The 57,671-nt window shown below is 31.3% G+C and carries 52 protein-coding genes (1 of these 52 running past the window's edge); 29 read left to right on the forward strand and 23 right to left on the reverse strand.

Annotated features, from left to right (window positions below):
* The 3 genes from BMX42_RS12425 to BMX42_RS12435 form a co-directional block, all read left to right on the forward strand.
* Positions 1 to 405: T9SS type B sorting domain-containing protein (locus BMX42_RS12425; protein WP_143055651.1), on the forward strand; the 405-nt coding region annotated here is incomplete at its 5' end.
* Between the two features lie 12 nt (positions 406 to 417).
* Positions 418 to 1,422, forward strand: a complete 1,005-nt coding sequence (locus tag BMX42_RS12430) for a PorP/SprF family type IX secretion system membrane protein (protein WP_091314892.1) — start codon at positions 418 to 420, stop codon at positions 1,420 to 1,422.
* A gap of 50 nt (positions 1,423 to 1,472) precedes the next feature.
* Positions 1,473 to 1,988, forward strand: a complete 516-nt coding sequence (locus tag BMX42_RS12435) for a gamma carbonic anhydrase family protein (RefSeq protein WP_091314896.1) — start codon at positions 1,473 to 1,475, stop codon at positions 1,986 to 1,988.
* Positions 1,989 to 2,121: 133 nt separating this feature from the next.
* Here BMX42_RS12435 and murI read toward each other — a convergent pair whose 3' ends face one another.
* The 8 genes from murI to BMX42_RS12475 all read right to left on the reverse strand — a co-directional run bounded on the left by murI (position 2,122) and on the right by BMX42_RS12475 (position 10,186).
* Positions 2,122 to 2,898, reverse strand: coding sequence for a glutamate racemase (gene murI / locus BMX42_RS12440; RefSeq protein WP_091314901.1), 777 nt, complete (start codon positions 2,896 to 2,898; stop codon positions 2,122 to 2,124).
* Between the two features lie 73 nt (positions 2,899 to 2,971).
* Entirely contained in the window at positions 2,972 to 3,478 is a 507-nt protein-coding gene (locus BMX42_RS12445) for an OmpH/Skp family outer membrane protein (RefSeq protein WP_091314904.1), read from the reverse strand.
* Positions 3,479 to 3,515: 37 nt separating this feature from the next.
* Entirely contained in the window at positions 3,516 to 4,352 is an 837-nt protein-coding gene (locus tag BMX42_RS12450) for an OmpH/Skp family outer membrane protein (RefSeq protein ID WP_091314907.1), read from the reverse strand.
* 37 nt (positions 4,353 to 4,389) lie between these two features.
* A complete protein-coding gene (gene bamA / locus BMX42_RS12455) occupies positions 4,390 to 7,002 on the reverse strand; it encodes an outer membrane protein assembly factor BamA (protein ID WP_091315329.1) in 2,613 nt (870 codons plus the stop codon).
* A gap of 7 nt (positions 7,003 to 7,009) precedes the next feature.
* Positions 7,010 to 7,744: an isoprenyl transferase gene (locus BMX42_RS12460; protein ID WP_091314910.1), complete on the reverse strand. Its 735-nt coding sequence runs from the start codon at positions 7,742 to 7,744 to the stop codon at positions 7,010 to 7,012.
* A 1-nt stretch (position 7,745) separates the two neighbouring features.
* Positions 7,746 to 8,432 (reverse strand): type IX secretion system protein PorG, encoded by a 687-nt coding sequence (gene porG, locus BMX42_RS12465; protein ID WP_091314913.1) that lies wholly within the window; start codon positions 8,430 to 8,432, stop codon positions 7,746 to 7,748.
* A 198-nt stretch (positions 8,433 to 8,630) separates the two neighbouring features.
* Positions 8,631 to 9,515, reverse strand: a complete 885-nt coding sequence (locus BMX42_RS12470) for an NAD kinase (RefSeq protein WP_091314916.1) — start codon at positions 9,513 to 9,515, stop codon at positions 8,631 to 8,633.
* An 11-nt stretch (positions 9,516 to 9,526) separates the two neighbouring features.
* Positions 9,527 to 10,186: a CBS domain-containing protein gene (locus tag BMX42_RS12475; protein WP_091314920.1), complete on the reverse strand. Its 660-nt coding sequence runs from the start codon at positions 10,184 to 10,186 to the stop codon at positions 9,527 to 9,529.
* 90 nt (positions 10,187 to 10,276) lie between these two features.
* Here BMX42_RS12475 and BMX42_RS12480 point away from each other — a divergent pair, with 90 nt between their 5' ends.
* From BMX42_RS12480 to clpX, 8 genes are all read left to right on the forward strand, one after another.
* Positions 10,277 to 10,990, forward strand: a complete 714-nt coding sequence (locus tag BMX42_RS12480; RefSeq protein WP_091314924.1) for a pyridoxine 5'-phosphate synthase — start codon at positions 10,277 to 10,279, stop codon at positions 10,988 to 10,990.
* Positions 10,991 to 11,013: 23 nt separating this feature from the next.
* The gene (locus BMX42_RS12485) at positions 11,014 to 11,772 is read left to right on the forward strand and encodes an alpha/beta fold hydrolase (RefSeq protein WP_091314928.1); all 759 of its coding nucleotides are present in this window, start codon (positions 11,014 to 11,016) and stop codon (positions 11,770 to 11,772) included.
* A gap of 119 nt (positions 11,773 to 11,891) precedes the next feature.
* The gene (locus BMX42_RS12490; RefSeq protein ID WP_091314931.1) at positions 11,892 to 13,151 is read left to right on the forward strand and encodes an OmpP1/FadL family transporter; all 1,260 of its coding nucleotides are present in this window, start codon (positions 11,892 to 11,894) and stop codon (positions 13,149 to 13,151) included.
* An 18-nt stretch (positions 13,152 to 13,169) separates the two neighbouring features.
* Positions 13,170 to 14,900 carry a G-D-S-L family lipolytic protein gene (locus tag BMX42_RS12495; RefSeq protein ID WP_091314935.1) on the forward strand — a complete coding sequence of 577 codons (1,731 nt, stop codon included), beginning with the start codon at positions 13,170 to 13,172 and terminating at the stop codon, positions 14,898 to 14,900.
* Between the two features lie 85 nt (positions 14,901 to 14,985).
* Positions 14,986 to 15,327 carry a phage holin family protein gene (locus tag BMX42_RS12500; RefSeq protein WP_091314939.1) on the forward strand — a complete coding sequence of 114 codons (342 nt, stop codon included), beginning with the start codon at positions 14,986 to 14,988 and terminating at the stop codon, positions 15,325 to 15,327.
* Between the two features lie 110 nt (positions 15,328 to 15,437).
* Complete coding sequence (locus BMX42_RS12505; protein WP_091314942.1) at positions 15,438 to 16,766, forward strand: trigger factor; 1,329 nt, start codon at positions 15,438 to 15,440, stop codon at positions 16,764 to 16,766.
* 91 nt (positions 16,767 to 16,857) lie between these two features.
* Positions 16,858 to 17,514 carry an ATP-dependent Clp endopeptidase proteolytic subunit ClpP gene (clpP, locus tag BMX42_RS12510; RefSeq protein WP_091314945.1) on the forward strand — a complete coding sequence of 219 codons (657 nt, stop codon included), beginning with the start codon at positions 16,858 to 16,860 and terminating at the stop codon, positions 17,512 to 17,514.
* 35 nt (positions 17,515 to 17,549) lie between these two features.
* Positions 17,550 to 18,782, forward strand: a complete 1,233-nt coding sequence (gene clpX, locus BMX42_RS12515; RefSeq protein ID WP_091314949.1) for an ATP-dependent Clp protease ATP-binding subunit ClpX — start codon at positions 17,550 to 17,552, stop codon at positions 18,780 to 18,782.
* 83 nt (positions 18,783 to 18,865) lie between these two features.
* Here the strand turns inward: clpX and BMX42_RS14635 are convergent, their stop codons facing one another.
* The 3 genes from BMX42_RS14635 to BMX42_RS12530 form a co-directional block, all read right to left on the reverse strand.
* A complete protein-coding gene (locus BMX42_RS14635; protein WP_262487632.1) occupies positions 18,866 to 18,997 on the reverse strand; it encodes a hypothetical protein in 132 nt (43 codons plus the stop codon).
* Between the two features lie 25 nt (positions 18,998 to 19,022).
* Positions 19,023 to 20,594 carry an OmpA family protein gene (locus tag BMX42_RS12525; protein WP_091314956.1) on the reverse strand — a complete coding sequence of 524 codons (1,572 nt, stop codon included), beginning with the start codon at positions 20,592 to 20,594 and terminating at the stop codon, positions 19,023 to 19,025.
* Between the two features lie 190 nt (positions 20,595 to 20,784).
* Entirely contained in the window at positions 20,785 to 22,293 is a 1,509-nt protein-coding gene (locus tag BMX42_RS12530) for a GH3 auxin-responsive promoter family protein (protein ID WP_091314959.1), read from the reverse strand.
* A 63-nt stretch (positions 22,294 to 22,356) separates the two neighbouring features.
* Here BMX42_RS12530 and BMX42_RS12535 point away from each other — a divergent pair, with 63 nt between their 5' ends.
* Positions 22,357 to 23,151, forward strand: a complete 795-nt coding sequence (locus BMX42_RS12535; RefSeq protein ID WP_091314962.1) for a DUF2797 domain-containing protein — start codon at positions 22,357 to 22,359, stop codon at positions 23,149 to 23,151.
* 54 nt (positions 23,152 to 23,205) lie between these two features.
* Here BMX42_RS12535 and BMX42_RS12540 read toward each other — a convergent pair whose 3' ends face one another.
* Both BMX42_RS12540 and BMX42_RS12545 read right to left on the reverse strand, forming a co-directional pair.
* On the reverse strand, positions 23,206 to 24,150 hold the full coding sequence (locus BMX42_RS12540; RefSeq protein WP_091314965.1) for a DUF3078 domain-containing protein: 945 nt from the start codon (positions 24,148 to 24,150) through the stop codon (positions 23,206 to 23,208).
* Positions 24,143 to 25,918, reverse strand: coding sequence for a 1-deoxy-D-xylulose-5-phosphate synthase (locus BMX42_RS12545; RefSeq protein WP_091314967.1), 1,776 nt, complete (start codon positions 25,916 to 25,918; stop codon positions 24,143 to 24,145). Before BMX42_RS12545 ends, BMX42_RS12540 begins: the two co-directional genes overlap by 8 nt.
* Before the next feature lie 219 nt (positions 25,919 to 26,137).
* Between BMX42_RS12545 and BMX42_RS12550 the strand changes: the two genes are divergently transcribed.
* The 3 genes from BMX42_RS12550 to BMX42_RS12560 all read left to right on the forward strand — a co-directional run bounded on the left by BMX42_RS12550 (position 26,138) and on the right by BMX42_RS12560 (position 28,159).
* Positions 26,138 to 26,578, forward strand: coding sequence for a nucleoside deaminase (locus BMX42_RS12550; RefSeq protein WP_091314971.1), 441 nt, complete (start codon positions 26,138 to 26,140; stop codon positions 26,576 to 26,578).
* Positions 26,579 to 26,757: 179 nt separating this feature from the next.
* A complete protein-coding gene (locus tag BMX42_RS12555) occupies positions 26,758 to 27,525 on the forward strand; it encodes an SIMPL domain-containing protein (protein WP_091314972.1) in 768 nt (255 codons plus the stop codon).
* Between the two features lie 43 nt (positions 27,526 to 27,568).
* Positions 27,569 to 28,159 carry a hypothetical protein gene (locus BMX42_RS12560; RefSeq protein WP_143055652.1) on the forward strand — a complete coding sequence of 197 codons (591 nt, stop codon included), beginning with the start codon at positions 27,569 to 27,571 and terminating at the stop codon, positions 28,157 to 28,159.
* Positions 28,160 to 28,195: 36 nt separating this feature from the next.
* On the opposite strand, the gene BMX42_RS12565 is transcribed toward BMX42_RS12560, so the two are convergent.
* Together BMX42_RS12565 and BMX42_RS12570 are read right to left on the reverse strand one after the other, a co-directional pair.
* Positions 28,196 to 29,743: an Rne/Rng family ribonuclease gene (locus BMX42_RS12565; RefSeq protein ID WP_091314979.1), complete on the reverse strand. Its 1,548-nt coding sequence runs from the start codon at positions 29,741 to 29,743 to the stop codon at positions 28,196 to 28,198.
* A gap of 339 nt (positions 29,744 to 30,082) precedes the next feature.
* Entirely contained in the window at positions 30,083 to 30,376 is a 294-nt protein-coding gene (locus tag BMX42_RS12570) for an HU family DNA-binding protein (RefSeq protein WP_091314983.1), read from the reverse strand.
* A gap of 131 nt (positions 30,377 to 30,507) precedes the next feature.
* Here BMX42_RS12570 and mutY point away from each other — a divergent pair, with 131 nt between their 5' ends.
* The 3 genes from mutY (at position 30,508) to gldD (ending at position 32,644) form a co-directional block, all read left to right on the forward strand.
* Complete coding sequence (mutY, locus tag BMX42_RS12575; protein ID WP_091314986.1) at positions 30,508 to 31,536, forward strand: A/G-specific adenine glycosylase; 1,029 nt, start codon at positions 30,508 to 30,510, stop codon at positions 31,534 to 31,536.
* 36 nt (positions 31,537 to 31,572) lie between these two features.
* Positions 31,573 to 31,986 carry a single-stranded DNA-binding protein gene (locus BMX42_RS12580; protein WP_091314988.1) on the forward strand — a complete coding sequence of 138 codons (414 nt, stop codon included), beginning with the start codon at positions 31,573 to 31,575 and terminating at the stop codon, positions 31,984 to 31,986.
* Positions 31,987 to 32,092: 106 nt separating this feature from the next.
* Positions 32,093 to 32,644 (forward strand): gliding motility lipoprotein GldD, encoded by a 552-nt coding sequence (gene gldD / locus BMX42_RS12585; RefSeq protein WP_091314991.1) that lies wholly within the window; start codon positions 32,093 to 32,095, stop codon positions 32,642 to 32,644.
* Positions 32,645 to 32,648: 4 nt separating this feature from the next.
* On the opposite strand, the gene BMX42_RS12590 is transcribed toward gldD, so the two are convergent.
* From BMX42_RS12590 to BMX42_RS12615, 6 genes are read right to left on the reverse strand one after another with little or no spacing between them, the layout of a single operon-like run.
* Positions 32,649 to 33,461 carry an SDR family NAD(P)-dependent oxidoreductase gene (locus tag BMX42_RS12590; RefSeq protein ID WP_091314994.1) on the reverse strand — a complete coding sequence of 271 codons (813 nt, stop codon included), beginning with the start codon at positions 33,459 to 33,461 and terminating at the stop codon, positions 32,649 to 32,651.
* A 13-nt stretch (positions 33,462 to 33,474) separates the two neighbouring features.
* Complete coding sequence (mtgA, locus tag BMX42_RS12595) at positions 33,475 to 34,221, reverse strand: monofunctional biosynthetic peptidoglycan transglycosylase (RefSeq protein WP_091314997.1); 747 nt, start codon at positions 34,219 to 34,221, stop codon at positions 33,475 to 33,477.
* Complete coding sequence (locus BMX42_RS12600) at positions 34,222 to 38,880, reverse strand: fibronectin type III domain-containing protein (protein WP_091315001.1); 4,659 nt, start codon at positions 38,878 to 38,880, stop codon at positions 34,222 to 34,224.
* 5 nt (positions 38,881 to 38,885) lie between these two features.
* Positions 38,886 to 39,998, reverse strand: coding sequence for an NAD(P)/FAD-dependent oxidoreductase (locus BMX42_RS12605; protein WP_091315004.1), 1,113 nt, complete (start codon positions 39,996 to 39,998; stop codon positions 38,886 to 38,888).
* Positions 39,999 to 40,029: 31 nt separating this feature from the next.
* Entirely contained in the window at positions 40,030 to 40,797 is a 768-nt protein-coding gene (locus tag BMX42_RS12610) for a DedA family protein (protein ID WP_091315008.1), read from the reverse strand.
* Positions 40,781 to 42,028 carry a dicarboxylate/amino acid:cation symporter gene (locus tag BMX42_RS12615; RefSeq protein WP_091315011.1) on the reverse strand — a complete coding sequence of 416 codons (1,248 nt, stop codon included), beginning with the start codon at positions 42,026 to 42,028 and terminating at the stop codon, positions 40,781 to 40,783. The genes BMX42_RS12610 and BMX42_RS12615 overlap by 17 nt, the downstream gene beginning before the upstream one ends.
* An 84-nt stretch (positions 42,029 to 42,112) precedes the next feature.
* Between BMX42_RS12615 and BMX42_RS12620 the strand changes: the two genes are divergently transcribed.
* The 3 genes from BMX42_RS12620 (at position 42,113) to BMX42_RS12630 (ending at position 45,912) form a co-directional block, all read left to right on the forward strand.
* Positions 42,113 to 44,026 carry a S9 family peptidase gene (locus BMX42_RS12620; protein ID WP_091315014.1) on the forward strand — a complete coding sequence of 638 codons (1,914 nt, stop codon included), beginning with the start codon at positions 42,113 to 42,115 and terminating at the stop codon, positions 44,024 to 44,026.
* A 42-nt stretch (positions 44,027 to 44,068) separates the two neighbouring features.
* Positions 44,069 to 44,641 (forward strand): tetratricopeptide repeat protein, encoded by a 573-nt coding sequence (locus BMX42_RS12625; RefSeq protein WP_091315018.1) that lies wholly within the window; start codon positions 44,069 to 44,071, stop codon positions 44,639 to 44,641.
* 62 nt (positions 44,642 to 44,703) lie between these two features.
* Entirely contained in the window at positions 44,704 to 45,912 is a 1,209-nt protein-coding gene (locus BMX42_RS12630) for a BaiN/RdsA family NAD(P)/FAD-dependent oxidoreductase (protein ID WP_091315023.1), read from the forward strand.
* Positions 45,913 to 45,973: 61 nt separating this feature from the next.
* On the opposite strand, the gene BMX42_RS12635 is transcribed toward BMX42_RS12630, so the two are convergent.
* Positions 45,974 to 46,516, reverse strand: a complete 543-nt coding sequence (locus tag BMX42_RS12635) for a hypothetical protein (protein WP_091315027.1) — start codon at positions 46,514 to 46,516, stop codon at positions 45,974 to 45,976.
* A gap of 83 nt (positions 46,517 to 46,599) precedes the next feature.
* Positions 46,600 to 47,079, reverse strand: coding sequence for a TspO/MBR family protein (locus BMX42_RS12640; RefSeq protein ID WP_091315032.1), 480 nt, complete (start codon positions 47,077 to 47,079; stop codon positions 46,600 to 46,602).
* Between the two features lie 91 nt (positions 47,080 to 47,170).
* On the opposite strand from BMX42_RS12640, the gene mvaD reads away from it, so the two are divergent.
* From mvaD to trxA, 8 genes are all read left to right on the forward strand, one after another.
* Positions 47,171 to 48,256, forward strand: a complete 1,086-nt coding sequence (mvaD, locus tag BMX42_RS12645; protein WP_091315035.1) for a diphosphomevalonate decarboxylase — start codon at positions 47,171 to 47,173, stop codon at positions 48,254 to 48,256.
* Between the two features lie 35 nt (positions 48,257 to 48,291).
* Positions 48,292 to 49,230 carry a mevalonate kinase family protein gene (locus BMX42_RS12650; RefSeq protein WP_091315039.1) on the forward strand — a complete coding sequence of 313 codons (939 nt, stop codon included), beginning with the start codon at positions 48,292 to 48,294 and terminating at the stop codon, positions 49,228 to 49,230.
* A gap of 84 nt (positions 49,231 to 49,314) precedes the next feature.
* Entirely contained in the window at positions 49,315 to 50,235 is a 921-nt protein-coding gene (locus BMX42_RS12655; protein WP_091315042.1) for a geranylgeranylglycerol-phosphate geranylgeranyltransferase, read from the forward strand.
* Between the two features lie 82 nt (positions 50,236 to 50,317).
* Positions 50,318 to 51,193, forward strand: coding sequence for a pseudouridine synthase (locus BMX42_RS12660; RefSeq protein WP_091315045.1), 876 nt, complete (start codon positions 50,318 to 50,320; stop codon positions 51,191 to 51,193).
* 104 nt (positions 51,194 to 51,297) lie between these two features.
* Positions 51,298 to 51,990, forward strand: coding sequence for a DUF6252 domain-containing protein (locus tag BMX42_RS12665; protein ID WP_091315049.1), 693 nt, complete (start codon positions 51,298 to 51,300; stop codon positions 51,988 to 51,990).
* Between the two features lie 145 nt (positions 51,991 to 52,135).
* Positions 52,136 to 56,662: a DNA polymerase III subunit alpha gene (gene dnaE / locus BMX42_RS12670; RefSeq protein ID WP_091315052.1), complete on the forward strand. Its 4,527-nt coding sequence runs from the start codon at positions 52,136 to 52,138 to the stop codon at positions 56,660 to 56,662.
* A 64-nt stretch (positions 56,663 to 56,726) separates the two neighbouring features.
* Positions 56,727 to 57,299: a peroxiredoxin family protein gene (locus tag BMX42_RS12675; RefSeq protein WP_091315055.1), complete on the forward strand. Its 573-nt coding sequence runs from the start codon at positions 56,727 to 56,729 to the stop codon at positions 57,297 to 57,299.
* A gap of 118 nt (positions 57,300 to 57,417) precedes the next feature.
* Positions 57,418 to 57,671, forward strand: the 5' portion of a protein-coding gene (gene trxA / locus BMX42_RS12680) for a thioredoxin (protein WP_091315057.1). It continues 64 nt past the right edge of the window; the window shows 254 of its 318 coding nt (coding positions 1-254); the start codon lies at positions 57,418 to 57,420; its stop codon lies beyond the right edge, outside the window.

Consider the following 57,671-nt stretch of genomic DNA (forward strand, 5'->3'; position numbering starts at 1 on the left):
ACTGGAAATCTAATTTATTCATTAGATGGAGGTGCATGGCAAAGTTCAAATGTGTTTACAGGAGTTCAAGCTGGTTCACATGAAATTATGGTAGAGGATACAGAAGGATGTACGAGTATAACAAAAACAGTAGAAGTAATAGATTACCCTAAATATTTCACACCAAATGGTGACGGATTTAACGATAAATGGAAAATTGTTGGATTAACAGCAAAACATAACGCAAAAATTTATATATTTGACCGATATGGAAAACTGATTAAGCAAATTGATCCATTAGGAGATGGTTGGGACGGTAAATACAACGGCCAAGACATCCCTTCAACAGATTATTGGTTTAATGTGGACTATATTGAAAACAATCAAGAAAAACAATTTAAAGCACATTTTTCGTTAAAAAGATAATATTAGAATACTATGAAACTAAGAAATTTATTACTCCTTAACTTAATTATTTTTTTTCAATCGGCATTTTCACAAGAAGGAATAGCTGTTTATACAGATTATCTAACAGATAATTATTATTTAATTCACCCTTCAATGGCTGGTGCTGCAAACTGTGCTAAATTGAGAGTAACTGGAAGACAACAATGGTTTGGTCAACAAGATGCTCCGTCATTACAAACTATGAGTTTCAATACATCTTTAGATGAAGATGGAAAATCAGGTATGGGTATTATTGCATTTAACGATAAAAATGGATATCATTCACAAACTGGAGGAAAATTATCATATGCACACCATTTGTTATTTTCTCGTTCTAAGGCAGATTTAAATATGCTTTCTTTCGGATTAAGTGCTGCTTTTGTTCAAAGTAGATTAGATGAGACAGCTTTTACAGTTTTCGATCCTCAAGTTTATGGTGGAATTACTCAAAAAGATTCTTATTTTAATTTAGATGTTGGTGCTTCATACCATTATATGGATTTCTTTACTCACGTAACAGTTAAAAATTTTATTGCTAACAGAAGAGAGTTATATTTAGAAGGTGTTGAATCTGATAATTTAAGAAAATATTTATGGAGTTTAGGTGCTAACTTTGGAGATGATGAAAGCATTTCAGTTGAGCCTTCTTTTATGTTTCAAATTACAGAATACACTGGAGAGAAATCTATTGATTTAAATGCGAAAGTTTATAAAGCAATGGAATTTGGTAAACTTTGGGGTGGGCTTTCATACAGAAGAAGTTTTGATGGTGCTCAATACACTGAAGGAGAAGGAGTAGTTAATGACCAAAAATTACAATGGATTACACCGTTTGTTGGTGTGAATTTCAAACAATTTATGGTTGGATATTCGTATAATCAAGTTATGGGAAATGTTAAATTCGATAACGCAGGATACCACCAAATTACAATTGGTATGAATTTATTCTGTAAAGAAAAAGCATTTGATTGTAACTGTCCTGCAGTTTCAAACTAAAATATTTAATCCCGATTTATTCGGGATTTTTTTTTATAAATGATTTTATTATGATTATTAAAGAAGTTAGAGGGAAAAAACCAGCCATTCCTGCAGATTGTTATATAGCAGAAAATGCTACTATTGTGGGTGATGTTTCTTTTGGTGAAAAATGTAGCGTTTGGTTTAACGCAGTCGTTAGAGGTGATGTAAATTTTATTTCTATTGGAAATAAAGTAAATATTCAAGATGGAGCAGTGATTCATTGCACCTATTTAAAACATCCTACAATTATTGGAAATAATGTTTCTATAGGGCATAATGCTATTGTTCATGGTTGTACGATTCATGATAATGTTTTAGTGGGAATGGGAGCGATTATCATGGACGGTTGTGTGGTAGAAAGCAATTCGATAATTGGTGCAGGAAGTGTAGTAACTCAGAATACACATGTAGAAAGTGGCTTTATTTATGCGGGTATTCCGGCTAAGAAAGTAAAAGCTTTAAATGCAAGTGATTTCGCTGGCGAGATTGATCGTATTTCTAATAACTACGTTATGTACTCAAGTTGGTTTAAAGAAGACTAAAAAAGCGTTTATTTGAATTATAGCCGTGGTTGTAGCGGCATCCTTTTATTTTGTTGCCTGATAGAAGGCAACAAAATAAAAGATATAGCGGAAGACACGAAGATTTGTTTTTATGAAAACGAATTTCGTGCTTCTAAAAATCTTTATAATTGACTTTGTATTTAGGTCCGATTAATTCTTGCATCACTTCAGCTGAGCTATTCACGTAAAAGGTATGATGCACATCATTAGAAGTGTTAAACAAATTATTAATTTCTAATATGTGTTTGGTTTGTTTCGCAACCGCTTCTCCAGAATCAATAATTTTTATGTGATTTGGAATGATTTTTTTTATTTGTGGAATTAAATAAGGGTAATGGGTGCAACCCAAAACTAAATAATCAATATCTTGAGCAACCATTGGAAGTAGGTATTCTTCTAAAAGTTGCGACATTTTTTCGGAATGCATTTCTCCATTTTCTATAAGTTTTACTAAATCGAAACCAATTTGTTCTACAATTTTAACGTCAGAATATAAAGCTACATTTTGATGAAACAACTCGCTATTTAAGGTTCCTTGAGTAGCTAAAATTCCAATTTTTTGTGTTTTTGAATGAAGAGCCGCAGGTTTTATAGCTGGTTCGATACCAATAAACGGAACATCGTAAGAGGCTCTTAGAACTTTAATGGCATTTGTGGTTGCGGTGTTGCAAGCCACAATAATAAGTTTGCAATTATTATCAAGTAAAAATTCGGTATTTTTTTTACTTAATTCTATTATTTCTTCTGGTGTTTTTTGTCCGTAAGGCGCGTTTTTACTGTCGGCTAAGTAAATGGTGCTTTCATTAGGTAAAAGTGCGTGTACTTCCTTCCAAATGGATGTGCCGCCTACGCCAGAATCGAAAAGTCCTATTGGGTTTTTATTGCTCATAAAACAAATGTAAAAAAAAACTGCTCAATCTAAAAATAAGATTGAGCAGTTGTAGTATTTTTTTGTACTGTTATTAGAAACCTAATTCTTTTTTAACATCAGCTAATAAATCTGTTCCATCAGCTAATAAAACTCCACTACCTACAGTAGAATCTAAAACGTATTGAATTCCTTTAGCACGTGCTACTTTTTGGATAGCTGCTTGTGCTTTTTCCATTAATGGTTTTTGTAATTCAACTGATTTGTCTTGTAATGATTTTGAAGCATCATCTTGATATTTTTGAATTCTTGAACCGAAATCTTGCATTTCTTGAGAACGAGTTTCGTTTAAAACATCACCAGCTGTTGGAGCTTCTTTTTCGTATTGCGCTCTTTTAGTTTGGTATTCAGCAACTAATTTTTTGTATTCAGCATCATAACCATCTCTTAATTTTGTTAATTGAGTTTCAGCTGCTTTCATTGCTGGCATTGTAGTCATTAAAGCACTTACATCAATATGTCCAACTTTAGTTTGAGCACTTGCTACTTGCGCTCCAAAAAACATTACTATTGCAATAAATAGGGTCTTTAATTGTTTCATTTTAATTTAATTTTAATTAATTTTTAATAAGGGTTTTTTAATCTTTTTTTGGTTCTGGGTTATTATTGTTTTCTTTTTTCTTGTTTAATAAAGCTTCTCTTTTTGCTTTTTGCTCGTCTAATAATTTCTGACGGGCTTCTGCTCTTGTTTTTAAAAGTTCTGCTCTTTTATCATCTGCTTCTTTTTTCTTCGCAGCAGCTGCATCTTTACGTTCTTGTAATTTTCTTTCTCTTTCGTCTTTAGTGGCTTGAACTTTTTTCTCTTTGTCTAATATTTCAGGATTTTCAGTAGTTTCAAATTCTCTTAATTCTTTTGCTTCCTGAATTTTTTGTTGTTTTTTAGTCAACTCTACTTTCTTCCCTGCTCTTGCTAAAGCGTCAACTACAAAATCACTAATATCAAATCGTTCTGCTGTAAAAAGCATGGTTAAATCTGATGATTTGTCGAAAATGAAATCGTAATTTCTTTTTGCAGCAATGTCTTGTACAATATTAAATACTTGATCTTGAATTGGTTTTACTAGCGCCGATTTCTGAATCATTAAGTCGCCTTGTGGTCCAAATCGTTTTTGTTGGTAATCTAGCATGTCTTTTTCAAGAACATTTATTTCTTCTTCTTTATCGTTAATTAATTCCTTAGTTAACAATACTTTTTCAGAAGCTAATGCATCTTTAAGTTTTTTGATTTCATTTTTCTTGGTTTCAATTTCTTGCTTCCAAGTATTTGCCTTTTGTTCTAATTGATTTTTAGCTTCGGCATATTCTGGAACTTTTTCCAAAATATATTCCATATCTATATAACCAATTTTCGTTGTTTTTTGAGCTTGCGCTGCAAATAAAACAAAACTAAAAAGTAAAACAAAATATTTTTTCATAAACTTAAAATGTTAAATTCAACTATCGTGCCAAAGTTTAAAATTGTTGTCCGATGATAAAGTGAGTTTGCCATCCACTTTTTGTTGTATCACCAGGAACAGGATCGAAACCATGAGCGAAATCTATACCTAATAATCCGAATGCTGGCATAAAAACTCTTAATCCGAAACCTGCAGAACGTTGCAATTTGAATGGATCAAATTTCTTGAAATTGTCATATGCTGAACCCGCTTCAACGAAACTCATAGCATAAATTTTTGCTGCTCCTTTCAAAGTAATTGGGTATCTTAATTCCATAGAGTATTTGTTGTAAACAGTTCCTCCGTTAGGCGAAGATAAGGAATTATTTGGATATCCACGTAATTGTATTACTTCTCTACCATCTAAAGAGTAGTTAGCTAAACCATCTCCACCAACATAAAATCTTTCGAAAGGTATGATTCCTCTGTCTTGATTGTATGCGCCAAGGAAACCGAATTCACCTCTTGTACGTAAAACGAATTTTTTATATAATTTAGTATACCAATCTCCAGTAAACTTAATTTTGTAAAATTCTAACCATTTAAATCTTTCTTGGTCAATTTTAGATTGATCGGCAACAGCTTTTGTGTAATCTGGTGTATTGTTACCAAATTCATCAATATACATAGTAACTAGATTACCATTAGTATCTACTTCATTTGAATTTAGATTTCTTAATTTATTTTCTTCTTTATCTTTTAAGCCAGCATAGTCAACACCATTAAATAATGAATATGGTAATGAAAATTTAGCAGAAACTGAAAAAGTTGAACCTCTTTCTGGGAAAATAGGATCGATACTTCTACTATCTCTCGTTAATGAAGTTGTAAAAGCTAAGTTACGTGAAGCTCCATTACCAAATGTAAATAATCCAGTATTATAATTATTTAAATCGTAGTATGAGAATGAAACAGAGTTTGATAAAGTGAAATAATCATCTGGCACTTTTAATCTTTTTCCGTAACCAACTGTTATAGTTGAAATGTTGAAACTTTTATCTCTTGTTACATCTCTTGATGAGTAATCATATAAAAATTGTTTACTGTGTGATAATGAAGTAAAGAAACTAATTGGTTTTTTACCTCCTAACCATGGTTCAGTAAATGATAAACTATAAACTTGGAAACTTTGACTTCCTTGTAAACGTAAAGACATTTTTTGTCCATCACCCATTGGTAAAGGATCATATGCTTTTCTGTTGAAAATGTTTTTTAATGAAAAGTTGTTAAATGATAAACCTAAAGTTCCGATAAAACCTCCAGCTCCATAACCACCTTGTAATTCTACCTGACTTGAACCTTTTTCCACAACTGTCCAATCTAAATCTACAGTTCCTGCAGCAGGATCCATATTTACTGGTTCTGGTCTAATCGCTTCAGCATCAAAGAAACCTAGTTGACCTAATTCACGAACAGAACGAATTACATTTTCTTTATTCCATTTTTCTCCTGGTCTGGTTCTTAATTCACGATAAATTACTTTATCATTCGTTTTGTCGTTTCCTTTTACAGTAACGTTATTTAAATAGGCAACTGGCCCTTCAGTAATTCTAATTTCAAAGTCAATAGTATCGTTTTCTGTTTTTACTTCAACAGGATTAATACTTGACCATAAATATCCATTGTTTTGGTATAAGTTAGAAATGTCTTCACTATCTGGAGCAGAATTGTCTGCTATTCTTTTTTGTAGTAAAACGCCATTGTAAACTTCTCCTCTTTTAATTCCTAAAATAGAATGTAGAACTTGGTCTGAATACACCGTGTTTCCTAGGAATCGGATATCACCAAAATAATATTTTCTACCTTCTTCGATGTTTATATCGATGTTAATTTTGTTCTTTTTCTTGTCTAAAACAACATTTTCTGATATAATTCTAGCGTCTCTGTATCCTTTTTCTTTGTATTTTGACACTAAAGAAGTTAAATCTTCTTTGTATTTGTCTTTAATGAATTTTGAAGATTTAAAAAGTCTGTAAATTTTCTTTTCTTTAGTATTTTTAAAAGTTCTTTTTAATTTTCTATCAGTCAATTTTTCATTACCAGTAAAATTAATTTTTTTAATTTTTACTTTTTTACCTTTATCGATAAAAACAACCATATCTACCTTTGAATCAGTAGAATCTGCTAAAGTATTTATAGTAATTTTTGCATTGAAATATCCGTCTTTTTTAAACTTGTTTTCAATGTAGTTTTTAGTATTTGTAACTAAGTTATCATTAACAACTTTACCTTTCGTAAGTCCTGTTTCCTTAATAATATCTTCTTTTTTACCTTTTTTTACACCTTTAATTTTTACTTCGTTAAGTTTTGGTAATTCGTACAATTCTAATTCAAGAAATACACTTTCGCCTTCAACTTTTTTAACGTAAAAATTTACATCGTTAAACAAGCCAAGTTTCCAAAGTTTGGTAATAGCATTGCTTATTTCTTCACCTGGAACTCTAATTTTGCTGCCAATTTCAAGTCCTGTAAAAGTAATTACTGTTTGTTCATTAAATGAAACTTTTCCTGTAACTTCTATTCCTGCTAAGGTGTATTCTTTTCCTTTTTCGAATGTTGTTTCTTGGGCATTTATTGTATTTCCTATAAATAATAAGGCAAATAAAAATAGTATTCTGTTTTTAAACATTGTCAATTTATCTAATTTGTTCGCTAGTTTTTCCAAATCTTCTTTCTCTTTTTTGATAACTTATTAGTGCTTTTTGTAATTCTTCTTCGTTGAAGTCTGGCCAAAGCACTTCTGTAAAATAAAATTCAGCATATGCAATTTGCCATAGTAGGAAATTACTTATCCTGTGTTCGCCACTGGTTCTTATTACTAAGTCCACATCTGGCATGTTCTGCGTGTAAAGATGCTGATTAATAATTGATTCATCAATAGCATCCGTTGAAATTATATTATTTTTAACTTTTTCAGAAATTATTTTAACAGCATTTATGATTTCATCTCTAGCGCCATAACTTAAGGCTAAAGTCAAAGTCATTCTTGTGTTGTTTTCAGTTTTAGTTATAACTTCTTGTAATTCTTTTTTTACACCAGAAGGTAAACTGTCTAAGTTACCAATGGCATTTAATCTTATATTGTTTTCTTGTAATGTTTTTAATTCTTTTTTTAACGCACTAATTAATAGCTTCATTAATGTGTCGACCTCAATTTTTGGTCTGTTCCAGTTTTCTGTTGAAAAGGCGTAAAGTGTTAAAAATTCAATACCTAGTTTGGCACAACTTTCAACAGTTTGTTTCACAGATTTGGTTCCTTTTTCATGACCAAAAACGCGTAACATTCCTTGTTTTTTTGCCCAACGACCATTGCCATCCATAATGATAGCTAAGTGTTTTGGTAAATTATTTTTGTCTATTTCTTTTTCCATTTTATTTATTTGCACAAAAACATGGGTTTTTCCCAAATGTATATGTTAATGTGAATCCTGTAAAAACGTACCAATCTTTATTGTTTAAATTCCCAAATTTTAAGGTTTCGAAATTTTCGTTTTTAGGATTACTACCATCTAAATTATCTGTAAATGTATATCTCGCACCAGTTTCTAATCCTAGTACTAGATGATTTGCAATTTTTGCTTTTACACCCACTACCATCGGAATGGCAAATGAATAATCTTGATAATCTATTTTACTTACTTTATCAATAACAAAAGTTTCATCGTAAATGAACGCTGAAAGTCCTGAGTAAACATAAGGTGACCAAACAAAATCAGACTGATGCAAATCGAAATCTAAAAAATTAAATTCTAAACCTGCAGAAAACTCTTTAATGTTATTTTTTATTTCAAAACCTCTTAAATTTCTATTTGGCGCATCACTTTCAACATCTTTCGCTGAAATTGATGTTTGAATATAAGAAAATCTCCAAGAATGTCTTGTGCTTCTGTTCCATTTATAAAGAACCCCTAAAGCCGCATCATCTGGTGCAAAGTACTTAGTCTTTCCAACGTCTCCGATGTAATTACTACCGCCTACAAAAACTCCTAATTCGTGTATTTGTCCGAAAGAAGTAATGCAGAATAAAAATCCGATAATATTTAATAAAAATCTTTTCATTTTTTAAATAGTTTGCAAATATAATAATATTGAGGTACTAACCACCTTAAACCAAGTTTTTTTGATGATTTACTTTGATTTAATAACGCAAAAAAATGAAAATTCGTGTGTTGTTCCGATTATGTATTCAAAATGGTTTGTTATAAATCAAACTATTTTTATGTTAATTCGAAATTATTTTTGAAGTTTTTGAACGAATTAATTTCTTTTGTCTTCTCCCCAAAGCAGTTTTTTTCTTATTGTTCTTAAGAAACCTTCTTCTGGAAATTCAACAATTAAGATGAAAAAATTCGACTTTTTAACGGTAAGTGCCGTTTCGTTTGAAACAGAAGTCATTCTAGAATCTAAAGAAACTAAGTATTGTTCTTCTCTTCCTTTGATTCTTAAGGTAAGTTCCGAATCGTCAGGAATGATTAAGGGTCTGGCAGTTAAATTATGTGGAGCAATTGGTGTAATTACAAAACAATTTGAAGTTGGCATAATTACGGGGCCACCACAACTTAAAGAATATCCTGTAGAACCAGTTGGTGTAGAAATAATTAAACCATCTGCCCAATAGGAATTCAAATATTCGTTATTAATGTAGGTTTCAATTGTAATCATGGAAGTGGTATCTTTTCGGGAAACCGTAATTTCATTTAAAGCGAAATTAATATCTTCTAAATCTGAATATACTGGATGTGCATTTAAACTTACCAAAGTTCTTTTTGAAATTGAAAAATTGTTTGCTAAAACGCGATTCAATAAATTTTCTATATTTTCTTCTTGAACAGTTGCTAAAAACCCAAGTCTTCCAGCGTTAATTCCAATAATTGGTAAGTTCGAATCTCTAACAAAAGTTGCAGCTCGTAAAATAGTTCCGTCTCCACCAATACTAATTAAATAATCGAAATTATCTTTCAAACATTCATGAGAATTAAAAGTATTGTAGTTGGCTAATTGAACGTTGTTTTCAATTAACTTATCATAAAAGACACTGTAAAAACAAATTTCAATATTTTTTTCTTCTAAAAATGCCACCACTTTCTCTACGATAGAATGTGTATTGTTTTGATAATACTGGCCAAATACTGCTATTTTCATCTGTAGATACTTTAAATATTTAAATATTTGTCTAAATAATCTGAGCGGTCTTTTAAGCCAGCTAAGTACGAATCTTCCTGATGTTCCGATAAAATTGTGTAATTGTATCTTCTAAAAGTTTGTATGATTTCGTTAAAATTATTTTGTGATATTTTTAGTGTAATTTGGGTCAAAGTTGGTGTACTATTAGAGATAAAAACACCTAAAATTTTAGAGTCATTACTCTCTACAATTTGGCAAATTTGACTAAAGGTAAAATCTGTTGTTTCTTTTTCAATTACAATAATTCCACCATCTTCTTTTACAAAAGTAGTTTCGTTTAAAAAATGCAACACATCGTCTAATTCATAAAAACCAATATATTGATTTTTATCATCTAAAACAGGTAATAAATTCGTGTGATTTTTCGAAAATTCTTCAAAAATATCAAACCAATTCATGTTACTTCGAACAAAAAATCGATGTAAACTTAATTTGTGTTCATTAATTAAGTTGGTAGTTGGAAGAATTTCTGCTTCTTCTTTAGCAATGGAACCAATATAAATACCATTTTCTAAAACAGGAAAATGAGAATAGTCATAATCTAAAAACAAATTTTCCACATCGGCAAATGAATCACTGACTTGTAAAGGTTGAAATTGGTTGTTTAAAAAATCTGTAATTTTATCCATGTACTGTAAATTCAAATCTATTGCAAATTAAGTAAAAAATACAAATTAGTCTTATTTTTGTTTGTAATTTTGTACAAATTAAATACAATTATGACAAAGTTATCTGTTAATATTAATAAAATTGCGACCTTAAGAAATGCTCGTGGTGGTAATGTTCCTGATTTATTGCAAGTTGCAAAAGATATTCAAAAGTTTGGTGCGAACGGAATTACGATTCATCCGCGTCCAGATGAAAGACATATTACCTATCAAGATGCAAGAGATTTAAAAAATGTAGTGTATACCGAATATAATATAGAAGGAAATCCACAGCATAATTTTATCGATTTAGTTTTAGAATGTAAGCCAGATCAGGTGACTTTAGTGCCTGATGCTATTGGAGTATTGACTTCAAACGCAGGTTGGGATACTGTAAAACATCAATCGTATTTAAAGGAAGTCGTTCAAGAATTTCAAAGAAATGATATTCGCGTTTCCATTTTTGTAGATCCAATTGAAGCTATGATTGACGGAGCAAAAGAAACTGGAACCGACAGAATTGAATTGTACACAGAAGTTTTTGCGCATCAATATGGTTTAGGAAATCAAAATGCTATTGAACCTTTTGTGAAAGCTGCGATTAGAGCTAACGAATTAGGTTTGGGAATTAACGCTGGTCACGATTTAAGTTTAGATAATATCCAATTTTTTAAAGACAACATTCCAAATTTGCTAGAAGTGTCAATTGGTCACGCTTTAGTTTCTGAATCTTTGTATTTAGGTTTTGAAAACGTAGTGAATATGTATTTAAGAAAATTGAAATAAATTTTTCAGAAAACTTTTAGGATATGTTATACTCAAAAATAGAAGGTGAAGGAACTCCGTTTTTAATTATTCACGGATTTTTAGGAATGTCGGACAATTGGAAGACCTTAAGCACGCAATTTGCCCAATTGGGTTTTCAAATCCATTTGTTAGACATGCGAAATCATGGAAAAAGTTTTCATTCCGATGAATTTAGTTATGAAGTGATGGTGGAAGACGTGAAAGCGTATGTCGATTTTCATAATTTAGAAAACATCACACTTTTAGGACATTCGATGGGTGGAAAAATTGCAATGTTATTTGCAACAACTTATCCAGAATTGGTTGAAAAATTAATCATTGCTGATATCGGTCCGAAATATTACGCGCCACATCACCAAACTATATTAGCGGCTTTAAATGCGATTGATTTTTCTGAAAAACCAAGTCGAACTGAAGTGGATGAAATCATTTCGGAATACATTTCAGATTTCGGCACGAAACAATTTTTATTAAAAAACTTGTATTGGGTAGAGCCTGGTCAATTAGGTTTTCGATTCAATTTGAAAGTTTTTAATGATAAGATTTCTGAAATTGGAGCACCACTTCCAATTGAAAATCATTTTAACAAACCAACTTTATTTCTTCGTGGAGATAAATCAGATTATATCTTAGATTCCGACTTCGAAACCATTTATTACCACTTTCCAGAAGCAAAAATAAGCACAATCCCAAACGCTGGACACTGGCTTCACGCTGAAAATCCTACTGCTTTTTATCATGAAGTTGGAAATTTTATCTAAAATTCCTGTAAAAAATACTATGTATGCATAATATTTTTGTTAAAAACGTTGGTGATTTCATAATTTATGTTAATTTTGATTAAATATTTTAACAAAAAAACTAAACTAAATTTTAATTTATGAGAAAATTATTTTCTTTATCATTACTAACTTTGGCTTCGGCTTCTATGTTCGCAGGTGGATATAGAGTTTCGATTCAAGGTCAGAAACAATTGGCGATGGGGCATACCGGAGTTGCAGTTGTAAATAGTGCAGAGGTTACTTTTTTTAACCCTGCTGGTATGTCTTTCTTAGATAAAAAATTCAACTTGTCAGTTGGTGGAAATGCATTGTTTGCAAAAACAAGATATCAAAATTCTCAGTACAATCAAACTGCGTCTACAGATAATATGGGAACACCATTTAGTTTGTATGCGACTTATAAAATTGCTGATTGGGTTTCTGCTGGTTTAGCTGTTTATACACCTTATGGTTCATCTGTAGAGTGGGATAAAGGTTGGCAAGGTGCTCATTTGGTTAATAGTATTGATTTACAAGCTATTTTTGTACAACCAACAATCTCTTTTAAAATTGAAGATGTGTTTAGTATTGGTGGTGGACCTATTTATGCAAATGGTAGTGTGAACTTTAACAGAAACATTACGCCAAATCCATTATTAGGTAACACGAATGTAGATTTAGAAGCTAAAAACATTACTGCTTGGGGTTATAATGTTGGTTTTATGTTTAAGCCAGCAAAACAAGTTACTTTAGGAGTTGATTACCGTTCAGAAATTATAATGGAAGCTAGAGGAGGTTCTGCAAATTATTTAGATAGAAATGATGTTGCAAATTTAAATCCTGCTTTTACTGATGGTACTTTTGATGCAGATTTACCATTGCCTGCGGAATTAACAGCTGGTTTATCTTTCAAACCATCTGAAAAATGGTTATTTGCTTTTGATTACAACTATACAAAATGGAGTGCATATAAAGCATTAGATATTACAATTTACAATCAGAATTCAACTCCGATTGTGTCAAAAAACCCAAGAAATTATCAGGATTCTAATACATACCGTTTTGGGGTACAATATCAAGCTACACAAAAATTCACTCTTCGTGGAGGTTATTATATTGACGAAAGTCCAGTTCAAGATGGATACTTTGCTCCAGAAACACCACGTAACGATTCTGTAGGTTATACAGGAGGTTTAACATATCAAGTAAATGATAAATTAGGTATAGATGTATCGTTCTTGTATTTACACTTTGATGAAATCGATAATTCTTATGATTATTATGATGATCCATTAACTACTACAGGATATACAAAATTCGGTGGAACATATAAATCAACTGTATTTTCTCCAGGTATTGGTATAACTTACGGTTTCTAATTTTTTAAAAATATTCAAATGAAAAATAAATTTATACTATTAGCAACTTTAGCAATTGGTTTTGCAAGTTGTGAACCAGAATTTGAAAATGAAGTAAATGCAAATTATACTTCTGGAGATGCAGATTTTTCTTCTTATGTAGCCGTTGGTAATTCACTTACTGCTGGATATATGGATGGAACAGTTTCAAGAGGAAGTCAAGCAAATTCTTATCCGAGTTTATTAGCACGACAATTTGCTTTAGTTGGCGGTGGTGCTTTTACGCAACCATCTTATGCAGATGATGTGAATAATAGAGGAGGATTAATGTTAGGAGGGATGCCAATTGGAAGTTTGAGATTAGTAATTAATGCTGATTTAAAAAGAGATGGAGGTGGGAATTTAGTGTATGATGCAAATAAAAACCCTGTAGCTAAAGGAGTTCAGCCTATTGGTTTAACTGCTGGGCTTACTTCAACTATAGAGGTTTCTAATCCGTTACAAAGAAGTGCATTTAATAACATGGGTGTTCCTGGCGCAAAATCTTTCCACTTAGTAACTCCAAGTTATGGTGATTTAGCAGGTGTTAATACTATTCCTCAAACAGCAAATCCTTATTTCGTACGTCATGCAACTTCGAATAGTGCTACTGTTTTAGGTGATGCTATGATTAAAAACCCAACTTTCTTTACAAACTGGATTGGTTCTAATGATGTATTGGCATATGCAGGAAATGGTGGTGCAGCTAGTAATGGAACTTCTCCAGCAGCAGATCATAATGTAACAGGAATTACAAATCCAAATTCTTATGGCTTTTATGACATTACAAATAGTAATACGTTTGAAAGTGTGTATTCTACAATTGTTAATACGTTAACTTCTAATGGAGGAAAAGGTGTAGTTTGTACTATTCCTAGTATAACTTCAATTCCTTTTTTTACAACAGTTCCTTATGCTCCATTTACAGTAATGAGTTTAGGTAATGATTCAACGAAGAGTAGAAGTCAACAATCAGTTTTACAACAACAAACAGATGGTAATGCTAAAATAGCTCAATTAAATGCTTCGTTGTACAGTAATTTAGATGGAATTTTCACTGCTTTTGGTGAGCCTAACCGTGTGAATCCTTTTACTGCAACAGGACCAAATCCTTTACTGATAGTTGATGTCGATGCTGCTGATAGAACTGCTCAGATTACAGCGGTTTTAACACCACAATTAGGAGCGCCAACTGCTGCTGCTTTCGGAGCAGTATTTGGAAAAGCACGTCAAGCTACTTCTGATGATTTAATTATATTACAAGCTAGTGGAATTATTGGTCAGCCAAACCCTTCTGCACCATCTCCATTAATTAATTTAAATGGTATTACTTATCCTTTAGCAAACAGATGGGTGTTAACAGCTAACGAAAAAGCAAAAGTAGCTTCAGCAACTGCGGCATTTAACGCTTCTATTGTTGCTGTTGCGAATGATATAAATACTACTGCTGGACATACTGTTGTTGCAGTTGCGGATATGAATGCAATTATGAGTCAATTGGTTTCTGGTATTAAAACAGGAGACGGTTCTATTTATACAGCTAATTATTTTAGTGGTTCTTCAACAGAAGGTAGTGTGTTGTTTTCTTTAGATGGTGTACATCCAAATGCACGTGGATATGCAGTAATTGCTAATGAAATTATTAAAGTTATCAATAGAGATTTTAAAGCAAATTTACCGTTCCATAATCCTTCTTATTTCCCTGGTATTCATATTGTACCAAGTAATTAAGTAAAGATTTTAAATAAATATAAATAGGCGCCATTTTTGGTGCCTATTTTTTTTATATTTACATTTTAAATCTAAATACACAAAAATGAAGAACTACTTTATCAAATTACTTATCTCAACAATCCTAATAGTTGTGATATCTCATTTCTTAAAAATTGAAATTACCAATTATACAGCAGCTATTTTTATGGCAGTTGCATTATCGCTTTTAAATACTTTCTTGAAACCAATTTTAGTGATTCTTACCATTCCTGTAACTTTTTTTACGTTAGGATTGTTTCTTTTGGTAATCAATGCTATTATTGTTAAAATAGCAGATTATTTTATTGATGGAATTAGCATGACTTTCATTCAAGCTTTATTATTTAGTATTATACTTTCAATTAGTCAGTTTATTTTGAACAAAATTTTCATAGACGAAAAATAAAAGATTAGCAGATTTTATTTTCTAAAATTCTGTAAATTAAAAACTTGTTTGGGTTGTAAAAATTATATAATTTTGCAACCCATATTTTATACTTCAAAAAATCAATAGAAATGAACATTAGAAAAGAACACATTGACGCTTTAAATGCCGTTGTAAAAATTACAATTGGTAAATATGAATATACTGAAAAAATTGAAAATTTTTTAGAAGTTAAAAGAAAAACGGCTACTTTACCAGGTTTTAGAAAAGGAAAAACTCCAATGGACGTAGTTAGAAAGCAGTTTGAAAAACCAGCTATCATTGAAGAAGTTAGCAAATTAGTAAACAAAGGTTTAAGCGACTATATCGCAAAAGAAAAATTAGATTTATTAGGTAATGCTTTACCTCGTTTTAACGAAAATTTCGATTGGAAAGCAGATGAATTAGTTTTCGAATATGAATTAGGTTTAGCTCCAGAATTTTCTGTAGACTTATCAAGAGCTTCAGGTGTAACGCGTTACAAAATTGTTGCAGACGATGCTTTATTAAACGAGCAAGTTGAAAGAATTCAAAAACAATACGGTAAAATTCTTACTGAAACGGAAGTAAAAGAAGGTTTCGAAATTAACGGAACATTCACTAACGAAGAAAAAGAAATTAATAATTCAGCTTTAATTAGTTTAGATATTTTTGCTGATGCGAAAACAGCAAAACAATTTATAGGTAAGAAAGTTGGAGATGTAGTGGTTTTAAAAACAAAAGGTTTATTTAACGACGATCACCAATTAATGGATTATTTAAAAGTATCTCATGATGACGTTCATGGTTTAGATATTGAAGTTAATTTTACTATCGACGCGATTCAATCAATCGAAAAAGCAGAAATTAACGACGAATTATTCGCGAAATTATTCCCTAATGGAGAAGTTACAACTCTAGACGGATTAAAAGATAAAATCAAAGAAGATGCTGAACAACAATTCGTTCAACAAGCTGATCAAAAGTTTTTAAATGATGTAACTGAAGCATTATTAGAAACTACTAAATTTGATTTACCTGAAACATTTTTAAAGAAATGGATTCAAACTATTGGTGAAACACCATTAACTGCTGAACAAGCGGAAGTAGAATTCGCAAAATCAGAAAGAGGTTTACGTTACCAATTAATCGAATCTAAAATTTTCATTCAAAATAACTTACAAGTTAGATTTGAAGAGTTAAAAGATTTTACTTCAGGATTAATCAGACAACAAATGGCACAATTCGGACAAGCTAATGCAACAGATGCGGAAGTAGACGGAATTGTTTCAAGAGTAATGTCTAATCAAGAAGAAATTAAGCGTATTTCTGACCAAGTTTTAAGTTTAAAAATGATTGACTTATACAAAACAAATGTAAAAGCAGTTGAAAAAGAAGTAAACTATCAAGATTTCGTTAAAGCTATGTACGGCGAAATGTAATATTGATAAAAATTAGTATATTTGAACGTCAAATCATTTTGGTTTGACGTTTTTTATATTTAGTACTATAAACTTTTAAATAAAATTTAAAATGAACTACGGAAAAGAATTTAAAAAATTTGCTACAAAAAAACACGGTGTAAATAGTTTGTATTACGATAAATTGGTTGGTAGTTTAACTCCATATATTATTGAAGAACGCCAATTAAATATTTCTCAATTAGATGTATTTTCACGTTTAATGATGGATAGAATTATCTTTATGGGAACAGGTGTGGACGATTATATGGCAAATATTATTCAAGCACAATTATTGTTTTTAGAAAGTGTTGATGCTTCTAAAGACATTCAAATTTATATCAACTCTCCAGGTGGAAGTGTATATGCAGGTTTAGGTATTTACGATACGATGCAATACATCAAACCAGATGTAGCTACAATTTGCACAGGAATGGCAGCTTCAATGGGTGCGGTTTTATTATGTGCAGGTGCAGAAGGAAAACGCTCAGCATTACCACATTCAAGAGTTATGATTCACCAACCATCTGGTGGCGCACAAGGTGTAGCAACGGATATGGAAATTAACTTGAGAGAAATGTTGAAGTTAAAAGATGAATTATATCAAATCATCTCTTCGCACTCAAAACAACCGATTGAAAAAGTATTCAAAGATAGCGAACGTGATTATTGGATGATTGCAGATGAAGCGAAGGAATACGGAATGATTGATGAAGTATTAAGAAGATAAATAAAAGTTTCTTTTGAAACTTAGAAACAAAAAAAATGGCAAAAGAAGTATTAGAATGTTCGTTTTGTGGAAGGAAAAAGCCAGAAACTAATTTATTAATTGCAGGTATTGATTCGCATATTTGCGATAAATGTATCGAGCAGGCACATGGTATTGTAATTGAAGAGCTGAAAGGAACTATGGATTCAGACGCTTTCGGTGATTTAGTGCTACGCAAGCCTAAAGAAATAAATGCGTTTTTGAATGAGTATGTAATTGGACAAGAACAAACCAAAAAAGTACTAAGTGTAGCGGTTTATAATCACTACAAACGTTTGTCGCAAGTCGTACAAAACGATGATGTTGAAATTGAAAAAAGTAACATTTTAGTAGTTGGACAAACAGGTACTGGGAAAACATTAGTAGCGAAAACCATTGCGAAAATGTTGAATGTACCTTTGGCTATTGTTGACGCTACTATTTTAACAGAAGCAGGTTATGTTGGAGAAGATGTGGAAAGTATTTTAACACGTTTACTTCAAGCTGCTGATTATGATGTGGCTAAAGCCGAAAGAGGAATCGTTTTTATTGACGAGATTGATAAAATTGCTCGTAAGAGTGATAATCCGTCTATCACAAGAGATGTTTCTGGAGAAGGCGTGCAACAAGCGTTATTGAAACTATTAGAAGGTTCGGTTGTAAATGTGCCACCAAAAGGTGGAAGAAAACATCCAGACCAAAAATTTGTTGAGGTAAATACTCAAAATATATTATTTATTGCTGGTGGTGCTTTTGATGGAATTGAGCGTATCATTTCAAAAAGATTAAACCGTCAAGCAATGGGTTTCAGTGCATCTAAAGATTTAGATAAAGTAGACGAAAATAATTTATTACAATATATTATTCCTCGTGATGTAAAAGAGTTTGGTTTAATTCCTGAAATTATTGGTCGTATGCCGGTTTTGTCGCACATGGATCCGTTAGATGCGAAAACATTACGTGCAATTTTAACAGAGCCTAAAAATGCTTTAATTAAACAATACCAGAAGTTATTCGAAATGGATGGTGTAGTGTTTACAATTGAAGATGCAGCTTTAGATTTTATTGTAGAAAAAGCTTTAGAATACAAATTAGGAGCTCGTGGTTTACGTTCGTTATGTGAAGCTATTTTAACTGACGCCATGTTCGAATTACCAAGTTCTGATGAGAAAGACTTAAACGTCACTCGTGAATTTGCAGAACAAACTTTGAACAAGAATTTACTTCAAAAGTTGCAAGTCGCTTCGTAAAGTAAAAAATATATTATATCAAAAAAGGCAATCAAATTAATGATTGCCTTTTTTTATTTTTCTATAGTTGTTGTGTGTTCTTTTTATGCAGCTTTTTGTTTAGTTACAACTGGTTTTGCATTTACATATCTTGCTTTACAGCTCCATCCTCTACTAGAGCATGATGTTAATACTGTTCCAACTGCTACTACTGCGATAATTTTTCTAATTGACATTGTGTTGTTGTTTGTGGGGTTGTTATTATTTATTAATCTTAAATTCTGTTCTTCTGTTTAGTTGGTCTTCTTCTGCCGTACAAGTTGTACATTTTACTTTCAATTCCATTTCACCCATTCCCATATATTTCAAACGGTCTTTATTGATTCCTTTCGAAACTAAATAATCAAATGTAGCTTTAGCTCTTTTTTCAGATAAGACTTTGTTGTATTCATCTGAACCTTTCGCATCTGTGTGAGCAAAAATTGAAATAGACATTTCTTTGTTTTCGTTTAATACACTAATAATTTTATTTAAAGAAAGTGTAGATTCTTGCTTAACTGTAGCTTTATTAAAATCGAAATAAATGTTTTCAATCTTAATTTCTGTATCTGTAACAACTGGTTTAGCTTGTTTTAATTCGATAGCCGTATCGTTATAAAAATCTCCAGAAGTCAATTGTTTTGTAAATGGTTCATAACCATCTTTTTCTACTGTTACATTATAAATAGTTAATGGATTGTAAATGATAGAAATATTTCCTTTTTCATCTGTTTTTCCATCTGCTAATATTCTTCCAAATTCATTTTTAACAACAATCTTTGCATTTGGTAAAGCAATACCAGTCGTTTTTTCTTTAATAGCTAATTTAGAAACAGTATTTGGGGCCATTTTTAAATTATATCTATAAATGTCGTAGTTTCCGTCTGTAGCCGTTTTGTCTGAAGAAACATAACCTTTGTTGTCGTTTACCATAACAAAAGCTAAATCGTCTTTTCTTGAGTTTAATGTTCCACCTAAATTAAATGCTGTATGATAACCATCTGAAGTAATTGAAGATCTGAAAACATCAAATCCACCCATATTTGTATGTCCTTTTGAAGAGAAAAACAAATAGTTGTTATCATTTGAAATGAAAGGGAATTTTTCGTCTTCTTTTGTGTTGATTTTAGAACCTAAATTCATTGGAGCACCTAAAGTTCCGTTTTCTAAAATAGCCACTTCATATAAGTCATATCCGCCTGCACCACCTGGGATGTTTGAAGAGAAATATAATTTTTTACCATCGTTAGAAACAAATGGAGTCTCAACAGAATATTGGTCATCCATTAATTTTAATTCGGTAATATTTGTCCAATATTTATCAGATTTAATATCTAAATCAGCGGTATATAATTTATAAACGTTTGGATTTTCTTTTGAGTTTTGTGTAAAGAAAACTTTATTTTCATCTGGAGTGAAAGTAATTGTACCTTCATTGTTTTTTGAATCAATTGCAGAAGCAAATAAAAGAGGGAAAGTTAAATTTCCTGTGCTATCTACATTTACACAATATAAATTGTTGTTTGGAGTTTTAGTGTCTTCGTTAATTGTAGTTTCATAATGTCTTCTTTTTTTGTTAGACAAAATGATGAACTTGTTTTTAAAGAATGTAGCTCCAATTTCAGATAATTCAGAGTTTACACTAACTTCATTTAAGATGAAACGCAATCCTTTAGCATTTTTATTAATAATGTCATTAATAGAATCTAATTTGGCGTTTCTTACAGGTTCTTGAGCTGTTACGGTATTAAATAATAAAGAAATTAATGTAAATAGTAAAAATTTAGTTTTCATGTTTAGTTAGGGGTTATTATTTTATGGGTATGCAAAAATATACATTTTTGTTATATAAATGCTTTATTTTCTGAATTTTGTGCAAATATGTAGCCTTAAAAGGGGCTAAAAAATTAAAATCGACAATAAACCACTTTATTCGATAAACTGCACAGATATTAATTTTACGTTAAGGAATAAGGGTTTGTTTCTATGATTGAAGTAATTCTTCTAGGTAGTTTCTTGAATTTGAAAGTCTTGGAATTTTGTGTTGACCACCCAATTTATCATTTTTTTTCAGCCAATTATAAAATAAATTTTCTTTTGCAACATGTAAAACAAGTCTGTTTAAGGTCATGCTGTTAAATCGTTTGGCTTCGTAATCTGAATTTACTTGTTGTAGATTTTTATCTAACAATTCTGTAAAATTTTCAATGCTTGCAGGGTGTTTTTTAAATTCAATTATCCATTCGTGAGCACCTTTTTCTTTGCCTTCCATGAAAATCGGAGCCACAGTATAATCTAATATTTCACAACTTAAAGCTTCACAAGTTTTAGCTAAAGCCATATCGGTATTTTCAACCATTAATTCTTCACCAAAAACATTAATATGATGTTTGGTTCTTCCCGTAACTTTTATTCTGAAAGGATTTATTGACGTAAAACGAATCGTATCGCCAATTAAATAACGCCATAAACCTGAATTAGTAGTAATTACCAAAGCATAATTTTTGCCAATTTCAACTTCACCTAACGGAATCACTTTTTGATTCTCTTTTCCGAAAGTATCCATTGGAATAAATTCGTAAAAAATACCATAATCTAACATTAAAAGTAATTCGTTAGAATCATTTTGGTCTTGCAGTGCGAAAAAGCCTTCCGAAGCATTGTAAATTTCGTAATACTTGAAATCGTTTTTCGGAAATAAATTTTTATACTGTTCTCTATAAGGATCAAAACTTACGCCACCATGAAAATAGACTTCCAAATTGGGCCAAATTTCTAAAATATTGGTCTTTTTATTTTCTTCTAAAGCTTTGTTTAACAACACCATCATCCAACTTGGAACTCCTGCTAAACTCGTTACGTTTTCTAAACTACTTTCTTTAATTATGGCTGGTAGCTTGGTCTCCCAATCGCTCATTAAAGAAGTTTTATTGCTTGGTGTAGAACTAAATTCAGCCCACATTGGCATATTGTCAATTAAAATCGCCGATAAATCTCCAAAAAAAGTATTGTTGTTTTCGTACAATTCTTTGCTGCCGCCTAATCGTAAACTTTTACCAGTAAATAATTGTGAGTCTTCATTATTGTTTAAATACAAACACAACAAATCTTTGCTGGCTTTGTAATGATTGTTATCTAAAGCTTCAGAACTTACCGGAATAAATTTACTTTTAGCATTGGTAGTTCCGCTTGATTTTGCAAAATATTTAATGTTAGAATTCCAAAAAATATTTTGTGCGCCTTGACGTGTTTGTTCAATATAAGGTTCTAATTCTTCATAAGTGGAAACCGGAATTCTTTCATTAAAAGTTTCGTAATTTTTAATGCTGTTGTACTCGTATTTTTTTCCTAAAACGGTATTTTCTGCAGATCGTAATAAGCCAAATAATATTTCTTCTTGGACTTCAATAGGATATTTAACAAACAATTCAATTTGATGAATACGTTTTTTTAAAATCCAAGAGGCAATAGAATTTATTAAGGTTATTGGCATTTGAGTATCTGTATTTTTATAACTTTACCAAAAATAATAATTTTTATATCAATTACAATTTTTATGACAACATTTGAAGGAACGTTAACGAAAATGGAAACCGAAATGGGTTCTCCAATTCAGTATTATTTAATTTTTGATTCGAATTTTATTAATGTTAATCAGCTAATTAATAAAGATATAGAAATTACGCACAAAGGTTATCAATGTTTAAATTGTAAGAAAGCAAAGAAAATTTGGCGTCAAGGTTTTTGTTACGATTGTTTCTCAACTATTCCAGCTGCAGCCGAATGGATTATGAATCCAGAATTAAGTAAAGCGCATTTAGATATTGAAGATAGAGATTTAGAGTACGAAAAACGCGTGCAATTGCAACCACATACCGTTTATTTAGCTTTATCAGGCGGATTAAAAATTGGGGTTACAAGAAATACGCAAGTTCCTACACGTTGGATTGATCAAGGTGCCGTACAAGCGTTGCCAGTTATAGAAACTCCAAATAGATATTTAGCTGGAGTTGCCGAAGTTGCTCTAAAAAACCATTTTTCAGATAAAACTAATTGGCAAAAAATGCTTAAAAATGAACCGCATGTTGTGAATTTATCTGAAGAAAAAAATAATTTAAAACAATGGTTGCCGGAAGAAATTAAACCTTATTTCTTGGAGAAAGACACGTTATATGATTTTGATTTTCCAGTGAATAAATATCCGTTAAAAGTGTCGAGTTTAAATTTGGAAAAAACACCAAATTTTACAGGAAAAGTAGTTGGAATTAAAGGACAATATTTAATTTTCGAAGATGGAACTGTTTTTAATGTGAGAACCTATGAAGGTTATGTGGTGACTTTGAAGTTTTAAGAAAAAAAAATGCCACGAATTATAGATTTCTATAATTCGTGGCATTTTTTTTTCTTAAAAACAATATTCTAATCCAACACCAACAATTTGTTTAAATTGTACTCTCGGACCTTCTGTAATTTGAACACCATCAACTTCTCTTTTGTTTTTGATGTCATTATCATATAATAAATGTGTACCTAAACTTGCTTTTACATATTTGTTAACGGTCATTTCTATTCCCATTTGCCAATCCACATCAATATTTCCGAAATCTTTTAAATAATCGGTATATAAAGTAGCTCTAGTATCTAAATTAATGTTAGTCATAATTTTTGTTTTCCATTGACTGGTTACTAAAGCTCCTAATTCTGTTCTGTGACGTTTTCCGTTTTTAATAACAATTGTTCCGGTTTCGTCATAAACTGCTTTTTCAACTCCAAAAGCACCACTATTAGATAATTCACTGTCTAAAACTAAAGTTGTTTTTTGAGTTAATGGTGATAAATATAAATTAAAACCTAAATCCTTTCTCGAGTATTCTGCTCCAACTCCTAAGAAAATATAAGCAGGTGCAAAAGGTTTCGAAATCGCTTTGTCTACATTTGGATAACTATAACCATTCGCAAATTGGGTTAAAAAACTAAATTTTCCACCATAATACCAATTGCTGACCGTATCTCTACGATAACCTAAAGTTGAGTTTAAGTTAATTTGGTCGTCCGTTTTTCTTAAATCTGTACTTTCTTGTTTGTTAATCCCATAACGAATGATCAATTCATTATCCCATTTTTTATTATCATTTAGATAATTTCTTATAAACTGTCCTTTAGCTAAACCAGAAATAGAATTATTTCCACCAGCAGACCAGTTTACGAAAGTAATTTGTGTGAAATCGATGCCGACTTTATTTATTTTTTTCCAGTGGGAAATGGTATCTGGTTTTTCGGTTCTGATGATTTGAGAAAAAGATGCAGTTGAAAAAACTAATAGGGTGAAAAATAAAATTCTTTTAATCATGATTAATATCAATAAATAATTGTGTTAAACTTAGTTGGTCTAAATGTGTTAATTCAAATAGTTGTTTTACGGTGCCATGTTCAATAAATTTATCTAATACACCGCGATTTATAATCTTATTTTTATAATTATTTTGTGTGGCAAAAGTATTAATTATACTTCCTAATCCACCATTTATTGTTCCTTCTTCAATAGTTACAATTGTAGAATGATTAGCAAAAATAGTTGCTAATTTTTCAATATCCAAAGGTTTAATCCAACCCACATGAAAATGAGAATAATTTTCTGATTTCCCTGTGTTTGTAATCGCCTTTGATACATTGTTTCCAATGGTTCCTGTTGATAAAATAGCAATTTTGTTTCCTTCTTGCAAAGTTTGAATTTTTCCTATTTGAATTTCCTCAAAAGGCTGTCTCCAATCTACAATTTCCCCTTTTCCTCTTGGATATCGAATCGCGATTGGATGGTTTAATCCTAACGAAGAAGTATATAAAATATTGCGTAAGTCGATTTCATTCAATGGTGCGTAAATCATCATATTCGGAATGCAATTCATGTATGCAATATCAAATAATCCGTGATGAGTTGCACCATCTTCACCCACAAAACCAGCTCTGTCCAAACAAAAAATAACAGGCAAATTTTGTATCGCTACATCATGAATGACTTGATCATATGCGCGTTGTAAAAAAGTTGAATAAATATTGCAAAAAACAGTTAAGCCTTGCGTTGCCATTCCGGCTGCTAAAGTTACCGCATGTTGTTCGGCAATTCCAACGTCAAAAGCTCTTTCTGGAAAAGCTTCCATCATGTATTTTAATGAACTTCCAGAAGGCATAGCTGGTGTGATGCCCACAATTCTCTTATTTTCTGAAGCCAATTCTACCAAAGTATGTCCGAAAACATCTTGGAATTTTGGCGCTAGATTTTCATTTTCAGGTTTTAAAATCTTTCCAGTTAACTTATCAAACTTTCCTGGAGCGTGAAATTGCAACTGATTTTCTTCAGCATACGACAAACCTTTTCCTTTTGTGGTAATGATGTGTAAAAATTTCGGACCTTTTATGTTTCGTAAGCGCTTTAATTCTGAAAGTAGTTTGGGTAAATCGTGGCCGTCAATTGGACCAGAATAATCAAAATTCAACGATTTTATAATGTTGTTTGCTTTCGGATTTTTTCCTTCTTTTACAGCTGTTAAATAATCTTTCAAGGCACCAACGCTTGGGTCAATTCCCATCGCGTTATCATTTAAAATGACTAATAAATTCGCATCGGTAACTCCAGCATGATTTAAACCTTCAAACGCCATTCCACTCGCAATTGAAGCATCGCCAATAACTGCAATATGTTGTTTTTCTAAATCACCATTAATTTTCGAAGCAATCGCCATTCCTAAAGCAGCAGAAATAGAAGTAGAAGAATGTCCAACGCCAAAAGTATCATACACACTTTCAGAACGTTTTGGAAATCCAGAAATGCCATCAATTTCTCTGTATTTATGAAAAATGTCTTTTCTTTCTGTTAGGATTTTATGTCCGTAGGCTTGATGACCGACATCCCAAACCAATAAATCATTTGGAGTATCGAAAACATAATGCAAAGCGACAGTTAATTCTATCACGCCTAAACTCGCACCCAAATGTCCTTCTTTCTGAGAAACTATATCTATGATAAATTCTCTAAGTTCATTGGCTACTTGCGGTAACTGATTTTCAGAAAGTTTTCTTAAATCGGTTGGCGTGGTAATATGTGAAAGTAAATTTTCCATTTGTGCAGCAAAAATACGAATTCAGAGTGAATAGTAATTAGTGAATAGTTAAAAGTTTCATTTTCAATTATTCTATCTTTAACTAAATTAAAAACATTATTGTATTTTTGTTTGAAAGCTTTAATTGCGTTAGCGATTGCAGTGAAAATCCCCAAACTTTTTTGTTTGGGATTGTAACGTAAAGTGCGACCCTTGTGGTAACGCCCAAAAAAATAAAATTTGGAAAATATTTTTACCGACGAATATTTTATGAAAAAAGCACTTCAGGAAGCTGAAATTGCTTTTGAAAAAGACGAAATTCCTGTAGGAGCTGTTATTGTTGCAAATAATACAGTTATTGCAAGAGCGCATAATTTAACGGAGTTATTACACGATGTTACCGCTCATGCTGAAATGCAAGCCATAACTAGTGCTGCTAATTTTTTAGGCGGAAAATATTTAAAAGGTTGCACACTGTATGTTACTGTGGAACCTTGTCAAATGTGTGCAGGAGCTTTATATTGGAGTCAGATTTCTAAAATTGTATATGGTGCGACAGACGAAAAACGCGGATATTTAGCAATGGGAACACAAATTCATCCCAAAACAGAAGTGGTTTCAGGAGTTTTAGCAGAAGAATGTGGTGCATTGATGATAAGTTTTTTTCGGAAAAAACGGTAGAGTTATTGTGCTGAGATTACTTCGTCTGTTCGCTTTTTTAGGCTCGGGTCACAGAATTGTTTTGTTAAAACTTGGCATATTAATTGATAATGATATTATGCGAAATCAAATAAAAAAAACTTCGCGCCTTTGTGTCTTCGTAGCAAAGGTAAAAATCAACCTTTTAAACTAAACTAAGCATGGAAATTACAGAAAGAATGAAGTCTTCGGCAATTATTGGAATTGCTGTTATTATTACCGCATTTGTTTTAGGAACTGCTTTTAAGAAGCGAAATGAAAATTTAGATTCCATTTCCGTAATTGGTTTGGGGACTAAAGATTTTGTGTCTGATGAAATTTTGTGGAGCGGAAGTTTTACAACTAAAAGTTATGATATTAAAGAAGCCTATAATAAAATGATTGCCGACCAGAAAATCGTAACTAATTTCTTTTTAGGAAAAGGGTTTAAATCAAGTGAATTTAGTTTTGGTGCGGTGCAATTCAATAAAAAGTTTAGAGAAGTTCGTATTGAAAATTCCGAAAACCAGTATAATACTAAATACGAACAAGTTTTTGATGGGTATGAAGCTTCTCAAACGATTACATTCTCAGCAAAGAAAAATCCTGATTTGATGAAACGTATTGAAGCGGTTTCTGGAAAAACTTCTGAGTTAATTAATTCAGGTATAGAATTATCCTCAAATTCAATTCAATATACGTATTCTGATTTGGCAAGTTTAAAACAAAGCTTAATTGAAAAAGCGACAAAAGATGCTTATGAACGTGCTGAAAAAATTGTAAAAACTGCTGATGGCGATTTAGGAAAACTAAAAACCGCAAGTATGGGTGTTTTTCAAATTACTGGTCAAGGTTCCACAGAAGAAGATAGTTATGGTGGAAACAATGATACGTTTAGTAAAAATAAAACCGCTAGAATTACGGTTAGGTTAGAGTATGAGTTGGAGTAGGTTTAGTGTTCAGTCTCAGTTTTTAGTAATCAGTTTTAGATAAATGAAAAATATAGTTATTTGCCTTATAATTTTAATGAGTTTGTTTTCATGTAATGAAAAAACTTCAGAGCCAAAAATTTCTAAAGAATTAATTGATTTGATTTCAAATGGAACTTTAAAAGAAAAAGAATCTATTGATTCCAAAAAAATGATTTATGTAAGTCGTTATAATGGTGTAAAAGTATTTGCAAAACTAAAAAACGGCAAATTTATTGAGACTGATTTTCATGAACTTTTATGGCTTTATGAAAAAAAATTTATAACAAAATTTGATAGTTTTAATGAGTTTATGAATGAATTGATAAATGAAGATTTTGTTTTAAATGAAAATAATTTTATAGAAACAGCTACTTTTCAGTTGGATAATGATTTAAAAAATGAGTTTAAAAGTTTGTCTTTTGAAGATTTTTTGGAAAAATATTCGTTAAGTAAGAAAGGTGATAAAAAGCTGTATTTAAAAGATAAGTTTTTTTCGGGAAATAGATATCAAACGATTAGTTATTTGCTTTACACTAAAGGTTATTATCTTGGTGGTGGTTGTTTAGGTGAAGGAACCGGAATATATGAATTTGAAAAATTATTAAACAAATAAAAAAACCGCTATTCTTTCGAGTAGCGGTTTAGTTTTTTATAAAATTTCTTTTCCTTGGTTATCAAAGAAATGATATTCTAAGTACGTGTAAGCGTCACGAGGTATAATTTTCACCCATTTCTTATGTTCAAGAAACCATCTTGAACGTAATGATGGAAAACCTTTTGTAAGGTATGCGGCCACAAATGGGTGTACATTAAGTACAACTTTTTTATGGTCTTTAATAATACTTTCAAGGTTAGCTTCTATTTTGTCAATGATTAAAATTGCCGCTTCAACCTGTCCGTTTTCGTTCGGGTTTTCTTCGTTTGTTTCAATATTAACTTCAGGTCTAACTCTTTGTCTAGTAATTTGAACTAATCCAAATTTGCTAGGAGGCAAGATTTTATGCTTGGCCTTGTCGTCACTCATTTCTTCTCTTAAGAAATCAAACAATACTTTTCTATTGTCTGGATTTTGCATGTCTATAAAATCGACAACAATAATTCCTCCCATATCTCTTAGTCGTAACTGACGTGCAATTTCTCCTGCAGCAATCATGTTTACTTCCATGGCAGTATCTTCTTGGTTTTGTGCTTTATTTGATCGATTTCCAGAGTTTACATCGATAACGTGTAAGGCTTCTGTGTGTTCGATAATTAAATAAGCACCTTTACTCATAGAAACTGATTTTCCAAAAGAGGTTTTTATTTGTCTTTCTATATTATACTTCTCAAATAGAGGTAAATCTTTCGATTGATAGTGTTTTACGATAGACGCTTTATCCGGAGCTATTTCTTGCAAATATTCCTTCGTTTGTAAATACAAATCTTCATCATCTACTTGAATACTCGTGAAAGTATCGTTAAATATATCTCTTAGCATAGAAGAGGATTTTGTGAGTTCTCCTAATACTTTTGAGGGATGATGTGCAGTTTGTAATTTTTTACACATTGTAGTCCAACGGTCTAGCAATGTTTCTACATCTTTTTCAATCTCAGTTGTTTTTCTGCCTTCGGCTACTGTTCTCACAATAACACCAAATCCCTTTGGTTTTATCGATTGTAGTAATTTTTTTAAACGATCTTTTTCGGCTCTGTCTCCAATTTTTTGTGAAATAGAAACTCGGTCAGAAAAAGGTACTAATACTACATATCTACCTGCTAAAGAAATCTCTGAACTAATTCTTGGTCCTTTTGTTGAGATTGGTTCTTTAACGACTTGAACTAAAATCGATTGATTAGCGCTTAATGTGTCCATTATGGTGCCATCTTTATTGATTTCAGGTTCAAAAGGGAAATTTTTGAGTGAATAATCTTTTATTTTACCTGCGCTTACAAGTTTAATAAATTTCATCAAAGAAGCTAAGTTTGGACCTAAATCATGGTAATGCAAAAATGCATCTTTTTCATGACCTAAGTGCACAAAAGCAGCGTTTAAGCCAGCAACAGGTTTTCTTATTTTTGCAATAAAAATATCGCCAACCTGAAACTGATTACTATCGCTAGCATCTTTTTCTTTGTGTAATTCAATTAGTTTTCCATCTTTTAATAAGGCAAAATCTACTGCGTCTGAACCAGATCTAATGATTAATTCTTTGTTCATGCTGTATCTTTTATATCCGAACATTTTTGTTTGATTATTCGAAATTTACTTTGGAAGTAACTTCGAACTCTCTACTTATTGCTAGGATGGATTAAACAATTTAGGTAAAATACCCAATAGAATTGTAATGCAATATTGATTGTGTCAAAATCGTATCCAATTCATAATTCAATGAACGTTAATTCTTTTCTAAACAAAGAAAAGTAGTTTTTAGACTACTTTTTCTTTTTGTGACGGTTAGCTCTCGCTCTTTTTTTACGCTTGTGAGTAGCTACCTTATGTCTTTTTCTTTTTTTACCACTTGGCATAATTTGTAGTTTTTATGATTAATAAATAATATTATACAGTTACTTCTGTCTTTTCTTTTACGCTTTCAACAAATACTTTAGCAGGTTTAAATGCCGGAATGTTGTGTGCAGGAATTTTAATTGTTGTGTTTTTAGAAATGTTTCTTCCTGTTTTTTCAGCTCTTGTTTTAACAATAAAACTTCCAAATCCTCTTAAGTAAACGTTATCACCAGTTTCTAATGAATTTTTTACTTCTTCCATGAATGATTCTACAGTAGCTTGAACGTCACCTTTTTCAAGGCCTAATTTTTCTGAGATTTTTGCTACGATGTCTGCTTTCGTCATTTTCTTGCGTGTTAAATTTTATGTATTTTTTTGAGTGTGCAAATATATGAATTAAAAAAATACAAATTCAAACTTAATGAACTAAAATTTAACCATATAAATGATTTATTTTTACGGCTTTAAATTTTTATATGAATTTTTCAACCAAAATTATCAATTGGTATAACCAAAATTACAGAGAACTACCTTGGCGAAACACCACTGATGCTTACAAAATTTGGCTTTCAGAAATTATTTTGCAGCAAACAAGAGTGAGTCAAGGTTTGCCCTATTATAATAATTTTATAAACGCTTTTCCAACCGTAAATGACTTGGCAAATGCCGATGAACAGAAAATTTTGAAGCTTTGGCAAGGACTTGGGTATTATTCTCGCGCCAGAAATCTGCATTTTACGGCGAAGTTTGTCATGGAAAATCATAATGGGATTTTCCCAAATTCATACGAAGAATTATTAAAATTGAAAGGAATTGGAACATATACTGCCGCCGCAATTGCTTCTTTTTCTTCTAACGAACCTGTTGCGGTTTTGGATGGAAATGTTTTCAGAGTGTTGTCACGCGTTTTTAATGTGAATTACGATATATCACAAAATACCTCTAAAAAGTATTTTATTGAACTAGCCACTAATGTGCTTTCTAAGTCAAAACCTAATATTCATAATCAAGCCATAATGGAATTTGGTGCGTTGCAATGCGTACCGAAAAGTCCTAATTGTGTCGAATGTATTTTTAATGATAGTTGTGAAGCGTATAAACTAAAAATTGTTTCGGATTTGCCAGTGAAATCAAAAAAAGTAAAAGTTACCAAACGATTTTTGAATTACATCTTAGTGAAAGATGCTTCGGAAACTTATGAAATGAACAAAAGAACAGAAAACGGAATTTGGAAAAACTTATACGAATTTCCGTGTATTGAATCGGAACAAGAAATAGAAGAAAATGAGATTTTAAGCCATCTGAACGAAAAATATGCCATTAAAAACTTTCATTATTTCGATACATTTGATGTTGTTCATAAATTATCGCACCAACATTTAAATATTAAATTTTATACGATTGAAATTAAAGACGCCATAAATAAAGGATATACTTTTACGGAAGTGAAGCAATTACCTGTGCCAATTGTCTTACATAATTTTATAGAAAAAATTGTAATCTAAATATTATTTAGTATTTTTGGTAAAAAGATACAAGCCATGAACGGTACATTAAATAAGGTTATTCTAATTGGACATTTAGGAGACGAAGTTAAAATGCATTATTTTGATGCGCAAAGTTGTATTGGAAGATTTCCTTTGGCAACAAATGAAGTTTACATTAATAAATCAACTGGAGAAAAAATAACTTCTACAGAATGGCATAATATAGTGGTGCGAAATAAAGCTGCTGAATTATGCGAAAAATACCTTTCTAAAGGAGATAAAATTTATATTGAAGGTCGTATTAAGTCGCGTCAATGGACTGCTGAAGACGGAACTACAAAATACACAACTGAAATTCAAGTTACAGAATTTACATTTTTAAACACGAAAAAAGATTCAGATTTATCTAAAGCGCCAACAACTAATCCGCCAAGTTCTAAAGATGTGGATTTTGATTCGCTAGAGTAATTTTAAAGTATAGACAATAAAAATATATAAAGAATATAGAGAATAGGTTTAAAGATAATTTGTCTTTTTCTGTTTTCTATGTTCTTTTTTAATAAAATAAACCAAAATGAAAAGTTCTATTTTTTTTACAATACTATGTCTTTCATTGCTTTCTTGTGGCGATGAAAAATTGCCAAAACCAACTGGACAATTAAGTTTAGAATATCCGCCAGCGAAATACAGTAAGTTCTCTAATTCTTGTGGTTTCGATTTTGATAAAAATGAATTGGCAGAAGTAAAAGCGACTTCAAATTGCGGATTGGAAATTCATTATCCAAAAATGAAAGCTACGGTATATTTGACATATAAATCGGTAAATAATAATTTAGAAACTCTTTTAGTTGATGCACAGAAATTAACGTACGAACACGTAATTAAGGCTAACGATATTGCTGAACAACCTTATGTGAATTTAGACCGAAAAGTGTACGGAATGTTTTATCAAGTAGGAGGAAATGCTGCAACAAACGCGCAGTTTTACGCTACTGATAGTACTAGAAATTTTGTAACTGCAAGTATGTATTTTTATTCTAAACCAAATTTCGATTCCATTCTTCCTGCAGCAGATTATATTAAAAATGATATGAAGCAAATTATCGAATCTATTAAGTGGAAATAGATTTTTAAAGAGTGAATTTTCTAATTACAAAATTGAATAATCTATAGCCTAATCTTCTTCTTAGAATACGCATTACATTCGCATCAAAACCAATAGTATATCTGCGGAAACTTTTGCAAGGATTTTCAGCAATTGAAAATAACTTTTCTACAATTTGTTGCGGTAATTTTTCGTTTTTTCCAGATTTTTTCTCCAATAAAGTGGAAATCTTGTCCATTAATTTATTGTAAGATTGGATTTCCGTTGCATCAGATTTTACCACATTTTTTTGAAATGAAGTAGGAGCATTCCCAAATTGAACGGTTGAAACACTAATGTTGAAATCAACCAATTCATACGCCATACATTCCGAAAAACTTTCTACAGCTTGTTTGGTAGAATGATAAAAATTCCCAAGAGGTAAATTTACCAATCCAGCAACAGATGTAATATTTATAAATTGCCCATATTTTTGCTTTCTGAAAGTTGGAATAAAAGCTCTACAAATTTTTACAACACCTAACCAGTTTACGTTTACAATAGTGTCTATTTTTTTATCTTCTGAAAGTTCTACAAAACTTCTGTAACCCATTCCTGCATTATTAATGACAACATCAATTTTTGGATGATTTTGCAATATTTTCTCTGTTGCCAAAGCGATACTTTCAGATGAAGTGACATCCATTTCATAGCAAAAAATATTTGGAATATCTTTGAAGTCGTCACCTTCATTTGCAAATAATAAAGTAGCAATAACTGTCCAGTTATTTTTAGCAAAATATAATGAAGTTTTTTTGCCAATTCCACCACCAGCGCCAGTTATTAATACAGTTTTCATATATGGGTTGTTGTTAATACTTCAATTTAGTCATTAAAATATATCGGGCAATTTTTGATTGTTTTCTACTAATATACGCAGAACCATTCGGTTTGAATTTTCTTGGATTTGGTAAAATTGCAGCAATCCCAGCCGCTTGCATTCGTGTTAAGCTTTTGCAATCTCTATTGTACCAATGTTGTGTTGCCGCTTGAGCTCCATATATTCCGTCACCCATTTCAATACTATTTAAATAGACTTCTAAAATGCGTTCTTTGCCCCAAATTAGTTCGATTAAAAAAGTATAGTACGCTTCTAATCCTTTTCGGATATAACTTCTGCCTTGCCAAAGAAAAACGTTTTTAGCCGTTTGTTGTGTAATGGTGCTCCCGCCTTTTAGTCTTTTTCCTTTGAAATTTCCAACAGCAGCATTTTGAATGGCTTTAAAATCGAAACCGCTATGTTCAAAAAAACGACCGTCTTCACTTGCAATTACTGCTTTTTGTAGGTTTTTAGAAATATCTTCCATCGGAACCCAATCGTGTTTGGTTTCAATATCTTTTCCGTCAGCTGAATTTTCAAAATAACGAATGGCCATTAATGGCGTAAATGGAACTGGAACAAATTTGTATAACACTATAAAAAACAAACTGATAATGTTAAACCACATAAATGCTTTCCAAAAGAAACGCATCAATTGACCGAAAAAACCTCTTTTTTCAGTGCTTTTAGGTTTTGTTGGTTTTGCTTTAGGTTTTGGAGTTGCTTTTTTTACTGCCATTTATTCTTTAACTATTTTTACCGTTTTTGAATTGTTTTCTGAATTAAGTTTTAATAGATAAATTCCAGAAGGAAACTTATCAATATTAATTTTAAAATCATTCATTTCGATTGATTTCTTCTCAATTGCTTGACCACTAATATTTGTAATTTCATAACTATTAATAACTTCATAATTATTAATGTTAATTAAATCTTTTGTTGGATTTGGATATACTTTTAAATTCTTAAAACTAAATTCTTCTGAACTTAAAAAATTAGTGATTTCTATATTGTCAATTATGGCATTATCACCCGTTCCACTTGATGATTTTCCAATATGTTGTAAAGATATATAAACATCATCATTTGCATAGGCCGATAAATCAAATTCATGTGTAAGATAACCATCTGAATTGTTAGTTGCTGGCATAATAACATTTCCAACTTGATTTCCATTTACAACTACTCTAAATAAAGATTCGTTGTTGTTTGTGTTGAAAGTTTGTTTTAAATCGAATTTTAACACTAATGGATTTATGGTTGGTGCGTTAATTTTGAAGTTTATTTTTGAAATACTCGATTGATTTTTACGCCAATCACTTCCGTCAAAATTTTCAATTGCTGTTAATCCACCATTCATTTTTAATTTTAAATCGCCAGAAATGGTTGTTTGAATAATATTTGAATTTGTAGCTTTTTCTAAAATCAATTCATTATTAGTGAAGTTGTTATTGTAAATTACTGGATATCCAATTATGTTGCTATATCCTTCGATAAGATTAAAATTATCCATAATCATATTGGATGTTGCTGAACCACTTGTCCCAGAAATTATAAAGGTAAACGTTCCGTTTTCAATTGGTGTGTAGAGAAATGAATTGGTATTATAATTGTATTCGCTAAGAACTCCACTTCTTGATAAACTGGATTCCATATAATGTGTCTCGTTACCTTTTCCAACTGAAATGCTAATTCCTTGTGAATCATATTCGTAAGATTTTCTAGCATCAATATTAAATTTATAACACACACCAGCAATTAAATTAAATGGTGGTGAAGTTATTGATGGTTTTCCATTTGAATTACACCATATATATGACGTATCACCATTACCCGTTAAAAGGTGATCAGGATTATAAAATGAATTTGAATAAACAATTTGATTCGTGTTTTTTGATATAAATCCTGGTGCTATAACGTTCATGCAAGTTGGTAAAATATTTGTACCATAAGCACTTAATTGATTAAAATCTTCCAACCATGGAATCGAGTAGGGCTGACAAGTAGTTTTGATTTTTTTCGGGCCAACTAAGTCTGAATTATTTCCACCACAAATCGTATGAAAGTAAAAATCATAAGTACTTGATTCGTTTAATCCTGAAATTAAAATTTCATTTTGAGTAGTAGTTACTATTTGACCACTTCCAATAGCAAAACCTTGAATTCCATATTCTATTTGTACATTTCCACCATTTAAATTATCCCATTTAATTACAGTTGAATTATTAGTGATTTTTGAAAATTGTACGTTTATAGGTTCTTTACAAGAATTTATAGTTGAGTATTTAAAATCATCTATACTTACCGATTGCGTAGTTGTATATGTTCCTATTTTTTTATTAATCTTAATTGCAATCATTTTGTTAGATCCAGTATAACTTGAAAAATCTACAAGTATTTCTTTTCCAGTTTGCAGAATATCTGTTAATTGAATTTCTTGAAACGCTTCAAAGGTATTTATATCTAAAGGATTACTAATTGTACCTACTGTTATTGGTTTATTAGTTCCGAAAATCCAAAATTTAATCTTTTTGGTATTGTCAAAATCTGATAAAAAAGGTGAAATAAGATATACATCTTTTTCTGTGCTACCATTTGTTATGTATGCAACGTTTGGTGGACTTGTGTAATTATTTATAGATCTATCAGCTACACCACAATACATGTTTTCATTCATATTTTCATTAAATGTCCAACAAAAATTGGGAATATAACTATAGTTAGTGGCAGTATATTGGTCGAAATTTTCATTAAATGGACTAGTAACGTAACATGATGTTTTAAGACTATATGGTTCGCTCCAGTTTATTGTTCCTGAACAAATATTTCGTACTCTAAATTGATAATTTGTATTAGAAGTTAATCCTGATAAAGTAAATGGTTTAGAAGTTGTTGTAGCAAGAGTTCCTGTGCCAGATGTAAATCCTATTGGGCCATATTCAATCTCACAATTTATTGGATTATTATTATTAGTGTTCCAATTTAAAAGTACACTATTTGAATCTGTTTGTGTTGCAGTTAATGCACTTGGTTTAGTACAATCATTTAGTAAATATTCAAAGTCATCTATATATAAAACAATGTTATTACTATTTGTGTTTATAACTTTAATACCAATAAATTTATCAGTACCATAATATTCTGAAAAATCTACTACGTATTTATTCCATTGATTAATAGTTAAATTCGTTGTTATGTTTTTGTATGGAGTAAATGTTAAATAGTCATTTGGATCTGAAAGTGTTCCGATTTGAATAGCATTTACAGTAGTTGATGCTAAATATCCCCAAAATGAAATTATTCTTTCGTTGTTTAAATCTGCAAATCTTGGTGAAACTAATATCTTTTTCGAAATATCATTTAAAACATGATAAGCTGTAGTGTGATAAAGTCTAATTGATTTGGCTCCTGTATGTGGTTGAGCGGTCACATAAGATACTTGAGAATCAGCTGAAAAGTAATCCTCTCTAATTGGAGCAGTTAATCTCGACCAACAAGTGTTGGTATCGAAATTTCCGCTTTCAAAATTATCTGTGTATCCAACTGTGAAACCTTCACATTTTGATTTAAAAGTACCTCTATCTGACCAATTGCTATAATTAGTACCACATTTTGTTCTAACATAAAAATCATAATTAGTATCAGGTAATAAGTTAATTAGTGTAGTTGGATTCGTGGTTGTTGTAATTGTTGTTCCTGAACCAATTGTAAATCCACTAATTCCATATTGAATTTCCCATTCTCCAGTATTGATGTTGTTATAATTTTCCCATTTTACTACTGCTGAATTGTAGGTTATTTTCTCATTTTGTAAATTTACAGGTTCTTTACAAATTGGTGTATTTTCATATTTAAAATCATCTATATGGAAAATAGAATTATACTGTGTAATATCACCTCTAATGGCTATATATTTATGATTTAAACTTGTATTATAATTGTCAAAATATACAATATGTTCTTTCCAATAGTTGTTTACTTTAAATCCATTAACTTCATTCATTTCAAGAGGAGAAATGGTCTTAATTGGAACAAATGTTGCAGCATCATTTGGATTAGACATTGTACCAATTGTTAATGTGTTGTCAATATAATCTCCATTTCCATCAGATACTAAATAAAATTTGATTCTTTTATTAGTATCTAAATCATTGATATAAGGTGTTATCAAATAATTTGCTTGGTTTGTTGAATTTTGTTGGATTCTAATGTACTTACTTCCTGTTCTAGGATTAACATTTGTGTTTCCGCCATATGGCGCTTGATTAATACCATTATTTATCAATTTCCAACATGGATCAATATAAGGTTTTTCAAGAAATGAAGTTTCATATCCTGCTGAAATTTGAGAACAAACTGTTGAGAATGCTTGTATTGGTGTCCAATTTGAATATAAATTAGGAGCGCAGTTAGCTCTTACTTTAACTTCGTAGGATGTATTTCCAGTTAAATTTTGGAGAACATAAGTGCTACTGTTTACTGTAAAAGTTTCAATTATGCCGTTAGTAACATTCTTTAAATTAATCTCCCAAGAATTTTGTGCAACATCTGCATTAAAATTTATTGTTGCATTGTCTTGATTAACGTTAGTAACAGTTAAATTAGTATTGTCGAAGCAATTTACAGATTGCTCATAACTAAAATTGTCAAAATAAATATCACCACCATTACCATTAGTTTTAATTGCAATATAATTATCTGAGCCAGTATAGTTATTCATGAAAACTTCAACTTTCTGAAATGAAGGGCCTTGAAGCGTTACCGTTTTTAAAGGATGAAAAGTAGTTTGATCATATGGATCAGACATAGTTCCTAAAACGATACTATAATTTCCTTGATAACTATTACCATAAATTGAAAATTTCTTATCTGTTGCTAAATCTGAAATCTTAGGTGAAACTAGCATTAAACCATAGCCAGATTGCCAACCACAATAAACTGATTTTCCAACATTTCCAAAAGTGATATAAGTACTCTCAGCGATATTGGAATTATTAAGTGCAGTTGTGTTTTGTAATCTATAACCTCTCCAACCTTCATCTAATGCTGAAGTATCAAAATTGAAATTATATCCAGTAGTTTTTGGAGCTATGTTTGCATAAGCGCTGTTTGTTGTGTAGTCTGAACCCCAAATATAACCGCCTCCGCTAATATTGTAATAACCTATGTTTACGTCCCAAGAAATAAATGGGCTAAGTTTTATTACTGCGCTACTTGAGTTTTGAATTTGCGGACCTTGTGTGTAGGTTGATGTGCCAGTTGGCTTGTATTTATAAGACCACCACATTCCTGAGATTCCGTTAATTGTAAGATTTCCAGAAATGTCAAAAGTTGCTGTTTGTGAAAATGCAATATTACTTAGTAATAAGATTAAAATTAATCGTAAAGTTTTTTTCATGAGTTTTATATTAAATCTGCTAGTTCTTTTCCAATAAGGCTGCCAATGGCAACGCCCATTCCGCCCATTCTTACACCACAATATACGTGGTTGCTTAATTGTTGAACAATTGGTTTTTTTGAATTTCCAATACCCATAATTCCGCTCCAACGCTGTTCGATTTCAAAATGAGTTTCCGGCAAAATTACATTATTTAGTAGATCTTGCAAGCGATTTTGGATTATTTCGGTAGTTTCTAATGTAGTTGTTGTTTCGCCTTCAAAATCGAGGTTTCTACCACCACCAAAAAGTATTCTGTTATTGATGTTTCGAAAGTAGTAATATCCTTGATCTAAATGAAATGTCCCTTTAATATGTAGATTTTCAATTGGTTTGGTTATTAAAACTTGTGCTCTAGCAGGTTTGACTTCGTTTTTAGTCAATTCAGCGGCAAAACCATTCGTAGTAAAAAGTAGTTTTTTGGTTTTAAAAGTCACATCGTTTGTAACAATTTCTACTTCGTCATTCAATTCTTGATGTTCCGATACCGTTTGATTGTTTAAGATAAGAATATCATTTTGAATGGCTTTTTTCAATAAAGCCTGCATCATGTTTCCTGTATCAATTTGACCTTCAAACTCATTGAAAATTAAATGTTCAAATGTGTTTTTGAAGTCAAATCTATCTGAAACTTTCGAATATACTTCAGATTTAAACAACGGTCGAACAATATCGTTTATAAAAGGAATTTTGGAAATACAATTGTTATAAAACGCTTCGTCTTCTTTTAAAAACACTTCGTAACCGCCATAAGGTTTGTAATCTATAGCTTCGTCACCTAAATTTTTGCGAAGCAATTGTAAACCTGAAAAGCGTTTTTGGATTAATTGAATAACTTCTTCTTCTGTATGCGTTTTTAAATCGAAAATAATTTCAGAAACACTACCAAAACAAGCAAAACCTGCATTTTTTGTACTAGCGCCTTGTGGTAAAAAACCTCTTTCTAAAATCAAAATTTTAGCATTAGGAAAGCGTTCTCTCAGCCGAATTGCCGTATGTAAACCCACAATTCCGCTTCCTACAATGGTATAATCCACGTTTGAAAACCAGTTTTTTATTTCCCAATAGCTGAATTGCATAACTTGATTTTCTAATAAAAATTAGTAGAAACTATTCATCACCAGTTTTATCTGCATTTTCTAATTTTTTTGTTTTTATAGCTTTCATTACTAAAGGAAACGTCGTAGCAACAACTAAAATAATGATGATTTTTTCGATATGATGTTTTAAATCGATGTCAAATTTTTCGATAAATAAACCATATAAATAGTGACCAGAAAAAACCAAAATAAACGACCATAAAATAGAACTTAATACATTATAAAACATGAATTTGCTCTTTTTCATGTGTACAATTCCTGCTATAATTGGCACGAATGTTCTAACAATAGGTAAGAATCTTGCGAAAACTATCGCAACTCCACCGTGTTTTTGAAAGAAACTTTCCGACTGATATAAGTATTTTTTCTTGAAGAAAAAGCCATCTTCTTTTTGGTATAAGTTTTTTCCGTAAGTTGAACCAAACCAATAACCAAAAATATTACCAATAATTCCAGATATTGCAATTAAAGTAGCAACAACGAAAACAGGTGAATAACCTTGCGGTAAGAATTTTAAAGGTGCTGCTAAGGCTTCTGCGTAAATTCCTGATAGAAAAAGTAAGCTATCACCAGGGAGAAAAAATCCAATAAACAAACCTGTTTCTGCAAAAATAATAAACAGAACTACGTAAATTCCAATAGGAACACCACCTAATTCTAGATTAATATAAAATTCTGGATTAAATAGTTTTGAAAAATGAAATTTTTCTTCTGCGTCACCTGCTTGTAAAAGGAAATTCAGATTTATATTTAGTAATGCATTAATTAATTCCTTCATTTCCTTCAGATTTAGTTTCCCATTTATCAATTGCAGCTGTTGAAAGCGCGTTTCCTAATACATTTGTCATACTTCTAGCCATATCGCAAAAGTGGTCAATTGGCAAAATTAATGCGATTCCTTCTGGCGGAATACCAAACATCGCACATGTAGCAACCACTACAATTAATGATGCTCTTGGTACACCTGCAACACCTTTACTTGTTAGCATTAAAACTAAAAGCATGGTAAGTTGCTCTGGTAAACTCATTTCAATTCCATACACTTGAGCAATAAAAATACTGGCAAAAGTCATGTACATCATACTTCCATCAAGATTAAACGAATAACCCAACGGTAAAGTAAACGAAACGATTTTTGGTTGACAACCAAATCGCTCTAATTCTTCTACCATTTTCGGGAAAACCGCTTCTGAACTTGTAGTTGAGAAAGCAATTAATAATGGACTTTTTATACGTTCTAATAATACAAATAATCGTTTTCCTAATATCAAATAACCCACAGTTAATAAGATCAACCAAAGAACAATTATTCCGACTAAAAAGGCTCCTAAATATTTCGCGTAAAGTGTAAAGACTTCAAAACCATGTTTTGCAATAGCACTGGCAACAGCTCCTAAAACTCCTAATGGTGCAGTCCACATAATGTATGAAACCATTTTTAAAACTACGTGAGAAACTCTGTCTAATAATTTGATGATAGGTTTGGCTTCTTTTTTTGAGAATGAAGCTAATGCCACTCCAAATATGATTGAAAATATTACAATTTGTAGAATTTCATTCGTGGCTAATGCTTCAAATAAACTTTTTGGAATCACGTGTTTTACAAATTCTTCCAATGAAAAACCTTTTGAGTTTTCTAATAATTCTGAAGCGGCAGTTGTATCGTCTAATTTTATTGATGTTCCTTTTCCTGGAGCGAAAAAGTTAACCAACATTAATCCTAATAATAAAGAAATTAATGAAGCAGAAATGAACCAAGCCATTGCTTTTCCACCAACACGACCCACCATTTTCATATCGCCCATTTTGGCAATTCCAACCACTAAGGTACAAAATACTAATGGCGCAATAATCATTTGAACCAAGCGAATGAAAATCGTACCTAATAATTTTATGTTTTTTGAGAAAACTTCAATTGAATCTTGAAATTGATAATGCACAATTCCACCTAAAGTTACCCCTATAATTAGCGAAATAATGATTAGTATAAATAGTTTATTGTTTTTCACGACGTAAATGTTTTTTAGAGCGTGAAAATAGTTATATTTTTTCAAAAAAGTGCTACTTTTAACCTCGTTTTAAAATTTATAAGTATGAAAAAATATATTTTTCTCATTTTCAGTGTAATAAGTATGAGTTCAAATGCACAACAAAACATGACGCCAGAAAATTTATGGCAATTAGGTAGAGTCACTCCAATAGGAATTTCTAAAGATGGAAAGTCCTTGGTTTATAAAGTTGGAACGCCAAATATTCAAGAAAATAAAATAAATTCTAAATATTTTTCAGTACCTGTTGGTGGAGGAAATGCAACTTTATTAGATAAAATTGATGGTTTGGTTGCCGATAAAAATGTTTCTCCAAATGGAAAAAATATTTTATCGAATCAAGAAGTTAAAGTTGAAAAGTTATTAGGTTCAGATTTGTATCCAGAATTATCTAAAACTACAGCGCAAGTGTACGAAGGTTTGGATTATCGTCATTGGGATACTTGGAATGATGGAACACATAATCATGTTTTTGTTGGTGCGATTGGTTCGGAAACGGAAAAAGTTTTACCGCCTTATGATATTATGAAAAATGAACCTTATGATTCCCCTCAAAAACCTTTTGGTGGTGATGAAGATTATATTTGGTCGCCAGACGGAAGCAAAATAATTTATGTTTGCAAGAAAAAAGCAGGAACAGCTTATGCTACAAGTACTAATACAGATTTATACGAGTATGATTTAGCGACAAAAACCACAAAAAATCTAACAGAGAAAAATTTAGGTTACGATACACATCCAATATTTTCACCTCAAGGCGATTTGTCTTGGTTGCAAATGAAACGTGATGGTTATGAAGCAGATAAGAATGATATTATCGTTCGTCATAAAGGAATGGATATCAATTTAACTGCTGGTTGGGACGGAACAGTTGATAGTTTTGTTTGGAGTAAAGATGGTAAAAAAGTCTATTTCATTGCGCCAGTTGGTGGGACGAAACAATTGTTTGAAGTTAATTTCCCTGGTTTAACTAGAATTGCGGTTATAGTTAGACAGTTAACAGATGGCGATTTTGATGTAAGCGGATTTGTTGGTTTCTCAGGAACTTCAGTTTTAGTAACAAAAACTACGCACAATATGGCAGCTGAAGTGTTTTCGTACGATTTAAAAAAGAAATCTTGGAAACAAATTACACATGTAAATGATGAAGCCTATTCTAAACTTGCAAAATGTACTTCAGAAAAACGTTGGGTAACTACAACTGATGGTAAAAAAATGTTGGTTTGGGTAATTTTACCTCCAAATTTCGATAAAACAAAAAAATATCCAACGCTTTTATATTGTCAAGGTGGACCACAAAGTCCGTTAACACAGTATTATTCTTTCCGTTGGAATTTCCAATTAATGGCTTCGCAAGGTTATATTGTGGTGGCGCCAAATAGAAGAGGAATGCAAGGTCACGGTGTAAAATGGAACGAACAAATTTCTGGAGATTGGGGCGGACAAGTAATGGACGATTATTTATCAGCCATTGATGATATTTCTAAAGAATCATATGTAGATAAAACAAGAATTGGTGCAGTTGGTGCGAGTTATGGAGGATATTCTGTATTTCAATTAGCAGGAATCCATAAAAACAGATTCAAAACATTTATTTCTCACTGTGGAATTTTCAATACAGAAAGTATGTATGGAACAACGGAAGAAGTTTTCTTTACAAACTGGGATTCTGGTGGTGCATATTGGGAAAAAGACAACAAAACAGCTCAAAAAACATACAACGAATTCAATCCGATTAAATTAGTAAACAATTGGAATACACCAATTATGATTATTCAAGGAGGGAAAGATTATCGTGTGCCAATCGGACAAGGCCAAGAAGCTTTTCAAGCCGCACAATTAAAAGGAATCAAGAGTAAATTTTTACTATTTCCAGATGAAAATCACTGGGTGTTAAAACCTCAAAATGCTTTAGTTTGGCAAGGTGAGTTTTTCAAATGGTTGAAAGAAACACTTTAATAAAGTGCCAATTTGAAAATAGTTCAATTAGCCAATTATAGGATGAAGAAAGTTTTAATTTTTTCGATTTTGTTTTTATCTTTTGGATGTAAATCTGATTCAGAAACTCAAATTTTAGAGTTGAATAAAAAATTACAAAATTTTACTAGTAAAGAAAAGTTTGAAGATGCTATAAAAGTTTTAGATGAGATTGAAAAAATTGATCCCAATTACAAATCTATTCATGGTTCAAAAGCAGTTTTATATTTAAAGGCTAATAAATTTGTTGAAGCAAAAACTGAAATCAATAAAGAATTAAAAAAAGATTCACTTAATGATGAGGTTTGGTTGTTCAATGGAATAATTAGTAGAGAATTGAATGACAAAGAATATTCTAATTTGTGTTTCAAAAAAAGTATAAAAATTTATGAATCGGGAAAATCAAATTCGTTTAAAAATGAAAATGATTTGGATCAGATGAAATTTCTTTTACTTCATGTTATTAATGATAACGAATCTAAAATTAAGAAAGAGCAATTAAAAACAAAATGGAAAGTAGATTATAAAATGATGAACCATTTTAAATTCATTGAATCTGAAACTCCAAAAAAAGCACTAGAAATGCTTTATAAATAAAAAACAAAATTAACCATTAACAATTCGTCCCTCTTTTGGAGGGAGATAGGAGGAGACTTTACATGCAATCATACAACATCATAATTATAGGCGGTGGCGCAGCCGGTTTCTTTGCAGCTATAAATATCGCAGAGAAAAATCCGCAACTTAGTGTGGCAATTCTCGAAAGAGGAAAAGAATGTCTGACTAAGGTTAAAATTTCTGGTGGTGGACGTTGTAATGTCACACACGCCTGTTTCGTTCCTAACGATTTAGTAAAGTTTTATCCACGTGGTGAAAGAGAACTAAAAGGACCATTTTCGCAATTTTGTTCTGGTGATACGATTGAATGGTTCGAAAAACGTGGCATCGAATTAAAAATTGAAGAAGACGGAAGAATGTTTCCAATTACTGATGATTCACAAACGATAATTGATTGTTTCGAAAAGGAAGTCAAGAAATTAGGTATCAAAGTTTTGACATCACAAAGTGTACAATCTTTATATTTTAATAAAGATGAACAATGGAAAATTGAAACCCAACACGATGTTTTCGTTGCCGAAAAAATTGTCGTAGCAACTGGAAGTAATCCTAAAATTTGGGAAATGATGCATCAAATGGGTCACGAAATTGTTGAACCCGTTCCTTCATTATTCACTTTTAATATTACCGATAAAAGAATCAAAGATTTAATGGGACTTTCGGCGCAAGCCAGTATCAAAATTAAGAATTCTAAATTAGCATCTTCCGGACCATTGTTAATTACGCATTGGGGACTTTCAGGTCCAGGAATTTTACGACTTTCCGCTTGGGGAGCTCGAGAATTATTCGATAAAAAATATTGTTTTGCTTTACTTGTCAATTGGCTTGATGAGGTTTCTTTTGATGAAGCTATCGAACAATTAAAAGAAATTAAAGAAAACAACAATAAAAAATTAATTGGTAAATTTTGTCCGTTCGACTTCCCGAAACGTTTGTGGGAAAACATTGTAACTGCTTCAGATATTGCTTTGGATTATAAATGGGCTGAGGTAACGAATAAGCAAATAAATAGTTTGGCGAATCAGTTAACGCAAGCCGAATTTCAAGTAAACGGAAAAAGCACGTTTAAAGAAGAATTTGTAACTGCTGGTGGAATTGACTTGAAAGAAATCAATTTTAAAACCATGCAAAGTAAAATTTTACCAAAAGTGTATTTCGCTGGTGAAGTCGTAAATATTGATGCTGTTACTGGTGGATTCAATTTTCAAAATGCTTGGACAAGTGGTTTTATCGTTGCTGAAAATATTTAGTAACATCAATAATAAATGCATAAAAAAACCTCGAACTTTTCGAGGTTTTTTTATATCTAATTTAGACTTCTCTTCCGCCCTCTAATGTGCTTTGTAAATCTTTTAATTCTTGCCATTTGCCTTCATATGCCATTTTCGATTGTCGCGGCCAAGTGCCAGGATCGTGAATTTGATATTTTTCTCCAGCTTTGCTTAATATTTCTCGTAATCTATCAACAGAAGATTCGCCTAAAGCTTTCCAAGTTAAAATTCCAGATGTTTTGAATAATTCTTCAATTTTCGGTCCAATTCCTTCTACAATTTTTAAATCGTCTTGTTTGTATGATTTTCCGAAAACGGCTTTTACAGCTTTAGAATCAAAAGTAATATTAGAATGACTTGCATTTGTATTTCCAACTAAATTGCTTGCTTTTGCAGACGAACCCGATTTTAATTGGTTAATTTCATCTTGTAAAGCCACGTTTTTTTGTTTGCAGTTTTCTAAATCTGAAATCCATTTTTCATCTGAATTTCCATTTGATGAACTGGCAGCCATTTTGCCAATTAAGTAACCAACGATTCCAAAAATTAATCCTATTAATGCATATTGAATGTAATTATCCATAATTGAAAGTTTTTGTGTTTGACTTTCAAAAGTAAGAAAATTTTTAATTAAATAGTTAAAATTCAGTATATTATATAATTTTTTTAGAAATTATTTAAATAAAATATACTTAGCGTTAATAAAGTTGCGAAAGAAACCCAAGCGATATATGGAATAAATAATTTCGCTGCAATTGGATTTATAGGTTTAAATAATTTGTAGCATTCTATAATAATAAGCAACAATAAAATAATTTCAATTGAAGCTAATAATAGGTTGTGTAAACTAAAAAATAAATACGACCACAAGGCATTTAATCCCAATTGAAGTACAAAATATTGTAAAGCAATTTTTACTTGTTTTTGTTGGTTTTCGATTTCATTCCAAATTAATCCCGCTGCAATTCCCATTCCAATATATAACAAAGTCCAAACGGGTGCGAAAATCCAATTTGGTGGATTAAATATTGGTTTTACAAGCGTTGGATACCAAGTCGTAATAGATGATTGTGTGATTTTTCCTGAGAAGAAACCAATCGTTAAACAAATAATAATACAATAGGATATTCTAAGATATTTCTTCATTTTTAAAATTTTATCCAAAGATATTTAAAACTTCTGACTTCTGACTTCTGACTTCTGACTTCCTTTTCTATCTTTGTCAAAAATATTTTTTATGTATTCTGATTCAGACTTCATTCTTTCAAATTATAATTCAATCGACGCTGCAGAATTTTCGTGGAGCGCACCAAGTAATATCGCTTTAGTAAAATATTGGGGAAAAAAGGAAAATGGCGATCAAATTCCAGCAAATCCGTCTATTAGTTTTACCTTGAAAAATTGTAAAACGATCACGTCTGTTGTAGTTTCGTCTAAAATAGAAAAAGACAATTTTTCATTCGATTTGTTATTTGAAGGACAACCGAAAGAAGATTTCAAACCAAAAATTCAAAAATTTTTCGAAAGAATTTACCCATATTGTCCGTATTTAAAAGACTATCATTTTACAATTGATACTCAAAATACCTTTCCTCATAGTTCAGGAATTGCATCTTCTGCTTCTGGAATGGCTGCGATTGCGATGAATATTATGAGTTTAGAAAAAGCCATAAAACCGGAAATTTCGGAGGAATATTTTTATGCAAAAGCTTCTTTTTTAGCACGTTTAGGTTCTGGAAGTGCTTGTAGAAGTATTATCGGAAATGTAGTAGCTTGGGGAAAAAATGTAACAATAAAAAATAGTTCCGACTTATTTGGTGTTGAATTTTCGAACATTCATCCGAATTTTCATAATTTTCAAGATACGATTTTGTTAGTCGATAAAGGTGAAAAACAAGTTTCAAGTACAGTTGGACATAATTTAATGCACAATCATCCATTTGCCGAACAACGTTTTGAACAAGCACATGACAATATTGCGAAAATTGTTACGTTATTAGAAACAGGAAATGTGACGGATTTTATGAGCTTGGTAGAAAGTGAAGCCTTGACTTTACACGCCATGATGATGACATCGATGCCGTATTTTATTTTAATGAAACCAAATACATTGGAAATTATTAATAAAATTTGGAAGTTCAGAAATGAAACGCAAACTCCGGTTTGTTTTACGTTAGATGCTGGTGCAAATGTACATGTTTTGTATCCTGAGAATGTAAAAGAAAAAGTGTTGCAATTTATTCAAAGCGAATTAGTTGGCTATTGTCAAAATGGTCAGTATATTTGTGATGAAATTGGAAATGGAGCACAGGATTTAAAATAATTTTATATCTTTATCAAATATATATTTAAAATAACATGAAAGGACCACTTTTTTACTCAAAAATATTACTTTTCGGAGAATACGGAATTATTCAAGATTCTAAAGGACTTTCTATCCCATATAATTTTTACAAAGGCGCACTGAAGTCAGATGAAAATCCGACAGAAGAAGCTATGAAATCGAACCAAAGTTTAGTGAAGTTTGTTGCTTATTTAAAGCAATTACAAACCGAACAACCAGGTTTGGTAACGTTTAATATTGATGTTTTACAAAATGATGTAAACGGTGGAATGTATTTTGATTCTAGTATTCCTCAAGGTTACGGAGTTGGTAGTAGTGGTGCCTTGGTAGCCGCTATTTACGATAAATATGCTTCTAATAAAATTACTGTTTTAGAAAACTTAACGAGAGAAAAATTATTGCAATTAAAAGCAATTTTTTCTAATATGGAATCATTTTTCCACGGAAAAAGTTCTGGTTTAGATCCGTTAAATAGTTATTTGAGTTTACCAATTCTTATCAATTCTAAAGATAATATTGAGGCAGCTGGAATTCCAAGTCAATCAGCAACAGGAAAAGGTGCAGTTTTCTTATTAGATTCTGGAATTGTTGGAGAAACGGCTCCAATGGTAAATATTTTCATGGAAAATTTAAAAGACCAAGGTTTTAGAAAAATGCTAAAATCGCAGTTTATAAAATATACCGATTCTTGTGTGGAAAACTTCTTACAAGGCGATATGAAATCGTTATTTAAAAACACCAAAGAATTATCTAAAGTGGTTTTAAGTAACTTCAAACCAATGATTCCTGAACAATTTCACCAAATTTGGCAAAACGGAATTGAAACCAACGATTACTATTTAAAATTGTGTGGTTCTGGCGGTGGTGGCTATATTTTAGGTTTCACTCAAGATTTCGAAAAAGCTAAAAAGTCTTTAAAAGATTATAAATTAGAAATGGTTTATCAGTTCTAAAAATTTTGTTTAAAGTTTCAGGTTTAACGTTTTTTTAGTTAGCGTTAATTCAACTTGAAACTTGAAACCTGAAACAAAAGAAAAATGTTAAGCCGCAACTCTAAATTATTACTTACTAAAATCTTCAGTTTCTTTTCTGTGGTTCGTGGTTATAATGTGTTTGTAATCGCATTAGCACAATATTTATCAGCCATTTATATCTTAGCTCCAGAAAGAAGAGCTTTAGATGTTATTCTCGATTGGAGATTATTCATTTTAGTAATTGCTTCGACTTTTGCTATTGCTTCAGGTTACATTATCAATAATTTTTACGACGCAAAAAAAGACATTATCAATCGTCCGAAAAAATCATATTTGGATAGATTAGTAAGTCAGAAAACCCAACTTCAAGTTTATTTTACTTTAAATTTTTTTTCAGCTTTATTAGGTTTTATTATTTCTTGGCGCGCCGCATTGTTTTATTCGGTATATATTTTTATCATTTGGTTTTATTCGCATAAATTAAAAAAATATCCAATTATTGGAAATCTAACGGCTTCGTTTTTAGCGGTTTTGCCTTTTTTTGGAATTTTAATGTATTTCAAAAATTTCTATCATGTGATTTTCGCTCACGCCATATTTTTATTTCTAATCATTTTGATTCGAGAAATGGTAAAAGATTTAGAAAATATTGAAGGCGATTTATCCAATAATTACCAAACCATTCCTGTAAATTATGGTGAAAATTTCTCTAAGAAAATCATTTCACTTTTATTGTTGTCAACGCTATTGCCAGTTTATTTCCTTATTAATGTGTACGATGTGGGTTATATGGATGTTTATTTTTACGCCAGTTATATTTTACTAATCATTTTTGTTTTGAAATTGTGGAAATCTGAAGGAAAAGTAGATTATATTAAACTTCATTTCTTGTTAAAAATTATACTTTTAGCAGGTGTAATTTGTATCGTTTTAATCAAGCCAACTGTGATTGAAAACGGACAAAAGTTGTTGTTAATTAGATAATTAATTGATTATTCAATTCGCTTCGTACTTTCAATTTCGCACTTCTCACTTAAATTGACTATCTTTGCAAAAAAATAATAGCATGAGAAAATCGTCAGGAGCGAAAAGAAGCGGTAAAACTTCAGAAAGTAAAAAACCAGATTTTAAGAAAAACGAATCAGGAAAATCATTTTCTTCAGAAAACAAGCCTGCTCCAAAGTTCAATAGAACAGACAAACCTAAACAACAAGTGGTTAAAATAAAATCTGATAAAGATGAAATCAGATTGAATAAATATGTAGCCAATTCAGGTGTTTGTAGTCGTAGAGATGCGGATATTTACATTCAAAGTGGTAATGTAAAAGTAAATGGAGAAGTAGTTACAGAAATGGGTCGCAAAGTAAAATTAACTGATGTGGTTAATTTTGATGGAGTGAACATTACTCCAGAGAAAAAAGAATACATACTTTTAAATAAGCCTAAGAATTTTTCTACAGAGAAGAATGACCAAGGTGCAAATAACGTTTTGCAACTAATTAAGTCACCATCAAATGTAAGATTAGAACCTGTTGGAAGAATGGACAAAACAACTACTGGTTTGTTGTTGTTTACGAATGATCCAGATATGGTTAGAAAATTTACTACGCCAAATCAACGTTCTTCTAAGATTTATCAAGTTTCTTTAGATAAAAATTTGAAATATGAAGATTTAGAGAAAATTCAAAATGGAGTTACTATTGAAGGACATAAAGTTTATGTGGAAGAAGTAACTTATATTGATGGAGAAGCGAAGAGTGAAATTGGTGTAAAAATGAAAACTTCTAACGTAAAAGTAGTAAGAAACATTTTTGAACACTTAAAATACAATGTAATTAAATTAGATCGTGTTGTTTTTGCTGGATTAACCAAGAAGAATTTACCAAGAGGAAATTGGAGAGTTCTAACAGAACAAGAAGTTGTGAATTTAAAAAATAACTAAAAAAATCCGCCTTGTGATAAAACAAGGCGGATTTTTTGTTTTCAAATATCAATTGTATTGAAATAAAATATATATTTGTGAATCTTTATTTTAAAAATAATAAAATGAAAAAAATATTTTCAATAGTTGCCCTTACATTATTATTCGTTTCTTGTGAAAACGATATTAAATCTAACTCACCAGCTTTTCAAGGTGAAAAAGACAATGTGTTTTGGCGTGCTGATGATTCAAAAGTTACAATTAACGCAGGTGGTACTGTGTCAATTAATGCATATACTGATAAAGAATTAGTTGGGCTTACTGTGCCAGATGCTGTGGGAGTTTATAATTTAGGAACTGCTGATCAAAGTATTAATGCTTCTTATTCATATAATAATGAAGGATCAGTTTCGTATTATGAAACTTCATTAATTGAAGGTCCGGTTTATAAATTAGGAGCTTTTACTAGTTTTGGTACTGGATATGCAAGTTTAAATGGAAACAATGTAAACACTTCTGGAGGTTCTGGAAACGGATTAACTTTAAAAATCACAACAAATACAGGAGGTAATGTTATTGCTGCTACAATTGCTAGTAGAGGAACAGGTTACAGTCCTGGTGATATTGTTACAATCAATGGTGGAAATGCAAACGCAGCTATCAAAATTTTAAGCGTTATGAAAAGCAACGGAGTTGTTGAAATTGAAAAAATTGAAGGAAATGCTTACAGTGGAACGTTTAGTTTTAATGCAGTTGACGAAAATGGAAATGTAGTTAATTTTAATAAAGGAACTTTTTACAAAGTACCAGCTTTCTAAAATTACTAAATCAATATAAAATATCTAACCACTTCATAACGAGGTGGTTTTTTGTTTTTGTTAATAACTAAAATTGCCATAAAAAAAGATAAATTGTACTTTTGAAATCTTCCATTTTTTGGAACTTTAATTCGCGAAATTTACTATGTTTTTAATCTTTGATACCGAAACCACAGGTTTACCTAAAAGTTGGTCTGCACCAATTACAGATACCAACAACTGGCCTCGTTGCGTGCAAATTGCTTGGCAATTACATGACGAGATGGGAAATCTTATCGAGCATCAAGATTATTTAATTAAGCCTGAAGGATACAATATTCCTTTTGATGCTGAAAGAATTCACGGAATTTCTACAGAATTGGCCGCGCAAGAAGGTCACGATTTAAGTGAAATTCTAGAAAAATTTAATATCGCTTTATCGCAATCAAAATATATTGTCGGACAAAACGTTGGTTTTGACGTGAACATTATGGGTTGTGAATTTCATCGTTTTGGAATCGCAACGGATTTAACCAAAATGCCTGTTTTAGACACATGTACAGAAACTACGGCATTATTATTAAAATTACCTGGTGGTCGTGGTGGAAGATTTAAATTACCAACTTTAACGGAATTACACGAATATTTATTCAACGAAAAATTCGCGGAAGCTCACAACGCAACTGCCGATGTGGAAGCGACAACGCGTTGTTTTCTAGAATTAGTAAAACGAGGAAACTTCAATTCCAACGAATTACCAGTTTCTGAAGATTATTACACTTCTTTCAGAACTAACAATCCAGATGTAAAACCAATTGGATTAAAACATGTTAATTTAAAACAAGCTTCTGCAAGCTTACGCGAAAAATTACAACAACAACTTCCAAACGATATTGAAATCTTACCAGAAGATTTGGAAGATATTTCAGATGTTGCCTTTGCACATTTGCACAATCACTCACAATTTTCTGTATTACAATCAACGATTTCAATTCCGAAACTAATTGAAAATACGGTTAAACAAAAAATGCCAGCGGTTGCTCTTACTGATATTGGTAATATGATGGGTGCTTTTCAATTCGTGAGCGGAATTCTAAATCATAATAAATCGGCGGAAGCTAAAAATAAGGAATTAGTTGAAGCTGGCGAACAACCAACAGAAACGATCATTAAACCCATTGTAGGTTGCGAATTTTTTGTGTGTAACAATCATAAAGATAAATCGAACAAAGACAATGGTTACCAAGTTGTTTTCTTAGCGAAGAACAAAAAAGGATATCATAATTTAGCGAAGTTATCATCGAAAGCTTATACAGATGGTTTTTATTATGTGCCTCGTATCGATAAAGAATTAATCAAAGAATACAAAGAAGATATCATTGTTTTGACAGGAAGTTTGTATGGTGAAGTACCAAATAAAATTCTGAATATCGGTGAAAATCAAGCCGAAGAAGCCTTGTTGTGGTGGAAAGAACAATTTGGTGACGATTTGTATATCGAATTAATGAATCACAATCAAGATGATGAAAAAGCGGTAAATAATACGCTAATTCAATTTTCTAGAAAACATAATGTAAAGCTAATTGCAACAAACAATACGTTTTACATCAATAAGGAAGATGCCAACGCACACGATATTTTATTATGTGTAAAAGATGGTGAAAAACAGGCTACACCAATTGGTCGTGGTCGTGGATATCGTTTCGGATTACCAAATCAAGAATACTATTTCAAGTCGACTAATGAAATGAAAAAATTGTTTCCGCAAACGCCGGAAGCGATTAGTAATGTCCAAGAAATTGTAGATAAAATTGAAATTTATTCGCTGTCACGAGATGTATTACTTCCCAAATTTGATATTCCAGAAGAGTTTCAAGTCGCAGAAGATTTAACAGATAAAGGCGTTCGTGGTGAAAATGCGTATTTACGACATTTGACTTACGAAGGTGCCAAAAAGCGTTACGGAGAAATCACAGATGCAATCAGAGAACGTATTGATTTTGAATTATTAACAATTAGTAATTCGGGTTATCCGGGTTATTTCTTAATTGTACAAGATTTTATTGCTGAAGCTAGAAAAATGGATGTTTCGGTTGGGCCAGGTCGTGGTTCTGCAGCAGGTTCAGTAGTGGCGTATTGTTTGTGGATTACGAATATTGATCCGATGTTGTACAATCTCCTTTTTGAGCGTTTCTTAAATCCCGACCGTGTATCGATGCCCGATATTGATATCGATTTTGATGATGAAGGTCGTGGTCGAGTAATGGATTATGTAATTAAAAAATATGGTTCTAACCAAGTAGCACAAATTATCACCTATGGTAAAATGGCTACGAAGTCGGCGATTCGTGATACGGCTCGTGTGCTAGATTTACCTTTGTTTGAAGCAGATAGAATTGCCAAATTAATTCCTGCGATGATGCCAGGTAAATGGAATTTGGCACGTTTTCTTTCTGAAAAAGAAGAAGATGTAAAAAAAGCTGTTCGTTCAGATGAATTCGATCGAGTTAAGGAATTAATAGAAATTGCCAATCAAGGCGAATTGTCTGGAGAAACCATTCAACAAGCCAAAATATTAGAAGGTTCACTTCGAAATACAGGAATTCACGCGTGTGGTGTAATTATTACGCCAGATGATATTACCAATTTCGTACCAGTAACAACAGCAAAAGATTCTGATTTATATGTAACTCAGTTTGATAATGCGGTTGCCGAAAGTGCGGGATTATTGAAGATGGACTTCTTAGGTTTAAAAACCTTAACGCTTATAAAAGATACGGTTAAGCTAGTAAAATATAAACGTGATATTACTTTAGATCCGGATACATTCCCTATTGACGATAAAAAAACATACGAATTATTCCAACGTGGTGAAACAGTCGGTATTTTTCAGTACGAATCACCAGGAATGCAAAAATATCTGAAAGATTTAAAGCCAACGGTTTTTGGAGATTTAATTGCGATGAATGCACTTTATCGTCCAGGTCCGTTAGAATATATTCCATCTTTCGTTCGTAGAAAAAATGGTTTAGAACCAATTGCATACGATTTAGATGCTTGTGAAGAATATCTTGCAGAAACCTACGGAATTACGGTTTATCAAGAGCAGGTAATGCTACTGTCGCAATCGTTAGCCGGCTTTACTAAAGGTGATGCCGACGTTTTACGTAAAGCGATGGGTAAAAAAGACAAACCTGTCTTGGATAAAATGAAACCTAAATTCATCGCGCAAGCAGAAGAAAAAGGGCACGATGCAAAAATATTAGAGAAAATTTGGAAAGACTGGGAAGCGTTCGCAAGTTATGCTTTCAATAAATCTCACTCGACATGTTATGCGTGGATTGCTTATCAAACGGCATATTTAAAAGCGCATTATCCTGCGGAATATATGGCGGCGGTACTTTCTAATAACATGAATGATATCAAATCGGTTTCGTTTTTTATGGAAGAATGTAAACGTATGGGCTTAGAAGTTTTAGGTCCAGATGTGAATGAATCGTTCTATAAATTTACAGTTAACGATAATAATGCGATTCGTTTCGGAATGGGAGCGATTAAAGGTGTGGGAGAAAATGCCGTAAAAACAATAGTTGAATGTAGAAAAGAAGCGCGTTATAAATCTATTTTCGATTTAGCCAAGCGAATTGATTTACGTGCAGCGAATAAAAAAGCTTTTGAGAATTTAGCTTTAGCTGGTGGTTTTGATGAGTTTGGAGATACACATCGTGCGCAATATTTCCATTCTGATGGAGATAATATTACGTTTTTGGAAAAAGCGATGCGTTTCGGTGCGAAGTTTCAAGAAAATGAAAATTCTTCTCAAGTAAGTTTATTTGGTGATGCTTCGGATGTTCAAATTGCCGAACCTGTTGTGCCACCGTGTGAAGAATGGAATACTTTAGAAAAATTATCTCGAGAAAAAGAAGTAGTTGGAATTTATATTTCTGGTCATCCTTTAGATGATTATAAATTTGAAATGAAATATTTCTGTAATACGAAATTACAAGCGTTAAATAATTTGGAACCTTTGGTGGGTAAAAACTTATCATTTGGAGGAATTGTTTCGAATGTACAACACAGAACAACGCAACAAAATAAAGGTTGGGCGACTTTCAATATTGAAGGCTACGAAGAAACTTTCGAATTCAGAATATTTAATGAAGAGTATTTAAAATTCAGACATTATTTGGTTCAAAATCAGTTTGTTTTCATTAAAATTTTCGTCAAAGAAGGTTGGGCAAATAAAGAAACAGGTAAAAAATCGGATCCAAGAATTAACTTTTCGCACATGCAAAGTTTACAAGATGTATTACCAGATTTTGCTAAAAAACTAACCGTTCAATTGCCAATTGAAGAATTGAAAGAACAATTAATTTCTAAGTTAAATGAACTTTTTTCCAATCATCAAGGTGATTTTAATGTGACTTTCGAATTGTTAGAATTAGAAAAAGTAAAACGATTTGTAAAACGAGAAATTGAAATCGACGAAGAGCTGCAAGATGAAACCGTTATTGATTCTGATGATGAAGTAGAAAACACAGCTGAAATTATCGTAGAGAATCAAATGGAAGAAATTGAAGAAACGATTATAAAAAACAAACTAGAAATGCCAAGTCGAAAATTAAAAATCAATATTTCTAAAGAATTGTTAGAAGGTTTGGAAAAAATGCAAATCAATTTTAAGCTGAATTAAGTTGTTTAGCTAAGATTTTTTTCTAACCAAACACCGAACTTTACTTTAATTAAAAACAAATAATATGAAAAAATTACTTTTTATCTTATTAGCCATTTCAGGAATAAGTTCAGCTCAAATTGCAGACAAAGCCGAAGATATTTCACCTTTGTTAATTGGAGAAAAAATTCCAAATCAAGATTTAATTTCTGTCGATGACAAATTAGTTTCTACAACTGAAATATTCAATAAAAAAACGGTTTTGATTGTCTATCGTGGTGGATGGTGTCCATATTGCAATTCACAATTAATGGAAATGCAAGAAATTGAAAATCAAATAATTGAATTGGGTTATCAAATTGTGGCTGTTAGTCCAGATTCACCGAAATTTTTAAAAGAAACCACAACAGAAGATAAATTAAATTATCAATTGTTTTCCGATAGTGACGGAAAGTTTTCACAAGCTTTAGGAATTGCTTTTAATAGAGAAAAACCAAAATTAGAAAAATATTCTGAAGGTAAAAATCCTGGTTTTTTGCCTGTTCCAACAGTTTATGTAATAAATGAAAATAGAAAAATCGAGTTTTTGTATATTAACCCCGATTATTCTAAAAGATTGAAAGGTAATTTGTTGTTAGCCGTGTTAAAAAACTTATAAATTGATTTTTCTAATCACTTTATAGTTAAAAGAAATCATAATTTTTTTCACACCTTAAATATATTTTCTACTTTCGCATTGTAATAAATTAGTATTAAAACATAAACAAGACAATAATATGGCATTAGCAATTACAGATGCTACTTTTGAAGAAGTAGTATTAAAATCAGATAAACCAGTAGTAGTAGATTTTTGGGCAGCTTGGTGTGGACCATGTAGAATGGTTGGACCAGTTATTGATGAAGTAGCTACAGAATACGATGGAAAAGCAATCGTTGGAAAAGTAGATGTAGATGCAAATCAAGAATTTGCTGCAAAATACAGTGTAAGAAATATTCCTACAGTTTTAATTTTCCAAAACGGAGAAGTAGT

Origin of the sequence: Flavobacterium terrigena, assembly GCF_900108955.1 — a bacterium.
Taxonomy (GTDB): domain Bacteria; phylum Bacteroidota; class Bacteroidia; order Flavobacteriales; family Flavobacteriaceae; genus Flavobacterium; species Flavobacterium terrigena.

Bases quoted from the DNA above. Each gene is read 5' to 3' on its own strand.
- BMX42_RS12430 (WP_091314892.1), top strand. From the start codon at position 418: ATGAAACTAAGAAATTTATTACTCCTTAACTTAATTATTTTTTTTCAA.
- BMX42_RS12435 (WP_091314896.1), top strand. From the start codon at position 1,473: ATGATTATTAAAGAAGTTAGAGGGAAAAAACCAGCCATTCCTGCAGAT.
- murI (WP_091314901.1), bottom strand. From the start codon at position 2,898: ATGAGCAATAAAAACCCAATAGGACTTTTCGATTCTGGCGTAGGCGGC.
- BMX42_RS12445 (WP_091314904.1), bottom strand. From the start codon at position 3,478: ATGAAACAATTAAAGACCCTATTTATTGCAATAGTAATGTTTTTTGGA.
- BMX42_RS12450 (WP_091314907.1), bottom strand. From the start codon at position 4,352: ATGAAAAAATATTTTGTTTTACTTTTTAGTTTTGTTTTATTTGCAGCG.
- bamA (WP_091315329.1), bottom strand. From the start codon at position 7,002: ATGTTTAAAAACAGAATACTATTTTTATTTGCCTTATTATTTATAGGA.
- BMX42_RS12460 (WP_091314910.1), bottom strand. From the start codon at position 7,744: ATGGAAAAAGAAATAGACAAAAATAATTTACCAAAACACTTAGCTATC.
- porG (WP_091314913.1), bottom strand. From the start codon at position 8,432: ATGAAAAGATTTTTATTAAATATTATCGGATTTTTATTCTGCATTACT.
- BMX42_RS12470 (WP_091314916.1), bottom strand. From the start codon at position 9,515: ATGAAAATAGCAGTATTTGGCCAGTATTATCAAAACAATACACATTCT.
- BMX42_RS12475 (WP_091314920.1), bottom strand. From the start codon at position 10,186: ATGGATAAAATTACAGATTTTTTAAACAACCAATTTCAACCTTTACAA.
- BMX42_RS12480 (WP_091314924.1), top strand. From the start codon at position 10,277: ATGACAAAGTTATCTGTTAATATTAATAAAATTGCGACCTTAAGAAAT.
- BMX42_RS12485 (WP_091314928.1), top strand. From the start codon at position 11,014: ATGTTATACTCAAAAATAGAAGGTGAAGGAACTCCGTTTTTAATTATT.
- BMX42_RS12490 (WP_091314931.1), top strand. From the start codon at position 11,892: ATGAGAAAATTATTTTCTTTATCATTACTAACTTTGGCTTCGGCTTCT.
- BMX42_RS12495 (WP_091314935.1), top strand. From the start codon at position 13,170: ATGAAAAATAAATTTATACTATTAGCAACTTTAGCAATTGGTTTTGCA.
- BMX42_RS12500 (WP_091314939.1), top strand. From the start codon at position 14,986: ATGAAGAACTACTTTATCAAATTACTTATCTCAACAATCCTAATAGTT.
- BMX42_RS12505 (WP_091314942.1), top strand. From the start codon at position 15,438: ATGAACATTAGAAAAGAACACATTGACGCTTTAAATGCCGTTGTAAAA.
- clpP (WP_091314945.1), top strand. From the start codon at position 16,858: ATGAACTACGGAAAAGAATTTAAAAAATTTGCTACAAAAAAACACGGT.
- clpX (WP_091314949.1), top strand. From the start codon at position 17,550: ATGGCAAAAGAAGTATTAGAATGTTCGTTTTGTGGAAGGAAAAAGCCA.
- BMX42_RS14635 (WP_262487632.1), bottom strand. From the start codon at position 18,997: ATGTCAATTAGAAAAATTATCGCAGTAGTAGCAGTTGGAACAGTATTA.
- BMX42_RS12525 (WP_091314956.1), bottom strand. From the start codon at position 20,594: ATGAAAACTAAATTTTTACTATTTACATTAATTTCTTTATTATTTAAT.
- BMX42_RS12530 (WP_091314959.1), bottom strand. From the start codon at position 22,293: ATGCCAATAACCTTAATAAATTCTATTGCCTCTTGGATTTTAAAAAAA.
- BMX42_RS12535 (WP_091314962.1), top strand. From the start codon at position 22,357: ATGACAACATTTGAAGGAACGTTAACGAAAATGGAAACCGAAATGGGT.
- BMX42_RS12540 (WP_091314965.1), bottom strand. From the start codon at position 24,150: ATGATTAAAAGAATTTTATTTTTCACCCTATTAGTTTTTTCAACTGCA.
- BMX42_RS12545 (WP_091314967.1), bottom strand. From the start codon at position 25,918: ATGGAAAATTTACTTTCACATATTACCACGCCAACCGATTTAAGAAAA.
- BMX42_RS12555 (WP_091314972.1), top strand. From the start codon at position 26,758: ATGGAAATTACAGAAAGAATGAAGTCTTCGGCAATTATTGGAATTGCT.
- BMX42_RS12560 (WP_143055652.1), top strand. From the start codon at position 27,569: ATGAAAAATATAGTTATTTGCCTTATAATTTTAATGAGTTTGTTTTCA.
- BMX42_RS12565 (WP_091314979.1), bottom strand. From the start codon at position 29,743: ATGAACAAAGAATTAATCATTAGATCTGGTTCAGACGCAGTAGATTTT.
- BMX42_RS12570 (WP_091314983.1), bottom strand. From the start codon at position 30,376: ATGACGAAAGCAGACATCGTAGCAAAAATCTCAGAAAAATTAGGCCTT.
- mutY (WP_091314986.1), top strand. From the start codon at position 30,508: ATGAATTTTTCAACCAAAATTATCAATTGGTATAACCAAAATTACAGA.
- BMX42_RS12580 (WP_091314988.1), top strand. From the start codon at position 31,573: ATGAACGGTACATTAAATAAGGTTATTCTAATTGGACATTTAGGAGAC.
- gldD (WP_091314991.1), top strand. From the start codon at position 32,093: ATGAAAAGTTCTATTTTTTTTACAATACTATGTCTTTCATTGCTTTCT.
- BMX42_RS12590 (WP_091314994.1), bottom strand. From the start codon at position 33,461: ATGAAAACTGTATTAATAACTGGCGCTGGTGGTGGAATTGGCAAAAAA.
- mtgA (WP_091314997.1), bottom strand. From the start codon at position 34,221: ATGGCAGTAAAAAAAGCAACTCCAAAACCTAAAGCAAAACCAACAAAA.
- BMX42_RS12600 (WP_091315001.1), bottom strand. From the start codon at position 38,880: ATGAAAAAAACTTTACGATTAATTTTAATCTTATTACTAAGTAATATT.
- BMX42_RS12605 (WP_091315004.1), bottom strand. From the start codon at position 39,998: ATGCAATTCAGCTATTGGGAAATAAAAAACTGGTTTTCAAACGTGGAT.
- BMX42_RS12610 (WP_091315008.1), bottom strand. From the start codon at position 40,797: ATGAAGGAATTAATTAATGCATTACTAAATATAAATCTGAATTTCCTT.
- BMX42_RS12620 (WP_091315014.1), top strand. From the start codon at position 42,113: ATGAAAAAATATATTTTTCTCATTTTCAGTGTAATAAGTATGAGTTCA.
- BMX42_RS12625 (WP_091315018.1), top strand. From the start codon at position 44,069: ATGAAGAAAGTTTTAATTTTTTCGATTTTGTTTTTATCTTTTGGATGT.
- BMX42_RS12630 (WP_091315023.1), top strand. From the start codon at position 44,704: ATGCAATCATACAACATCATAATTATAGGCGGTGGCGCAGCCGGTTTC.
- BMX42_RS12635 (WP_091315027.1), bottom strand. From the start codon at position 46,516: ATGGATAATTACATTCAATATGCATTAATAGGATTAATTTTTGGAATC.
- BMX42_RS12640 (WP_091315032.1), bottom strand. From the start codon at position 47,079: ATGAAGAAATATCTTAGAATATCCTATTGTATTATTATTTGTTTAACG.
- mvaD (WP_091315035.1), top strand. From the start codon at position 47,171: ATGTATTCTGATTCAGACTTCATTCTTTCAAATTATAATTCAATCGAC.
- BMX42_RS12650 (WP_091315039.1), top strand. From the start codon at position 48,292: ATGAAAGGACCACTTTTTTACTCAAAAATATTACTTTTCGGAGAATAC.
- BMX42_RS12655 (WP_091315042.1), top strand. From the start codon at position 49,315: ATGTTAAGCCGCAACTCTAAATTATTACTTACTAAAATCTTCAGTTTC.
- BMX42_RS12660 (WP_091315045.1), top strand. From the start codon at position 50,318: ATGAGAAAATCGTCAGGAGCGAAAAGAAGCGGTAAAACTTCAGAAAGT.
- BMX42_RS12665 (WP_091315049.1), top strand. From the start codon at position 51,298: ATGAAAAAAATATTTTCAATAGTTGCCCTTACATTATTATTCGTTTCT.
- dnaE (WP_091315052.1), top strand. From the start codon at position 52,136: ATGTTTTTAATCTTTGATACCGAAACCACAGGTTTACCTAAAAGTTGG.
- BMX42_RS12675 (WP_091315055.1), top strand. From the start codon at position 56,727: ATGAAAAAATTACTTTTTATCTTATTAGCCATTTCAGGAATAAGTTCA.